At 68.5% G+C, this 54471-nt stretch carries 62 protein-coding genes and 2 tRNA genes (2 of these 64 running past the window's edge); 41 read left to right on the top strand and 23 right to left on the bottom strand.

Annotation, left to right across the window (positions count from 1 at the left end):
- From BM162_RS06575 to BM162_RS06560, 4 genes are all read left to right on the top strand, one after another.
- Positions 1–229, top strand: the 3' end of a protein-coding gene (locus tag BM162_RS06575) for a methyltetrahydrofolate cobalamin methyltransferase (RefSeq protein WP_093419425.1). It extends 734 nt beyond the left edge of the window; the window shows 229 of its 963 coding nt (coding positions 735–963); its start codon lies beyond the left edge, outside the window; its stop codon occupies positions 227–229.
- 35 nt (positions 230–264) lie between these two features.
- Positions 265–492, top strand: a complete 228-nt coding sequence (locus tag BM162_RS06570) for an N-(5'-phosphoribosyl)anthranilate isomerase (RefSeq protein WP_093419422.1) — start codon at positions 265–267, stop codon at positions 490–492.
- Positions 493–589: 97 nt separating this feature from the next.
- Entirely contained in the window at positions 590–2629 is a 2040-nt protein-coding gene (locus tag BM162_RS06565) for an ASKHA domain-containing protein (RefSeq protein WP_093419420.1), read from the top strand.
- Positions 2630–2705: 76 nt separating this feature from the next.
- Positions 2706–2779, top strand: a tRNA-Gly gene (locus BM162_RS06560).
- A 31-nt stretch (positions 2780–2810) separates the two neighbouring features.
- Here BM162_RS06560 and BM162_RS06555 read toward each other — a convergent pair.
- The 6 genes from BM162_RS06555 to BM162_RS06530 all read right to left on the bottom strand — a co-directional run bounded on the left by BM162_RS06555 (position 2811) and on the right by BM162_RS06530 (position 9140).
- Positions 2811–3482, bottom strand: coding sequence for a redoxin domain-containing protein (locus tag BM162_RS06555; protein ID WP_177215084.1), 672 nt, complete (start codon positions 3480–3482; stop codon positions 2811–2813).
- 132 nt (positions 3483–3614) lie between these two features.
- On the bottom strand, positions 3615–4628 hold the full coding sequence (locus BM162_RS06550; protein WP_093419415.1) for an MBL fold metallo-hydrolase: 1014 nt from the start codon (positions 4626–4628) through the stop codon (positions 3615–3617).
- A 103-nt stretch (positions 4629–4731) separates the two neighbouring features.
- Positions 4732–5370, bottom strand: coding sequence for an outer membrane protein (locus BM162_RS06545; protein ID WP_177215082.1), 639 nt, complete (start codon positions 5368–5370; stop codon positions 4732–4734).
- Between the two features lie 165 nt (positions 5371–5535).
- Positions 5536–7365: an ABC-F family ATP-binding cassette domain-containing protein gene (locus BM162_RS06540; protein WP_093419410.1), complete on the bottom strand. Its 1830-nt coding sequence runs from the start codon at positions 7363–7365 to the stop codon at positions 5536–5538.
- Between the two features lie 87 nt (positions 7366–7452).
- Positions 7453–8379, bottom strand: coding sequence for a homocysteine S-methyltransferase family protein (locus tag BM162_RS06535; RefSeq protein WP_093419407.1), 927 nt, complete (start codon positions 8377–8379; stop codon positions 7453–7455).
- The gene (locus BM162_RS06530; RefSeq protein WP_093419405.1) at positions 8376–9140 is read right to left on the bottom strand and encodes a GNAT family N-acetyltransferase; all 765 of its coding nucleotides are present in this window, start codon (positions 9138–9140) and stop codon (positions 8376–8378) included. The genes BM162_RS06535 and BM162_RS06530 overlap by 4 nt, the downstream gene beginning before the upstream one ends.
- 108 nt (positions 9141–9248) lie before the next feature.
- Here BM162_RS06530 and msrB point away from each other — a divergent pair, with 108 nt between their 5' ends.
- Positions 9249–9644 carry a peptide-methionine (R)-S-oxide reductase MsrB gene (gene msrB / locus BM162_RS06525; RefSeq protein WP_093419402.1) on the top strand — a complete coding sequence of 132 codons (396 nt, stop codon included), beginning with the start codon at positions 9249–9251 and terminating at the stop codon, positions 9642–9644.
- Positions 9645–9676: 32 nt separating this feature from the next.
- Here the strand turns inward: msrB and BM162_RS06520 are convergent, their stop codons facing one another.
- Positions 9677–10138 (bottom strand): outer membrane protein assembly factor BamE, encoded by a 462-nt coding sequence (locus BM162_RS06520; RefSeq protein ID WP_093419400.1) that lies wholly within the window; start codon positions 10136–10138, stop codon positions 9677–9679.
- An 80-nt stretch (positions 10139–10218) separates the two neighbouring features.
- Between BM162_RS06520 and BM162_RS06515 the strand changes: the two genes are divergently transcribed.
- The 20 genes from BM162_RS06515 (at position 10219) to BM162_RS06420 (ending at position 27321) form a co-directional block, all read left to right on the top strand.
- On the top strand, positions 10219–10776 hold the full coding sequence (locus BM162_RS06515) for a YceD family protein (protein WP_093419508.1): 558 nt from the start codon (positions 10219–10221) through the stop codon (positions 10774–10776).
- A gap of 151 nt (positions 10777–10927) precedes the next feature.
- The gene (rpmF, locus tag BM162_RS06510) at positions 10928–11134 is read left to right on the top strand and encodes a 50S ribosomal protein L32 (RefSeq protein ID WP_093419397.1); all 207 of its coding nucleotides are present in this window, start codon (positions 10928–10930) and stop codon (positions 11132–11134) included.
- Positions 11135–11156: 22 nt separating this feature from the next.
- On the top strand, positions 11157–12254 hold the full coding sequence (plsX, locus tag BM162_RS06505) for a phosphate acyltransferase PlsX (RefSeq protein WP_093419395.1): 1098 nt from the start codon (positions 11157–11159) through the stop codon (positions 12252–12254).
- Positions 12251–13222 (top strand): beta-ketoacyl-ACP synthase III, encoded by a 972-nt coding sequence (locus tag BM162_RS06500; protein WP_093419392.1) that lies wholly within the window; start codon positions 12251–12253, stop codon positions 13220–13222. Before plsX ends, BM162_RS06500 begins: the two co-directional genes overlap by 4 nt.
- Before the next feature lie 98 nt (positions 13223–13320).
- Entirely contained in the window at positions 13321–13623 is a 303-nt protein-coding gene (ihfA, locus tag BM162_RS06495; protein ID WP_093419391.1) for an integration host factor subunit alpha, read from the top strand.
- Between the two features lie 4 nt (positions 13624–13627).
- Complete coding sequence (locus tag BM162_RS06490) at positions 13628–14302, top strand: MerR family transcriptional regulator (RefSeq protein ID WP_093419389.1); 675 nt, start codon at positions 13628–13630, stop codon at positions 14300–14302.
- Between the two features lie 65 nt (positions 14303–14367).
- Positions 14368–14444, top strand: a tRNA-Pro gene (locus tag BM162_RS06485).
- A gap of 34 nt (positions 14445–14478) precedes the next feature.
- Positions 14479–15555 (top strand): 2'-deoxycytidine 5'-triphosphate deaminase, encoded by a 1077-nt coding sequence (locus tag BM162_RS06480; RefSeq protein ID WP_093419388.1) that lies wholly within the window; start codon positions 14479–14481, stop codon positions 15553–15555.
- A gap of 99 nt (positions 15556–15654) precedes the next feature.
- On the top strand, positions 15655–16461 hold the full coding sequence (locus BM162_RS06475; RefSeq protein WP_093419385.1) for a DUF1194 domain-containing protein: 807 nt from the start codon (positions 15655–15657) through the stop codon (positions 16459–16461).
- A gap of 85 nt (positions 16462–16546) precedes the next feature.
- Entirely contained in the window at positions 16547–17593 is a 1047-nt protein-coding gene (gene alr / locus BM162_RS06470; protein WP_093419382.1) for an alanine racemase, read from the top strand.
- Positions 17590–18363, top strand: coding sequence for an MlaE family ABC transporter permease (locus BM162_RS06465; RefSeq protein ID WP_093419380.1), 774 nt, complete (start codon positions 17590–17592; stop codon positions 18361–18363). Before alr ends, BM162_RS06465 begins: the two co-directional genes overlap by 4 nt.
- Positions 18360–19106, top strand: coding sequence for an ABC transporter ATP-binding protein (locus BM162_RS06460; protein WP_093419377.1), 747 nt, complete (start codon positions 18360–18362; stop codon positions 19104–19106). Before BM162_RS06465 ends, BM162_RS06460 begins: the two co-directional genes overlap by 4 nt.
- Positions 19107–19299: 193 nt before the next feature.
- On the top strand, positions 19300–20055 hold the full coding sequence (locus tag BM162_RS06455; protein ID WP_093419374.1) for a hypothetical protein: 756 nt from the start codon (positions 19300–19302) through the stop codon (positions 20053–20055).
- Positions 20056–20102: 47 nt separating this feature from the next.
- Positions 20103–21467, top strand: coding sequence for a DNA repair protein RadA (gene radA / locus BM162_RS06450; RefSeq protein WP_093419506.1), 1365 nt, complete (start codon positions 20103–20105; stop codon positions 21465–21467).
- Positions 21468–21485: 18 nt separating this feature from the next.
- The gene (locus BM162_RS06445; RefSeq protein WP_093419372.1) at positions 21486–22040 is read left to right on the top strand and encodes a CvpA family protein; all 555 of its coding nucleotides are present in this window, start codon (positions 21486–21488) and stop codon (positions 22038–22040) included.
- A gap of 118 nt (positions 22041–22158) precedes the next feature.
- Positions 22159–23625, top strand: a complete 1467-nt coding sequence (purF, locus tag BM162_RS06440; RefSeq protein WP_093419369.1) for an amidophosphoribosyltransferase — start codon at positions 22159–22161, stop codon at positions 23623–23625.
- Between the two features lie 52 nt (positions 23626–23677).
- On the top strand, positions 23678–24322 hold the full coding sequence (locus BM162_RS06435; protein ID WP_093419367.1) for an SDR family NAD(P)-dependent oxidoreductase: 645 nt from the start codon (positions 23678–23680) through the stop codon (positions 24320–24322).
- A 266-nt stretch (positions 24323–24588) separates the two neighbouring features.
- Positions 24589–25371 (top strand): 5'/3'-nucleotidase SurE, encoded by a 783-nt coding sequence (gene surE, locus BM162_RS06430; RefSeq protein WP_093419364.1) that lies wholly within the window; start codon positions 24589–24591, stop codon positions 25369–25371.
- Positions 25368–26009, top strand: a complete 642-nt coding sequence (locus BM162_RS06425; RefSeq protein ID WP_093419362.1) for a protein-L-isoaspartate(D-aspartate) O-methyltransferase — start codon at positions 25368–25370, stop codon at positions 26007–26009. Before surE ends, BM162_RS06425 begins: the two co-directional genes overlap by 4 nt.
- A gap of 67 nt (positions 26010–26076) precedes the next feature.
- Complete coding sequence (locus BM162_RS06420; RefSeq protein WP_093419359.1) at positions 26077–27321, top strand: LysM peptidoglycan-binding domain-containing M23 family metallopeptidase; 1245 nt, start codon at positions 26077–26079, stop codon at positions 27319–27321.
- A gap of 76 nt (positions 27322–27397) precedes the next feature.
- On the opposite strand, the gene BM162_RS06415 is transcribed toward BM162_RS06420, so the two are convergent.
- The 4 genes from BM162_RS06415 to BM162_RS06400 are packed head-to-tail and all read right to left on the bottom strand — an operon-like array spanning position 27398 to position 29922.
- The gene (locus BM162_RS06415; protein ID WP_093419503.1) at positions 27398–28222 is read right to left on the bottom strand and encodes an ATP-binding protein; all 825 of its coding nucleotides are present in this window, start codon (positions 28220–28222) and stop codon (positions 27398–27400) included.
- An 11-nt stretch (positions 28223–28233) separates the two neighbouring features.
- Complete coding sequence (tatC, locus tag BM162_RS06410; protein WP_093419357.1) at positions 28234–29121, bottom strand: twin-arginine translocase subunit TatC; 888 nt, start codon at positions 29119–29121, stop codon at positions 28234–28236.
- Positions 29118–29615, bottom strand: coding sequence for a Sec-independent protein translocase protein TatB (gene tatB, locus BM162_RS06405; protein ID WP_093419353.1), 498 nt, complete (start codon positions 29613–29615; stop codon positions 29118–29120). Before tatB ends, tatC begins: the two co-directional genes overlap by 4 nt.
- 22 nt (positions 29616–29637) lie before the next feature.
- Positions 29638–29922, bottom strand: a complete 285-nt coding sequence (locus BM162_RS06400; protein WP_093419350.1) for a twin-arginine translocase TatA/TatE family subunit — start codon at positions 29920–29922, stop codon at positions 29638–29640.
- A gap of 234 nt (positions 29923–30156) precedes the next feature.
- On the opposite strand from BM162_RS06400, the gene BM162_RS06395 reads away from it, so the two are divergent.
- Positions 30157–30837: a helix-turn-helix transcriptional regulator gene (locus BM162_RS06395; RefSeq protein ID WP_093419347.1), complete on the top strand. Its 681-nt coding sequence runs from the start codon at positions 30157–30159 to the stop codon at positions 30835–30837.
- A 7-nt stretch (positions 30838–30844) separates the two neighbouring features.
- Here the strand turns inward: BM162_RS06395 and BM162_RS06390 are convergent, their stop codons facing one another.
- The 3 genes from BM162_RS06390 to BM162_RS06380 form a co-directional block, all read right to left on the bottom strand.
- A complete protein-coding gene (locus BM162_RS06390; protein ID WP_093419345.1) occupies positions 30845–31927 on the bottom strand; it encodes an ABC transporter ATP-binding protein in 1083 nt (360 codons plus the stop codon).
- A 91-nt stretch (positions 31928–32018) separates the two neighbouring features.
- The gene (locus BM162_RS06385; RefSeq protein WP_093419342.1) at positions 32019–33104 is read right to left on the bottom strand and encodes an AbrB family transcriptional regulator; all 1086 of its coding nucleotides are present in this window, start codon (positions 33102–33104) and stop codon (positions 32019–32021) included.
- A 103-nt stretch (positions 33105–33207) separates the two neighbouring features.
- The gene (locus BM162_RS06380; protein ID WP_093419340.1) at positions 33208–33657 is read right to left on the bottom strand and encodes a nucleoside deaminase; all 450 of its coding nucleotides are present in this window, start codon (positions 33655–33657) and stop codon (positions 33208–33210) included.
- Between the two features lie 134 nt (positions 33658–33791).
- On the opposite strand from BM162_RS06380, the gene BM162_RS06375 reads away from it, so the two are divergent.
- The 6 genes from BM162_RS06375 (at position 33792) to BM162_RS06350 (ending at position 38768) form a co-directional block, all read left to right on the top strand.
- Positions 33792–34565, top strand: a complete 774-nt coding sequence (locus BM162_RS06375; RefSeq protein WP_093419501.1) for a pseudouridine synthase — start codon at positions 33792–33794, stop codon at positions 34563–34565.
- Positions 34566–34630: 65 nt separating this feature from the next.
- Positions 34631–35455: a TerC family protein gene (locus BM162_RS06370; RefSeq protein WP_093419337.1), complete on the top strand. Its 825-nt coding sequence runs from the start codon at positions 34631–34633 to the stop codon at positions 35453–35455.
- Between the two features lie 65 nt (positions 35456–35520).
- Entirely contained in the window at positions 35521–35721 is a 201-nt protein-coding gene (locus BM162_RS06365; RefSeq protein WP_093419335.1) for a hypothetical protein, read from the top strand.
- Between the two features lies 1 nt (position 35722).
- Complete coding sequence (locus BM162_RS06360; RefSeq protein ID WP_093419332.1) at positions 35723–36580, top strand: 5-bromo-4-chloroindolyl phosphate hydrolysis family protein; 858 nt, start codon at positions 35723–35725, stop codon at positions 36578–36580.
- Positions 36581–36614: 34 nt separating this feature from the next.
- On the top strand, positions 36615–37805 hold the full coding sequence (locus BM162_RS06355) for a toxic anion resistance protein (protein WP_093419330.1): 1191 nt from the start codon (positions 36615–36617) through the stop codon (positions 37803–37805).
- A 6-nt stretch (positions 37806–37811) separates the two neighbouring features.
- A complete protein-coding gene (locus BM162_RS06350) occupies positions 37812–38768 on the top strand; it encodes a DUF2927 domain-containing protein (RefSeq protein WP_093419327.1) in 957 nt (318 codons plus the stop codon).
- Between the two features lie 96 nt (positions 38769–38864).
- On the opposite strand, the gene BM162_RS06345 is transcribed toward BM162_RS06350, so the two are convergent.
- Positions 38865–39281: an Hsp20/alpha crystallin family protein gene (locus BM162_RS06345; protein ID WP_093419324.1), complete on the bottom strand. Its 417-nt coding sequence runs from the start codon at positions 39279–39281 to the stop codon at positions 38865–38867.
- A 146-nt stretch (positions 39282–39427) separates the two neighbouring features.
- On the opposite strand from BM162_RS06345, the gene BM162_RS06340 reads away from it, so the two are divergent.
- Positions 39428–40348, top strand: a complete 921-nt coding sequence (locus tag BM162_RS06340) for a carbohydrate kinase family protein (protein ID WP_093419322.1) — start codon at positions 39428–39430, stop codon at positions 40346–40348.
- Position 40349: 1 nt separating this feature from the next.
- Entirely contained in the window at positions 40350–40787 is a 438-nt protein-coding gene (dtd, locus tag BM162_RS06335) for a D-aminoacyl-tRNA deacylase (RefSeq protein WP_093419319.1), read from the top strand.
- Positions 40788–40906: 119 nt separating this feature from the next.
- On the opposite strand, the gene BM162_RS06330 is transcribed toward dtd, so the two are convergent.
- Both BM162_RS06330 and uraH read right to left on the bottom strand, forming a co-directional pair.
- Complete coding sequence (locus tag BM162_RS06330) at positions 40907–42127, bottom strand: urate hydroxylase PuuD (protein ID WP_093419317.1); 1221 nt, start codon at positions 42125–42127, stop codon at positions 40907–40909.
- Between the two features lie 3 nt (positions 42128–42130).
- Positions 42131–42487 carry a hydroxyisourate hydrolase gene (uraH, locus tag BM162_RS06325; RefSeq protein WP_093419313.1) on the bottom strand — a complete coding sequence of 119 codons (357 nt, stop codon included), beginning with the start codon at positions 42485–42487 and terminating at the stop codon, positions 42131–42133.
- A gap of 68 nt (positions 42488–42555) precedes the next feature.
- Between uraH and puuE the strand changes: the two genes are divergently transcribed.
- Together puuE and BM162_RS06315 are read left to right on the top strand one after the other, a co-directional pair.
- Complete coding sequence (gene puuE / locus BM162_RS06320) at positions 42556–43980, top strand: allantoinase PuuE (protein ID WP_093419309.1); 1425 nt, start codon at positions 42556–42558, stop codon at positions 43978–43980.
- A 112-nt stretch (positions 43981–44092) separates the two neighbouring features.
- Entirely contained in the window at positions 44093–44578 is a 486-nt protein-coding gene (locus BM162_RS06315) for an ureidoglycolate lyase (protein ID WP_093419308.1), read from the top strand.
- A 248-nt stretch (positions 44579–44826) separates the two neighbouring features.
- Here BM162_RS06315 and BM162_RS06310 read toward each other — a convergent pair whose 3' ends face one another.
- A complete protein-coding gene (locus tag BM162_RS06310) occupies positions 44827–46197 on the bottom strand; it encodes an aspartate aminotransferase family protein (RefSeq protein ID WP_093419307.1) in 1371 nt (456 codons plus the stop codon).
- An 85-nt stretch (positions 46198–46282) separates the two neighbouring features.
- Positions 46283–47002: an alpha/beta fold hydrolase gene (locus BM162_RS06305; RefSeq protein ID WP_093419498.1), complete on the bottom strand. Its 720-nt coding sequence runs from the start codon at positions 47000–47002 to the stop codon at positions 46283–46285.
- A 75-nt stretch (positions 47003–47077) separates the two neighbouring features.
- Between BM162_RS06305 and BM162_RS06300 the strand changes: the two genes are divergently transcribed.
- Positions 47078–47524 (top strand): NUDIX domain-containing protein, encoded by a 447-nt coding sequence (locus BM162_RS06300; RefSeq protein WP_093419493.1) that lies wholly within the window; start codon positions 47078–47080, stop codon positions 47522–47524.
- Here the strand turns inward: BM162_RS06300 and BM162_RS06295 are convergent.
- The 4 genes from BM162_RS06295 to groES all read right to left on the bottom strand — a co-directional run bounded on the left by BM162_RS06295 (position 47494) and on the right by groES (position 51713).
- Positions 47494–48351 carry a DMT family transporter gene (locus BM162_RS06295; protein ID WP_093419496.1) on the bottom strand — a complete coding sequence of 286 codons (858 nt, stop codon included), beginning with the start codon at positions 48349–48351 and terminating at the stop codon, positions 47494–47496. The genes BM162_RS06300 and BM162_RS06295 overlap by 31 nt on opposite strands.
- Before the next feature lie 129 nt (positions 48352–48480).
- Positions 48481–49593 carry a DUF8173 domain-containing protein gene (locus BM162_RS06290; protein ID WP_245759186.1) on the bottom strand — a complete coding sequence of 371 codons (1113 nt, stop codon included), beginning with the start codon at positions 49591–49593 and terminating at the stop codon, positions 48481–48483.
- Positions 49594–49731: 138 nt separating this feature from the next.
- Positions 49732–51375, bottom strand: a complete 1644-nt coding sequence (gene groL / locus BM162_RS06285) for a chaperonin GroEL (protein WP_093419306.1) — start codon at positions 51373–51375, stop codon at positions 49732–49734.
- Positions 51376–51425: 50 nt separating this feature from the next.
- Positions 51426–51713 carry a co-chaperone GroES gene (groES, locus tag BM162_RS06280; RefSeq protein ID WP_093419305.1) on the bottom strand — a complete coding sequence of 96 codons (288 nt, stop codon included), beginning with the start codon at positions 51711–51713 and terminating at the stop codon, positions 51426–51428.
- 292 nt (positions 51714–52005) lie between these two features.
- Between groES and BM162_RS06275 the strand changes: the two genes are divergently transcribed.
- From BM162_RS06275 to BM162_RS06260, 4 genes are all read left to right on the top strand, one after another.
- The gene (locus tag BM162_RS06275; RefSeq protein ID WP_093419304.1) at positions 52006–52353 is read left to right on the top strand and encodes a hypothetical protein; all 348 of its coding nucleotides are present in this window, start codon (positions 52006–52008) and stop codon (positions 52351–52353) included.
- A gap of 85 nt (positions 52354–52438) precedes the next feature.
- Positions 52439–53359, top strand: a complete 921-nt coding sequence (locus tag BM162_RS06270; protein ID WP_093419303.1) for a manganese-dependent inorganic pyrophosphatase — start codon at positions 52439–52441, stop codon at positions 53357–53359.
- A gap of 87 nt (positions 53360–53446) precedes the next feature.
- Positions 53447–54319: a TIGR01459 family HAD-type hydrolase gene (locus BM162_RS06265; protein ID WP_093419302.1), complete on the top strand. Its 873-nt coding sequence runs from the start codon at positions 53447–53449 to the stop codon at positions 54317–54319.
- A gap of 92 nt (positions 54320–54411) precedes the next feature.
- Positions 54412–54471 carry the 5' portion of a MaoC family dehydratase gene (locus BM162_RS06260; RefSeq protein WP_093419301.1) on the top strand. 384 nt of this gene lie beyond the right edge of the window, so 60 of the gene's 444 nt are visible here — the first part of the coding sequence; the start codon lies at positions 54412–54414; its stop codon lies off the right edge, out of view.

The raw sequence follows: 54471 nt of genomic DNA, 5'->3' as shown, positions 1-54471 counted from the left end.
CGGCGCGGGCATGACGTCGGCCATCATGAACCCCGTCCGTCCGGTCGAGATGGAGGCGATCCGCGCCGCCAACTTTCTGATGAACCACGATGACAACGGCTATGAGTGGATCAAGTTCTCGCGCATCCTCGACGCGGTCGACGCGGGCGAGAGCTATCCCGAGGCTTCGAAGGCCTCCATGGCCGCCGGCGGCCAGCGCGGCGGGCGGCGTCGGCGGCGCGCGGGTTAAGCCGATCTTTACGACGGCGCGCCGATCCTGGGCCCATGCGGTCCGAACACCCAGCCCAGGCGGAGCGATGGATCGCGCAGGTCTTCTCGGCCCGCGCGGCCCGCTCAGGCGGCGTCGTCCGCCGCTCCCGCGCCTGGGTGGCGCGGGAGGTCGGGCAGGAGCGGTTCGAGGCCGAGGTCCGGCGCCGCGGTTTTCACCTGATCGAGGCGGGCACGCAGCTCATCGTGATCTGCCACCCCGCGCCCATCCGCATCCTGTTCTGAAGAGAACCGCTCGCACCCGAATTTTCGTCGAAAATTCGGGCATGCAAATTTTCGACGAAAATTTGCTAGCGATTTTGCACACCACTGGACGCATCCAATGACCGCCGATCCGCTCGTCATCTTCACCCCTTCCGGCAAGCGCGGCCGCTTTCCGGTCGGCACGCCCGTTCTGACCGCGGCGCGCCAGCTCGGCGTTGACCTCGACAGCGTGTGCGGCGGGCGGGGCATCTGTTCGAAATGCCAGGTCACCCCCGGCTACGGCTCGTTCCCGAAGCACGGCGTCACCGTGGCCCCCGACGCGCTGTCCGGGTGGAACGCGGTCGAGGAGCGCTATGACCAGAAGCGCGGACTGAAAGAGGGCCGGCGGCTGGGCTGCCAGGCCACGGTACAGCGCGACGTGGTGATCGACGTGCCGCCCGAAAGCCAGGTCCACAAACAGGTCGTGCGCAAGGCCGCCACCGCGCACGAGATGGTCATGGACCCGGCCACGCGGCTCTACTACATCGAGGTGGCCGAGCCCGACATGCACGAACCCTCGGGCGACCTGCAACGGCTGGAACGCGCCCTGCGCGAGCAATGGCAGGTCGAGGGGGTCGAGGCGCCCCTGCCCGTCCTGTCCAAGCTTCAGCCCGCACTGCGCAAGGGCGACTGGAAGGTGACCGTCGCGCTTTACAAGGACCATCGCGACGCCCGCGCACGGCTGATCGACGTCTGGCCAGGCTTCTTCGAGGGGCGACTTTACGGCCTTGCCGTCGACGTGGGCTCGACCACCGTGGCCGCCCACCTGACGGACCTGCGCAACGGGCAGGTGCTGGCCTCCGCCGGCGTGATGAACCCGCAGATCCGGTTCGGCGAGGACCTGATGAGCCGGGTGTCCTACTCGATGATGAACCCCGGCGGCGACGCTGAGATGACGGCGGCGGTGCGCGCGGCGCTGAACGGGCTGGGCACCGAGCTCGCGGCCGAGGCAGAGATCGAGCCGCGCGCGATCGTCGAGACGGTGTTCGTCTGCAACCCGGTGATGCACCACCTGCTGCTGGGCCTGGACCCGGTCGAACTGGGACAGGCCCCCTTCGCTTTGGCAACCTCGGAATCCCTGTCCCTCGCCGCCGCCGAGCTGGACCTGACGGCCGTCAACCCGGCGGCCCGCGCCTATATCCTGCCCTGCATCGCCGGTCATGTCGGTGCGGACGCGGCGGCCGTGGCGCTGTCGGAACAGCCGGGCAGGTCCGAGGAACTCGTGCTGATCGTCGATGTCGGCACCAACGCCGAGATCATCCTCGGCGACACCAGCCGCGTGCTCGCCTGTTCCTCCCCCACCGGCCCGGCCTTCGAGGGCGCCCAGATCTCCAGCGGCCAGCGCGCCGCGCCCGGGGCCATCGAGAAGGTCGAGATCGACCCCAAGACCATGGAGCCGCGTTTCCGCGTCATCGGGTGCGATGCCTGGTCGGACGATCCCGACTTCGCCACCCTCGCCGGCGTCTCGGGCGTCACCGGCATCTGCGGCTCGGGCATCATCGAGGCCGTGGCCGAAATGCGTGCGGCCGGGATCGTGGACCCAAGCGGGCTGATCGGCTCGGCCGAGCAGACCGGCACGCCGCGCTGCATCGCCGAGGGGCGCACCCACGCCTATGTCCTTCACGACGCGACGGCAAAGGGCGGCCCGCTGATCACCGTCACGCAGGGCGACATCCGGGCGATTCAGCTGGCGAAATCCGCGCTCTATGCCGGTGCGCGGCTGCTGATGGACGAGAGGGGCGTCGACCGCGTTGACCGCATCGTTCTGGCCGGCGCCTTCGGGGCGCATATCTCGCCCAAGCACGCGATGATCCTGGGCATGATCCCCGACGCGCCGCTCGACAAGGTGAGGAGCGCGGGCAACGCCGCCGGCACCGGTGCGCGCATCGCGCTCTGCAACGTCGCCGCGCGGGCCGAGATCGAGGAGACGGTGCGCAAGATCACAAAGGTCGAGACCGCCATCGAGCCGCGCTTCCAGGAGCACTTCGTCGCCGCCAACGCCCTGCCCCATGCGAGCGACGCGTTTCCGGAGCTGTCGAAGGTCGTGACCCTGCCCGACGTGGCATTCAACACCGGTGGCGATCGCGAAGGCGGACGCCGCAGGCGCCGGCGCGGCTGACGCGGCGCAAGGCCGCGCAGGCGGCGCTTTCCCAGCTTGACGAAGGTGCCGCACGCGGCTTACTTACGGCCCTGTCGCGGGTGTAGCTCAATGGTAGAGCAGCAGCTTCCCAAGCTGACGACGAGGGTTCGATTCCCTTCACCCGCTCCAGCCGCCATGGACACGTGCAGAATCGCCGGGCTCAGGTGTCCCGGGGATCCTCCGCGTCGGGCGCAACCACCCTCAGATAGTCGCGTACCTCGAGCCAACCGCTCGGGAACCGGCGCAACGCCTCTATGCGGGGCTCGTCAGGCATCAGCACGCACGGCATCCCGGTCTCCCAGTTTCCGGGCACGCCCACGGCGTGACGATCGAGCATCTGCAGCGCGTCGAGCACGCGCAGAAGTTCGCCGGTGCTGCGCCCCACGCCATGCGGGTATTCGAATAGCATCCGGACCCCGTGGTCCGGGTCAATGATGTAGGTGCGGCGCACGGGCCGTCCCCCGCCGTCATGACAGGAAACGCCGCAGGACCGGGCGAGCTCGCCCTCCGGGTCGCTGATGATCGGATACGTCAGGGGCGTGCAATAGATCGCGGCGATATCCTCGACCCAACGCGCCTCGTCCTCGAGACTGGAATTGGTGAGGCCCAGAAGCCGGACACCCCGCTCGACCAGCTTGGGCTGGATGTAACCGAAATCGGCGACCTCGGTCGTGCAGACAGGCGTGAACGCGCAGGGATGTGTGAACAAGACGACCCAGTTCCCGGCCGACCACTCCCTGTAGCGAATGCTGCCCTGCGTTGTCTGTGCGGTGAAGTCCGGCAGCGTGTCTCCGATCCTCAGCGCGCGCGTCACGTCCTGCCCGGCGGCCACGATCTCGTCTCCTGTTCCAACCCTTCGCAGAGAGAGGTGACGATTGCGGCAGAACCGGGGCAGGCAATTACGGATGAGGAGCGGTTTCCGGTTCGAAAGGCTAGCCCCGCCCGTCAACGGCACGCGACGCGATCAGGCGCCGCTGCGGCCCGCTTCGTCCTCACCGCCGAAGGCTGCCTGGAACTCGCGCACGAGGTCCTCGCGCCGCTCCGCCGCACGACCCGAGAAGTGGAACGGCACCGCCTGGCGAGCCCCCGCCTCTCGCGCGATCTTGCCAGCCGCTTGAGCTGTGAGGTGGCGGGTCGCGGTGGCGGCCTCGATGTCGGCGGCAAGGAACGGGGCCTCGATGTAGAGAAGGTCGACGCCGTTGGCGACCGCGCGGATGCGGGCGCGGTTGCCGGGCGTGTTGGCGGCGTCGGTGACGTAGGCCACCGCCTGTCCCGGCGCCTCGCGCAGAACCTCTTCGCGCAACTCGCCCAGCGTAACCTCACCCACGCCGGGCACGGCGATACGCTCGCCGTCGGGCCGCCCTTGCCGCACCGCCGCCTTCGCGTCGTTCAACCACGGCCCCACCGGCAGCCCACGCGCGTCGAGTGCCATGCGGCGGACGTTCACGCGCACCCGTTCGCGCAGCGCAAAGGCCAGCGACGGCGTGCCGTGGTCAAGCGCGGCGGAGGCGATCAGGAAACCGGCTTCCTCGTGCGCAACGCCCGCGTCGAACGGCGGCGAGGCCACGTCGCGGCGGGCGAAGGCTTCGCGCGCGCGGAACTCGGCCGCGCGAGTGACGCGGGTGCCGTCGAACTCGAAAACGTGCAGGCGGAAGTCGACCGAGGACGGGCCGAGCAGGTTCCAGGTCACCCCGCCCAGACGGTGCGCGATCCGGTCCACGAACTCCGGCGGGCCCGTGAGCGACAGCGGCGCGGTGCGGTGCAGGCAGGTTCGCAGCAGGCGGTCGAAGCCGGCCATGTGGTCCAGGTGCGCGTGCGACACGAAGACGTGGCTGACCCGCATCAACTCGCGCCCCGCCATGGGCGCAAGGTCGCCGAGGTCGAACAGAAGCGCGCGCCGCGCGAAGCGCACGTCGAGGTAGAGGCCGGGATCCCCGAATGGGTCGTTCACCAGCCGCGGCTGCACCAGGTGGCTCATGTCCGCTCAACGGCGGGTGCGGCGCAAGGTTCGATCGTCGTAACGAAAACCGCCGCGCGTCGGGTGACGCGCGGCGGCTGGTAGATCAGCGTTCGAGACGCGATCAGAAGTGGAAGCTGACGTCCGCCTCGACGGTCGTGGCTTCGGCGTCGAAGCCGCGATCGTCGAAGTCGTCGAAGCGGTGGTAGTAGACGCCGCCGCCGACGCTGATGTTTTCGCGAACCTTGTAGTCCACGCCCAGGCCGGCGGTCCAGCCGGTGTCGCTCACGTCGTCGCCGTCGAACTCGGCCGAGGCGTGCGCGGCGCCGAGGGTGCCGTAGATAAGCGTCCGGCCGGCGTCGTAGCCGCCCTTGAACTGCAGGCGCGCGATGCTGTCCAGCGTGCCTTCCTCGACGACCGTGTCGTCATCGTCGTCGTCGCCGATGTTCGCGGCGTTCCAGACGGCTTCACCGCCCGCGACCCAGCGACCGAAGTCCCAGAGGTAACCGGCGTGGACACCGCCGACGACGCCGCCGTCGTTGATTTCGAAATCGCCGGCTTCCAGGTCGTCATCCGCGATGTCGAGCGCCGCGTCACCGTAGCCGAGCTGAAGACCGGCATAGCCACCGGTCCAGTCCGAAACGGGCGCGACCGACACGACGGGCGCGGGAACGACCGGCTCGGCCGGGGCGGGGGTGAGGCCGCCGGCGAAGGCCGGGGCGGAAACGCTGACCGCAGCGGCGGTGAGCAGGAACTTCTTCATGGTAGTCTCCTTGAATCCATTGCGAGGCAATCCGGGTCGGCTGGATCCCAGTGCCGACACCGCTGGCTTCGCATTCCTACTACGCATGAGGAAGCCACGGGTTTCGTGCCAAAGTGCAATAAGCGCTCTTGCGCGCAGGGTGACCTGACGTCGGCGGCAAGCCGCTCAGCCTGTTGCTTTTTCGTCGAGAACCAGCCACTCCTCTTCCGCCTCCGACAGCGCGGACTGGCGCGCGGACAGCGCCTCGGTCGCTTTCTGGAACTTCACTGGCTCCCGCGTGAACAGGTCCGGGTCCGAAAGAAGCGATTCGAGCTTGGCGATCTCGGCCTCGAGCCGCTCGATAACGGAGGGAAGCTCCTTCAGGCGGTGTGCCTCGGTGAAACTGAGTCGCGGCTTCTGCTCCGCCGGCTCCGGCTTCCGGGCGGTCTTTTGCGGTTTCTTTTCCGCCCCTTGCGCGCGGGGCGCGGGTGCGGCGGAAAGCGCCCCCTCCCCCCGCTGCGAGACGTAGTCGCTCCACCCGCCGGCATAGACGGTGGCCTGGCCGTCGCCCTCCATCGCCACTGTTGTCGTGGCAACACGGTCAAGGAAATCGCGATCGTGACTGACCAGAAGGACAGTTCCGTCGTAGTCGTCCAGAAGTTCCTGAAGCAGATCCAGCGTCTCGAGATCCAGGTCGTTCGTCGGCTCGTCGAGCACCAGCAGGTTCGACTCCTTGGCCATGATCTTGGCCAGCAGCAGCCGCGCCTTTTCGCCGCCCGACAGGGACCGGACCGGCGCACGCGCCTGCGCGTCCGAGAACAGGAAGTCCTTGAGATAACCCACCACGTGCCGCGGCTGGCCGCGCACCATCACCTGGTCTGCCTGCCCCGACACGCGCATGTCCTTGTCACCGGTCAGCGACTCCCACAGCGACATGTCCGGCGAAAGCTGCGCGCGGTTCTGGTCGAACACCGCCATTTCGAGGTTCGTGCCGTGGATCACCTCGCCCGTGTCGGGCTCCAGTTCCCCGGTCAGCATCTTCAGAAGCGTCGTCTTGCCCACGCCGTTGGGCCCGACGAAGGCCACCCGGTCGCCGCGCAAGACGCGCAAGTCGAAGGGGCGCAGGATCGTGTCGTCGCCGAAGGTCTTCGAGATGCCGCGCGCCTCGATCACCTTCTTCCCGCTCTTGGGGCCGGACTCGAGCGCCATGTCCGCCGCGCCCTGCCGCTTGATCATTCCGGCGCGGTCGGCCCGCAGCTGTTGCAGCGCGCGCACCCGACCCTGGTTGCGCTTGCGGCGGGCGCTGATGCCTTCGACCGCCCACCGCGCCTCGGCCTTGATCTTGCGGTCGAGCTTGTGGCGGGCAATGTCTTCTTCCTCCCACACCTTGTCTCGCCAGGCCTCGAAGGACTCGAAGCCCTCCTCCTGCCGCCGCACCGCGCCTCGGTCGATCCACAGCGTCGCGCGGGTGAGATTGCGCAGGAACGTGCGGTCGTGCGAGATCAGCACGAAGGCCGTCCTCGTCGCCTTGAGCTGTTCTTCCAGCCAGGCGATCGCGCGGATGTCGAGGTGGTTGGTCGGCTCGTCCAGCAGCATCAGCTCGGGCGCCTCGGCCAGAAGCTTGGCCAGCGCCGCGCGCCGCCGCTCCCCGCCCGAGGCGGTGGAGACGTCGCCGGCGGGGTCGAAGGACAGCCCTTCGGCCACCATCTCGACCTTGTATTCCTCGCCCACGTCCAGCCCAGAGGCCGCGAAGTCGCCCAGCGTGGCGAAGCGGCCCATCGCCGGGTCCTGCTCCATGTAGCCGACGGTTATGCCGGGCGGCACGACGCGCGTGCCGCTGTCGGGCTCCACGAGGCCGGCCATCACCTTCATCAGCGTGGACTTGCCCGAGCCGTTGCGCCCGACGAGAGCGACGCGGTCGCCCTCCTGCACGACGGCGTCGAGGCCTGAGAAAACGGGATCGCCGCCGAAGGTCAGCGAGATGTCGGAAAGCTGGAGAAGCGGTGCACGTGCCATGCGCCGCAGCTATAGCCGGCCATGAACGCCGTCAACGTCCGGCAGCGGGTTTGCAAACTCCAGAACGGGGTTTGCAAACTCCGCCTGTCACGCCGTCCGCAGGGGCGAAAGCGCGGCGATGTGCTCGGGCCCCAGACCGCAGCAGCCGCCGATGACCTGCGCCCCCCGCGAACGCCAGTCCTCGGCCATTTCGGACAGCCGCCCGGGCGCGATGACGTCCACGAACTTCCAGTGCGGCATCTCGAAATAGCCCGAGTCCGGATAGGCCATCAGCGGCCCGTCGAAGACCGCGCGCAAGTCGTCCAGCGCCGCGCCGATCAGCTCGGCCGAGCTGTGCATGATCCCAAGCGCATGAAAGCCCTGCCCGGCCGCCATCGCCGCGATGTCGGCGAAAGGCGTGTCGGGGTCATGCCAGGCGCGCAGGCCCTCGTCGGTGCGCCGTGCGGCAAGTCCGCACCAGACCGGAAGCGTCGCGCCCTCCATCGCCTCGAACATCGCCTCCATCCGCGTTGGGGCGGACAGCATTTCGAGCAAGACTACGTCGACGCCCAGGCGTTCGTGCAGCCGCCGCATCTCTTCGAACACCGCGCACAACTCGGCCTTGGGCGGGTCGCGCGACAGGTCGGGGCCATAGCCGCCGGGTTCGACGGGGATCATGTGCGACACGGAGCCGGCCACGAGGATGTCGTCACGCCCCGACCGCGCCCGCGCCTCGAATGCCGCCTCGACCGCGCGGCGGTTGATCTCTTCCACCCGGCCGCCCAGCCCCGCGCGCTCGAGCACGAGGCGCGAGGTGGCATAGGTATTGGTGGTGATGATCTCGGCCCCTGCCTCGATGAACGACAGGTGCACCTCGACCAGCCGCTGGTAGTCGTCGAGCGCCACCCGGCCGGACCACGCCGCGTCGTCCATCGCCGCGCCGCGTTTTTCGAGTTCGGTGGACACACCGCCGTCGAGGATCATCACCCCGCCGGCCCGCAGCCGCGTCATCGCCGTATCGTAGCGCGCCGTCACGCCGCCCCCTGTTCCGCCACCCCGCGAAGAAGCCGCGCGCGGCCCGGTGGGATCGCCGAGATCTCGAGGCCGGTGAAGACGTGAAGCGTGTTCATGTCCGGGTCCACCACCGCATGGTCCGACACCCAGCCGCCCATCACCAAATAGCTGCGCAGCAGCGGCGGCATCGACAGCATGCCGCGCTTGGCGTCGGGCTTGAGCCGCAGTCTTTGCGCGAAACGGAAGACGTTGGGCGCCTTGACCTTCGGCAGCCAGCGCTTCGGCGCGAGGTGACGGTCGCGCAGGATGGCGAAGGCGTCGGCATACGCCTCCGCATCGGTGCCGTGGAAGGAGGAGCAGCCGAACAGCATCTCGACCCCGCGATCGTCCACGTATTGCGCCATGGCCGCCCAAGCCACGCGCAGGATGTCGGGATCCTTCAACCCGGGCCGTATGCAGAAGCGGCCCATTTCGACCATCGGGCCCTCGTATGCTTCAAGTGCCGAGAGTTCGTACCATTGGGCCGAATAGCTGCGCTTGATCTCGAAACCGCCCTTGAGCGGAAGCAGGCGGAAGCAGCAGACCAGTTCGCCCGTGGCCTCGTCCTCGACAAGGATGTGATCACAAAGGGCATCGAAGGGGTCTTCGTCGCGACCGTCATCGCGCTCCGCGGCGCCGGTGCCGGCGCGGAAGGCGGAATAGCGCAACCGTTGCGCCGCACGTACGTCCTCGTCGCTCTCGGCCAGGCGGGCTGCGTAGCGCCCGCGCGTCAGGGTCGGCATGCCCGGGTTCCTCTGCCTTGGATGACCCGCCTCGTCGCCTAAGTATGTTTCAGCGTGCACCGTCACACAAGATATGACGACCAGTACAAGGAAAGGTTCCCCGAGATCATGGATAAAGTCATTAAGTCAGACGCGGAATGGCGCGAACAGCTCGACGATCTGACGTACAAGGTCACCCGCAAGCACGGGACCGAACGCGCCTTCACCCACGACGACTTCCCGAAGGAGCCCGGCACGTTTCGGTGCGTCTGCTGCGGGGCACCGCTGTTCGACCAGGCGCACAAGTTCGACTCCGGCACCGGCTGGCCGTCCTTCTGGCAGCCGCTCGACCCCGAGATGGTGGGCGAGCAGGAAGACCGGAGCTGGTTCATGAAGCGCACCGAGGTCCACTGCAACCGGTGCGACGCGCATCTGGGCCACGTCTTCCCAGACGGGCCGCAGCCCACGGGCCTGCGTTACTGCCTGAACGGCGTGGCGCTCGAGTTCGAGCCGGAGAACGGATGAGACCGGTGCTGCGGGGCCTGCGGGCCCCGCGCTCAGTCGTCGCCGAGAAGCTGGTCGGCCGTGAAGTTGCCGACGCTGCCGAAGAGTTGCCGCAGGAACGAGATGCCGGCGATGTTGCTGTCGGTCACGCGGCGCGACAGGGGCACGACGCGGCCCTCTTCCAGGCCGAAACGCTCGATGTTGGTGATCACGCCGCCGTCGTTGAACGAGATGGCGACCACCTGCCGGTCGATCTCCCTCGGCTCGAAGGCGCCATAGTGCCGCCAGCGGCTCTGGACATAGTACCAGCCCGATTCTTTCAGCAGGCCCGCCGCGCTCGGCCGGCCAACGGCGGCGGCGACGGTGTCGCGGGTGTCGATCCCCACCGACAGGTCGGCAAGGTCGCGGTCCGTGGGGACATACCCGTGATTGCGATAGATCGGGCTGCACGCCGCAGCGGCGAGACCGACGGCCAGGATTGCCGCCAGACGCGTCGTGCGCAACACTTTGCCCATCTCATCCCCTTGCGTAGCACTTTTTGCCCGGATACCGGCATTACAGAAGGACAGGCCCCTGTTCAAGAATGGAACGCGCCATGACCGATAGCCCTTGGAGCCACCCCGTCCGCCTGAACGCGCCCGGTGCGCGCGAAGGTCGTGAGGTGAAGATCGAACCCGACGCCGACACGCGCGCCGCCGTGGCCGAGGAACTCGGCATCGTTTCGGTGCGCAAGCTGCGCCTTCAGGGCCGCCTGACGCCCGAGGGACGCAACGACTGGCGCTTCGATGGCGAGCTGGGCGCGACGGTGGTGCAGCCCTGCGGCGTCACGCTTGAACCGGTGAGCACGCGGCTCGACGAGCCGGTGACGCGGCGATGGCTGGCCGACATGCCCGAGGCGCCCGAAGGCGGCGAGGTCGAGATGCCCGAGGACGAGACGGCCGAGCCGCTGCGCGCCACGGTCGACCTGGGCGCGGTCATGGTCGAGGCGCTGGCGCTCGCCCTGCCCCCGTTCCCGCGCGCGCCGGGCGCCGAGCTGGGCGAAGCGGTCTATGCCGAGCCGGGGCGCGCGCCGCTAACCGACGAGGCGCTGCGCCCGTTCGCCGGTCTTTCCTCCCTGCGCGACAAACTGACCGGGCGTGACGACGAGGAGTGAGGCGCGGGACGCTTGCGCGGGCGCGGAAAAACTGTATCTTTCGCCGCTCGTCTCCCCCGGGGCTTGCAAGGCATGACGCATCGGCGTAAAGCCCCGCGAGATTTATCCGACACACGGGCCATGCGGCCCCCAAGCTACCCGAGGTTGAGACATGGCTGTCCCTCAGAATAAAGTCACGAAGTCGCGCCGCAACATGCGCCGGGCCCACGACTCGCTGACCGCCGGTAACCCGGCCGAGTGCCCGAACTGCGGCGAACTCAAGCGCCCGCACCACGTCTGCGGCGCCTGCGGCCACTACGACGACCGCGAGGTCGTGGCCCAGGCGGACGAAGTCGACCTGGACGAAGACGCGGCCTGAGCCCCCGCGGGGGCTTGCTGAAATGCAGGCGCGACACTCCGGCGACACATCCTCCGGCAAGCGGATCGTGATCTCGGTCGACGCCATGGGCGGCGACCGCGGCCCTGCGGCCGTGGTCGACGGCATGGCCGCGTCGGCCAAGAAGAACCCCGAGATCGGGTTCATCGTGCACGGCCCTCGCGCCGAGCTCGAACCGCTGATCGAGAAGCGCAAGCTCGGCTCCCGCTGCGAAATCCGGGATGCCGAGCGCGTCGTCGCGATGGGCGACAAGCCGAGCCACGTGATGCGCCAAGGCAAGGGCACGTCGATGTGGTCGGCGATCGAGGCCGTGCGCGGCGGCGATGCGCAGGCCGTCGTGTCGTGCGGCAACACCGGCGCGTTGATGGCGCTGTCGATGGTGCGTCTGCGCAAGCTCGAAGGGGTGAACCGCCCCGCCATCGCCTGTCTCTGGCCCTCGCGCAATCCCGGCGGCTTCAACGTCATGCTCGACGTGGGCGCCGATATCCGCGCCGACCAGGACGACCTGCTTCAGTTCGCGTTGATGGGCACATCGTATGCGCGCAACGGGCTGGGCCTGGAGCGGCCGCGCGTCGGCCTGCTGAACGTCGGCACCGAGGAACACAAGGGCCGCGCCGAGCTGAAGGTCGCGCACGACCTCATGGCCGACGCCGCCCCTGCCGGGCAATTCGATTTCGTGGGCTTCGTCGAGGGCGGCGACATCCCGTCGGACCGGGTGGACGTGATCGTGACCGACGGCTTCACAGGCAATGTCGCACTCAAGACCGGCGAAGGCACCGCAGGCCTGATCCGCGACCTGCTGGGCGAGGCGTTCCGCTACACGCCCCTGTCGCGCGTGGCGGCGCTGCTGGCGCTGACCTCGCTCAAGCGCCTGCAAAAGCGCATCGATCCGCGCCGGGTCAACGGCGGCGTGTTCCTCGGGCTCAACGGCACCGTGGTCAAGAGCCACGGATCCGCCGACGCCACCGGCTTCTCGGCCGCCATCAAGCTCGCTTATCGCCTTGCGGAGTCGGGCTTCAACCAGCGCCTTGCCGCACGTGTTGCGTCCGCCGGGGCGCACCGTCAGGATACCGCAACCGAAACCAGCGGTGAGAGCCGATGACACGACGCGCCGTGGTCCGCGGGGTCGGACACTACCTGCCCGACCGCGTGGTCCCGAACAGCGAGTTCGAGAAGACGCTCGAAACATCCGACGAGTGGATTCGCAGCCGCTCCGGCATCGAGCGGCGGCACTTCGCGGCCGAGGGGCAGACGACTTCGGACCTTGCCACGCGCGCGGCGAAGGCGGCGCTGGCGGATGCGGGGCTGGAGGTCGACGACATCGACACGGTGATCGTCGCGACCTCGACGCCCGACCTGACCTTCCCCTCGGTGGGAACCATGGTGCAGGCCGCGCTCGGCATGACGCACGGCTTCGCCTTCGACGTGCAGGCGGTCTGCGCGGGGTTCGTCTATGCGATGACCAACGCCAATGCGCTGATTGTCTCGGGCCAATCAAAGCGGGTGCTGGTCATCGGGGCCGAGACGTTCTCGAAGATCATGGACTGGTCCGATCGCTCGACCTGCGTGCTGTTCGGCGACGGTGCCGGTGCGGTCATCCTCGAGGCGCATGAGGGCGCAGGCACGAACGAAGATCGCGGTATCCTGTCGACCGACCTGAACTCGGACGGGCGGCACCGCGAGATCCTGTACGTCGACGGCGGCGTGTCGACCCAGACCACCGGCTTCCTGCGGATGCAGGGCAAGGAGGTCTTCCGCCACGCGGTCGAGAAGCTGGCCCAGACGGCGCACCGGGCGCTCGACCGCGCCGGGCTGTCGGCGCAGGACGTCGACTGGATCGTGCCGCACCAGGCAAACCTGCGCATCATCAAGGCGACGGCGCAGAAGATGGGCCTGTCGATGGACAAGGTGGTCGTGACCGTTCAGGATCACGGCAACACCTCGGCCGCCTCGATCCCGCTGGCTCTGTCTGTCGGCAAGGCACGCGGCCAGATCAAGGAAGGCGACGTCGTGGTCACCGAGGCCATCGGAGGCGGCCTGGCCTGGGGCTCGGTCGTCCTGCGCTGGTAGGCTGAGACACGTCCTCAACGGGAGCACGCAACCCGTTGATATTGACTCGGAAAACCCCGTCCCTCATGCTCGTCCAAATCCTTGGGGGATAACGAGTCATGGGTGAAAAGACGCTGACGCGCATGGACCTCAGCGAAGCGGTGTTCCGCGAGGTCGGCCTGAGCCGGAACGAGTCGGCGCAACTGGTCGAGTCCGTGTTGCAGCACATGTCCGACGCGCTGGTGGACGGCGAACAGGTAAAGATTTCCTCTTTCGGCACCTTCAGCGTTCGGTCCAAGGCCGCGCGCGTGGGCCGGAACCCCAAGACGGGGGAGGAGGTGCCGATTCATCCCCGACGGGTTCTGACCTTCCGCCCGTCGCACCTGATGAAGGATCGGGTCGCCGCGGGCAACAAGACCTGAGCTGATGGAGAAATCTAAGGACGCTTTTCGCACCATCTCGGAGGTGGCTGAGTGGCTCGACGTGCCCACGCACGTCCTGCGCTTCTGGGAAAGCCGATTCACCCAGATCAAGCCGGTCAAGCGCGCGGGCGGCCGCCGCTACTATCGCCCGTCCGACATGGAACTGCTTGGCGGCATCAAGCGGCTGCTGCACGACGACGGGCTGACGATTCGCGGCGTCCAGAAGCTTCTGCGCGAAAAGGGCGTGAAGCACGTCGCGGACTTGTCCCCGCCGCTGAACGGCGAAGAAGAGGCGCCGGAGGCCGACATTACCATCGAGGCCACCGAGCCGCATGCAGAGGGCGAGGCGCAGATCCTTCCCTTCGCCCGTGCGGACACGCCGAAGCAGCTGCAACAAGAGGCGCCCGAGCGTCCGGACGGGCACGAGAACACGGGCGGTTCGGTGACGGGCGCGGTCGCCGAAGTTCCCCCGGAACAGGCCCCCTCCTCGTCCAAGGCCGACGTGCCCGCGGCGGACCCGTTGGACGAGGACGAACGCGGCAGCGACAACGACGTGCCCGACCGGCTGCGCCGCAAGTCGCGGGAAGAGCTTGCAAAGCGGGCCCGGGCCCTGCGTCCGATCCGCGACCGGCTCGCCGCGCTGCTCGACCGGATGACGACACCCGAACGGCGCGGCTGACGCCGCGGGAAAGAAAGGAATCGCCCCTTGCGGCTCCCCGGCAAATCAGTAGAAAGACCCTCAGTCGGGCTATGGCGCAGCCTGGTAGCGCGTCCGTCTGGGGGACGGAAGGTCGCAGGTTCGAGTCCTGCTAGCCCGACCACTACCGACCACACGATCAATTCGGAGCAGTTCGCATGACCGGCGTTCTGCCTGACAGCGCCATCGCGCGTCTAATCGACGACGGCGCGATCTCGTCCGACGCGCCCTTCGCGGACGGCCAGGTGCAGCCTGCCTCGCTCGACCTTCGTCTCGGCTCGACCGCCTATCGCGTGCGCGCGTCGTTCCTGACCGGCAGCGGCGCGACGGTGGACGAGCGGCTGGACGAATTCACCATGCACAAGGTGGACTTGGGCCCCGGCGCAGTGCTCGAGAAAGGGTGCGTCTACGTCGTCCCGCTGATGGAGCGGCTGGCCCTGCCCGGCGACCTGGAAGCCGCCGCCAACGCCAAGAGCTCAACCGGGCGGCTCGACCTGCTGACGCGCACCATCGCTGACGGGGGGACCGAGTTCGATCGTGTGCCCGCCGGCTACGACGGGCCGCTCTATGCCGAGATTTGTCCCCGCTCCTTCTCGGTGCTGGTGCGGCCGGGCATGCGGCTGAACCAGATTCGCTTCCGGCGCGGCGACGCCCGGCTGGACGATGCGTCGCTTGCCGCGCTTCATGCCGAAGCGCCGCTGGTGAACGGCGAGGCGGTGATCGACGATGGCCTTGGCTTCTCCGTCGATCTGCGCCCGCGCGACGGCGACCTCGCCGGGTTCCGCGCGAAGCCGCATACCGGTGTGATCGACCTGGACCGGATCGGCCAGTACGACCCGTCGGAGTACTGGGAAGAGGTCCGCACCCGCGACGGGCGCATCATCCTCGACCCCGGCGCCTTCTACATCCTCGTCAGCCGCGAGGCGGTGACCATTCCGCCCACGCACGCCGCCGAGATGGCGCCATACCTTGCCATGGTGGGCGAGTTCCGCGTGCACTACGCCGGCTTCTTTGACCCCGGCTTCGGCTGGGACCGGGCGGGCGGCGCGGGATCGCGCGGGGTGCTGGAGGTCCGCTGCCACGAGGCGCCATTCGTGCTGGAACACGGACAGGTCGTCGGGCGGCTGCTCTACGAGGCGATGGAGGCGCCGCCGCAGCACCTTTACGGCGCCGGAATCGCGTCGAACTACCAGGGCCAGGGCCTGAAGCTCAGCAAGCACTTCCGCGCGGGCTGAGCCCGCGAAACGGGCAGCGGCCGGCGCGCGGCGTTCACATCTGCGTGCGACGGACAGGAACGCTGGACGGGCTGACTTACGCAGCGTCACACTTGGGGCATGCTCCGTGCCCTTCTTGCCGCTATCGCGCTTCTCGCCGCCCTCCCCGTGCGGGCGCAGCCGGTCGAGGTGGATGTCGAGCTTGTCCTGATGGTGGACGTGTCGCGGTCGATGACCCCGCGCGAGCTGGAGATACAGAGGCGCGGGTATGCCGAGGCGCTGACCAGCGGCCCGGTGATCCAGGCGATCCGCGGCGGGCTGCTTCAGCGCATCGCGGTCACTTATGTCGAATGGGCCGGCAGCACGGCGCAGCGGCCCGTGGTGACGTGGCGACTTCTGCGCGGGGAGGAGGATGCCCGTGCCTTCGCAGACATCCTAACCACCGACTTTAACGCCGCGTTGCGTCGCACCTCGATCTCGGGTGCGCTTTTGGCCGGAGCCGAGATGATCGAGACGAACGGATACAAGGGCCTGCGCCGCGTCATCGACATCTCGGGCGACGGCCCGAACAACGAGGGCGGCCCGGTCGAGCCCGCCCGCGACTCGGTGCTGTCGCGCGGCATCGTCATCAACGGACTGCCGCTGATGACGCGCGAGGGGATGGGCGCGCGGTGGCACCTCGACGACCTGGACCTTTACTATGAGCACTGCGTGATCGGCGGCCCGGGCGCCTTCGTGATCCCCGTCACCACGTGGGACGGATTCGCAGAGGCGGTGCGCCGGAAGCTGGTGCTCGAAATCGCGGGGACACGCCCGCCCCCGCGGATCGTCCCGGCGCAGCACACCGGCGTCACGCCCGAAGGATACGACTGCTCGATCGGCGAGACGATGTGGCGCGACGATCGGTTTAACCGCTTCACGCCGTGACCCTTGGGAACTGGCGGCGGGAATCCTGCCGCACCCCGCGCGCGCCCTCTTGCGTGCATCGCCGTGCTTCGCCACAACGCGGGCCATGGGCACCGCGACACTCCACATCGATCTCGACGCGCTCGTCGCCAACTGGCGCGCGCTTGACGCCATGTCCGCCGATACGGTGGAAACCGGGGCGGTCGTCAAAGCCGACGGTTATGGGCTGGGCGCGGGCCGCGTGGCCCGCGCGCTCTATCACGCCGGCGCGCGGCGCTTCTTCATCGCCGTGGCCGAGGAAGCCGCGGCCCTGCGCGAGGCGATGGGCCCGGATCCGCAGATCCTGGTGATGGGCGGGCACATGCCCGGCGACACCGACATGATCAACGATCTGCACCTGGTGCCGATGCTCAATTCGATCGAGCAGATGACCCGCCACTTCGAGGCGCTGCCGGGCCACCCGTTCGGCATCCAGCTCGACTCGGGCATGAACCGCCTGGGGCTGGAGCCCGCCGAGTGGGAGGCCGCCAAGCCCATCGCGATGGCGCAGGGCCCCGAGTTGATCATGAGCCACCTCGCCTGCGCCGACGAGCCCGAGAGCGAGATGAACGCCCGGCAGCTCAGGACTTTCCTCGAGATGACCGAGGGGCTCGACGTGCCCCGCTCGCTCGCTGCGACGGGCGGTATCCTGATGGGCCCGGAGTACCACTTCGAGGTGACGCGCCCCGGCATCGGCCTTTACGGCGGCCTGCCCTTCGCCGACGCGATGCCGGTGGTGAAACTGTCGGTCCCGGTGATCCAGGTGCGCGACGTCGCACCGGGCGAACCGGTGGGATACGGCTGCACCTGGACGGCCGACGAACCGACGCGCGTCGCCACGCTGTCGGCGGGCTACGGCGATGGCGTGATCCGGCTGATGGGCAACACGGCCGTCGCCTTCGCCGACGACGTGCCCTGCCCGCTGGTCGGCCGCGTGTCGATGGACCTGATCACCGTCGACATCACTCACCTGCCAACCGCGCCCACGCACCTGGACCTTCTGAGCGAGTACCAGAGCGTCGACGACCTGGCCGGCGCCGCCGAAACCATCGGCTATGAAATCCTCACCGCTCTCGGCGGCTCGCGCTATCGCCGCAGGTACGCCGGCAGATGACATTCCTGGCCGCCCTTGGCCGCGCCCTGCTGACGCTGCTGTCCCAGATCGGGCGGGCGACGATTTTCGCGTTCGAGACGCTGAGCCACATGGTCCGGCCGCCCTTCTACGTGAAGGAGTTCGGCCACGCGGTTCTGACCATCGGATACTTCTCGCTGCCCGTGGTCGGCCTGACCGCCGTTTTCACCGGCGGTGCGCTGGCGCTTCAGATCTACTCGGGAGGCGCGCGTTTCTCGGCCGAGGCCGTGGTGCCCCAGATCGTGGCCATCGGCATGGTGCGCGAACTGGGCCCGGTTCTCGTGGGCCTGATGATCGCGGCGCGCGTCACCTCCTCGATCGCCGCCGAGATCGCGACGATGAAGGTGACCGAGCAGATCGACGCGCTGGTCACGCTGTCGACGCACCCGGCCAAGTACCTGACGGTGCCGCGCGTGCTGGCCGCGCTGATCGTGGTGCCCGCGCTGGTCGGCATCGGCGACATCATCGGCATCCTCGGCGGCTTCGTGGTGGGAACCGAGCAGCTAGGCTTCAATCCCGGCACTTACCTCAAGAACACCGCCGATTTCCTCGAGGCCGCGGACATCTGGTCGTCGCTGGCGAAGGGCGCGGTCTTCGGCTTCCTCGCCGCGCTCATGGGCTGCTATTTCGGCATGAATTCGGGCCGAGGCGCACAAGGCGTGGGCCGAGCCACCAAGTCCTCGGTTGAGGCTGCGGCGGTGCTGATCCTGGCCGCGAACTTCCTTCTCACGGCGCTGTTCTTCTCGGCATGATCGAGCTTCGCGACGTCCACAAGGCCTTCGGGTCCAAGCAGGTGCTGCGCGGGGTCGACCTGTTCGTGCCCAAGGGCGAGAGCATGGTCGTCATCGGTGGCTCGGGCACGGGCAAGTCGGTGCTGATCAAGTGCATCCTGGGCCTCGTTCAGCCGGATCGCGGGACCATCCTCGTCGACGGGCAGTACGTGACGCAAGCCGACCGCGACGCTTTCCTGGCACGCTTCGGGATGCTGTTCCAAGGCGCCGCGCTCTTCGACTCGCTCACCGTCTGGCAGAACGTCGCCTTCCGCCTGCTGCGCGGCTCGCTCAAGCGGCCCAAGCCCGAAGCGCGCGAGGTCGCGATCGAGAAGCTGCGCCGCGTGGGACTGACGCCCGAGGTCGCGGACCTTTACCCGGCCGAGTTGTCCGGGGGGATGCAGAAGCGCGTGGGGCTGGCGCGCGCCATCGCCGCCGAGCCCGAGATCATCTTCTTCGATGAGCCGACCACGGGTCTCGACCCGATCATGTCGGGCGTGATCAACGACCTCATCCGCGAGATCGTGACCGAGATGGGCGCGACCGCCATCACCATCACGCACGACATGTCCAGCGTGCGTGCCATCGCCGACGACGTGGCGATGCTGCACGGTGGCAAGGTTCGCTGGGCGGGCCCCGTCGGGCAGATGGACGAAAGCGGCGATCCCTACCTCGATCAGTTCGTGCATGGCCGCGCCGACGGCCCGATCGAGGCGGTGCGCTAGCCCGGCGACTGTTGCCTGGGCTGCGCAGTCGCCGCATCCGGCGTACGCCCCTTGCGAAAAATCTGGACGCACGCCGCACCGAGTCGCACAATCGACACATCGGGCAGCCCTCCAACTTTGGGAGGAACCAAAAGATCAAGAAGCATTTATTGCCTAAGAGATTATTTGCCGACGCATCGGCGGAGGGGAAGACATGTCGCATTATGTTCGTCGTCTCGGGACGGCCGGCGCCATTCAGGCGCAATGGTTGGCAAGCGTATTGATCGGAGCCGCGGCGGTGGCCGCGGTGGGGGCCTGTATCGCCGCCGCTCTGGGGTACCTCCCTTGGCTCACACTGCCCCTGACCTTTGGTGATACCACTTACGAGGAAGCCGGCCGCTTCGTTCAGATCGGCATCGCGACGCTGCTGGTCGCGCTGGCCTCGGCCCTGCCCTCCGGCTTCCGGGTGCTCAGCCTCGAACGAAGCCATCGCGACTTCTCCATCTGCATGAGCGACGTGGCCGAAGCCTATCGTATCTGCCACGCCGCCGACCGCGCGGGTGCCTTCACCCTCAGCCACGAGTTCGACGCGGTGCGCGAGCGCATCCGCTTCATGCGCGACCATCCGGATCTGCGCAGCCTCGAGCCGCGGATCCTCGAGGCAGCGGCGCAGATGAGCACCGTAAGCCACGAGATGGCCGAGACCTACTCGGACGAGAACATCGAGCGCGCGCGCGGTTTCCTGCGCCAGCGACAGGACGAGATCGAGGATTTCCGCGACCGGATCGTCGAGGCGACGTCCCAGTGCCACGAACTGCGCCGCTGGCTCGAGCAGGTCGAGCTTGAGGAAAGCATCATGGAAAGCCAGCTCACCCAGCTCGAGGAACAGCTGGGCGAGACGCTCGAGAAGCTGGGCTTCGTGCGTGAGCGCGGGAACGTCGTGCCGATGTCCGCCACCGCCGCCGAGTGACCGCCGCGCCGCTTGCCCCGGCCCTGCGGCTGGGGCAGAAGGCGGGCATGGCGAAAAAGCTGAATTTCATCTGCCAGTCCTGCGGCGCGGTGCATCCCCGCTGGTCGGGCCGGTGCGACGGGTGCGGCGCGTGGAACTCCATCGTCGAAGAGGCGCCCCTTTCTGCCGGCCCAGCGAAGAAGACGCTGGGCGCACAGCGCGGCAGCCCGGTTGCCCTCACCGACCTGTCGACGGAAGAAGCGCCGCCGCCGCGCACCACCAGCCGGATCGACGAACTCGACCGCGTTCTGGGCGGCGGACTTGTGCCCGGCTCGGCCATCCTGGTGGGCGGCGATCCCGGCATCGGCAAGTCCACGCTGCTGCTGCAAGCGGCGGCGAGCTTCGCCAAGGCCGGGTTGAACAGCGTCTACGTCTCGGGCGAGGAAGCCTCGGCCCAGGTGCGCATGCGTGCCCAGCGACTGGGGCTGGGCGACGCGCCGGTGCGCCTGGCGGCCGAGACGAACCTGCGCGACATCCTGACCATGCTCGACACCGAGCGGCCGGACCTCGCCATCATCGACTCGGTCCAGACGATGTGGGCCGACAACGTCGACAGCTCCCCCGGCTCGGTCAGCCAGGTGCGCGCCGCCGCGCACGAGCTGACGACCTTCGCCAAGAAGCGCGGGACCTCGGTCATCCTCGTGGGCCACGTCACCAAGGAAGGCCAGATTGCCGGGCCGCGCGTGGTCGAGCACATGGTCGACACCGTGCTGTACTTCGAGGGCGAGCGCGGCCACCAGTTCCGCATCCTGCGCGCGGTCAAGAACCGCTTCGGCCCCGCCGACGAGATCGGCGTGTTCGAAATGACGGGCGGCGGGCTGGCAGAAGTCGGCAATCCCTCGGCCCTATTCCTGTCGGACCGCGAGACGCCGGCGCCGGGCTCGGTCGTCTTCGCCGGGATCGAGGGCACGCGCCCGGTCCTGTGCGAGTTCCAGGCGCTGGTCTCACCCACCCCGCATTCCCAGCCCCGGCGCAGCACCGTCGGCTGGGACGGGGGGCGGCTGGCGATGATCCTCGCCGTGCTCGAGGCGCGTTGCGGCATCCCCTTCACGGGGCTCGACGTCTATCTCAACGTCGCGGGTGGCCTCCGCATCGGAGAGCCGGCGGCCGACCTGGCCGTGGCCGCCGCGCTTCTGTCGGCGCGCGAGGACACGGCGCTTCCGCCACAATCGGTCGTTTTCGGCGAGATCTCTCTTTCCGGAGCCCTGCGGCCCGTGGGACAAACGGAAAACAGGTTGAAAGAGGCGCAGAAACTTGGTTTCTCGTCCGCGATCGCGCCTGCACGCAGCAAGATCGGGGACCGCGCCGAACTGGACGTGCGGCAATATGCCGACCTGGCGGCCGTCGTGGGCGAGCTGTTCGGGGCGGGCTGACAAGGGGATACCTCATCCATGGAAGGTTTTACCGTCATCGACGGCGTGGTGGCCGGGGTCATCGTGCTATCGGCGATCCTCGCCTATTCTCGCGGCCTCGTGCGCGAGGCGCTGTCCATCGCCGGGTGGGTCGCGGCGGCGATCGTGGCCTTCGTCTTCGCTCCCGCGGCCCGGCCGCTGATGGGCGAGATCCCGGTCATCGGCCCGCGCCTGTCGGAAAGCTGCGAGTTGTCGATCATCGCCTCGTTCGCGGTGGTCTTCGCCATCGCGCTGGTGATCGTGTCGATCTTCACGCCGCTGTTCTCGTCGGCGGTGCGAAAATCGGCGCTTGGCGGCATCGACCAGGGGCTGGGCTTCCTGTTCGGCGTGGCGCGCGGCGTCCTGCTCGTCCTGATCGCCTTCCTGATCTACGACCGCGTAGTGACGACCGAGGCGATCGCCATGGTCGACAACAGCCGCTCGGCAGTCATCTTCGGCCGCACGCAGGCCAGCATCGACGAACAATTGCCCGAGGATGCGCCCGGCTGGATCGTCCAGCGCTACGAGCAACTTGTCGGGAACTGCATCGAGTGAGGCACCCCGGCCCTTGCATGGCGGGCTTGCGGTGCCAGATGTGAAGCTCTCGTGACACGGCGGCGAAACGCCCGTATGTAGCCGCCGACTGGCTCCCGAGGATTTGGAGACACACGCGATGCGCGCCCTGCCCCCTGCCCACCCGTTCGACGACGACAAGCTCAAGGAAGAGTGCGGCGTCTTCGGCGTCACCGGCGTAACCGACGCCGCGAACTTCGTCGCGCTCGGCATGCACGCCCTGCAGCACCGCGGTCAGGAGGCCGGCGGCATCGTCAGCCACGATCCCGCCCACGGCTTCAACTCGGCCCGCCGCTTCGGCTATGTCCGCGACAACTTCACCAAGGCATCGTTGATGGAGACGCTGCCGGGGTCGCTGTCGATCGGCCACGTGCGCTATTCCACGGCCGGGTCGAAGGGCAATACGCAGATCCGCGACGTGCAGCCGTTCTTCGGCGAGTTCTCGGCCGGCGGCGCGGCCATCGCGCACAACGGCAACATCACCAATGCCGAGGCGCTGCGCCGCGAGCTGATCGAGCGCGGCTCGATCTTCCAAAGCTCGTCCGACAGCGAGTGCATCATCCACCTCATGGCCCGCTCGCTTCAGCGGCAGGTGCCCGAGCGGATGAAGGACGCGCTGCGCCGGGTCGAGGGCGCGTTCTCGATCGTCGCGATGACCCGCACCAAGCTGATCGGCGTGCGCGACCCGCTAGGCGTGCGCCCGCTGGTCCTGGGCCGCATCGGCGAGGACGGCTGGGCGCTGTCGTCCGAGACCTGCGCGCTCGACATCATCGGCGCCGAATTCGTGCGCGAGATCGAGCCGGGCGAGATGGTCGTCATCGAGAACGGCGAAGTGGCGAGCCACCGACCCTTCCAGCCGGCCCGCCCGCGTTTCTGTATCTTCGAACACGTCTATTTCTCTCGCCCCGACTCGATCCTCGGCGGCCGCTCGGTCTATGAAACGCGCCGTCAGATCGGCGTGGAACTGGCGCGCGAGGCCCCGGTCGACGCCGACATCGTGTGCCCGGTGCCCGACAGCGGCACCCCGGCGGCCATCGGCTACAGCCAGGAGAGCGGAATTCCCTATGCCATGGGGATCATCCGCAACCAGTACATGGGCCGGACCTTCATCGAACCGACCGAGCAGATCCGGAACATGGGCGTGCGGCTCAAGCTCAACGTCAATCGCGCGCTGATCCGCGGCAAGCGGGTGATCCTGGTGGACGACAGCGTGGTGCGCGGCACCACCAGCCGGAAGATCAAGGAGATGATCCTGGACGCCGGCGCGAAGGAGGTTCACTTCCGCATCGCCTCGCCCCCCACCTCGTGGCCGTGCTTCTACGGCGTGGACACCCCGCAGCGCGAGAAGCTGCTGGCCGCCACGATGACCGAGGACGAGATGTGTTCGCATCTGGGGGTCGACTCGCTGCGGTTCATCACGCTCGACGGGCTCTACCGCGCCGTGGGCGAGGCGAACGGCCGCGACCCCCATGCGCCGCAGTATTGCGACGCCTGTTTCTCGGGCGAATACCCGGTCGAGCCGGCGGACCAGATTGAAAAGGGCTTCGCGCTGAAAGCGGCCGAATAGCCGCATCTTCCCGCGCTTGACTGTCGCCGCCGCCCGGCGCAAGAGGCCGCCCATGACCAAGATCGCCCTCATCACCGGCGCGTCGCGCGGCCTCGGGGCCGCGCTGGCAGAAGCGCTCGCCCCCGACTACCACATCCTCGCCGTCGCCCGGACCACCGGCGCGCTCGAGGAACTCGACGACCGCATCCAGGCCAAGGGCGGCAGCGCCACGCTCGCGCCGATGGACATCACGAACCGGGACGCGATGGCGCATATGTGCCGCTCGACCTATGACCGGTGGGGGCATGTCGACCTGTGGCTGCACACGGCCATTCACGCCGCGCCGCTGGCACCCGCCGGGCATATCGCGGCGAAGGACTGGCAGAAGTCGGTTGAGATCAATGCCACCGCCACCGCCGGCCTGATCCAGATGGTCGAGCCGCTGTTGAACGCGGCTCCGTCGGGCCGTGCGGTGTTCTTCGACGACCCGCGCGCGGGGCAGAAGTTCTTCGGAAGCTACGGGGCGACGAAGGCCGCGCAGATGGCGTTGGTGCGCTCTTGGGCGGCCGAGACAGTCTCGACCGGCCCCGGCGTCTGCATTCTGACGCCCGAGCCCATGCCCACCGCCACCCGCGCCCGCTTCTTCCCGGGCGAGAAGCGCGAAGCGCTTTCTGACATCCATGCCGAGGCGAAGCGGCTTCTGGCCGAGCTGGGCTGAGCGCCGGTCGGGAGCGGCTTGCCCGTCCGGGTGCCGAAGCTGCTTGCGTGCGCCCCAGCCGCCAGCCGCCGCTTCGTGATCGCGCTGAGACGCCCCGCCCGCTTCGCTGAAGCCTGCTTCCGCCTTATTGCGATACCCCGCCTCGGTTGCACAGCCTCCATCTTCCGAAGCGCCCGCAAGCCACACCCGCGCACCTCGCCCCCTCCATCGCCTTGCCGCTTCCGCCCCTCTGCCCTAGGAAGAACGGCAACAGAGGGGCTTTCATCGTGCGCATTCTCATCACCAACGACGACGGCATAAATGCGCCGGGCCTGAAGGTGCTCGAGCGCATCGCACACGACATCGCGGGCGACGGAGGCGAGGTCTGGACCGTCGCCCCGGCCTTCGAGCAATCGGGTGTCGCGCACGCCACCTCGCACGCGCATCCGACGATGATCGTGGAACTCGCCGAACGGCGCTACGCCGCCGAGGGCTCGCCTTCGGACTGCGTGCTGGCCGGGGTCCACGATATCCTACCGGACAAGCCCGACCTGATCCTGTCGGGCGTGAACCGGGGCAACAACTCGGCCGAGAACGCGGTCTACTCCGGCACGCTGGGTGCGGCCATCGAGGGGGCGTTGCAGGGCCTGCCCTCCATCGCGCTCAGCCAGTATATCGGGCCCGAGAACATCCACCTCGACGACCGGTTCGAGGCGGCGGCGCAGCACGGCGCGGACGTCGTGCGAAAGCTGCTCGAGCATGGCGCCTGGGACGAGGCGGATTACCGCCTGTTCTACAACGTCAACTTCCCGCCGGTGCGCGGGGCCGACGTGCGCGGTTTGCGGGTCACCTCGCAAGGGTTCCGGCAGGCCGGGGCGCACGGGGTCGAGCCCTACATCGCGCCGAACGGACGCCGCTTCATCTGGATCAAGGGCAGCTCGCAGCAGACCGACACGGGCGAAGGCACCGACGCGCAGGCCAATATCGACGGCTACATCTCGATCACGCCGATGCGCGCCGACTTCACCGCGCACGAGGTGATCGAGGATCTGAGGACGCGGCTCGAATGACGTTCGACGCGGAACGCAAGATGCAATTCCTCTTCGCGCTGCGCTCGAAGGGCGTCACCGACGCCCGCGTGCTCGGCGCGATGGAGAAGATCGACCGCGGCGCTTTCGTCCGCGGCATCTTCGCCGAGCGCGCATACGAGGACATGCCCCTGCCCATCGCCTGCGGCCAGACGATCAGCCAGCCGTCGGTCGTGGCGCTGATGACGCAGGCCCTCAACGTGCAGCCGCGCGACAAGGTGCTCGAGATCGGGACCGGCTCGGGCTATCAGGCGGCGGTGCTCAGCCACCTTGCCCGCCGGGTCTATACCGTCGACCGGCACCGGCGGCTGGTGCGCGAGGCGGGGCAGCTGTTCGAGCAGATGGGGCTGACGAACGTCACCGCCTTCCCCGCCGACGGCAGCCGAGGCTTGCCCGAGCAGGCGCCCTTCGACCGCATTCTCGTGACGGCAGCGGCCGAGGACCCGCCCGGTCCGCTCTTGGCCGAACTCAGGGTTGGCGGTATCATGGTGCTGCCGGTGGGCCAGTCCGACGCCGTGCAGAGGCTGATCAAGGTCACGCGGCACGAGGACGGCTTCGAATACGAAGAGCTGCGTCCGGTCCGCTTCGTGCCCCTGCTCGAGGGGATGGCGCGCGACTGAGCCGGCGGCAGGCAGGCTGACGAAAGCGAGCGCACGCAGAGGCGCCGGGAACGAGAGGACGAGCAGGATGGCGGCACAGGCGGCTCTCAGACGCATTCTTATGGCCGGGGGCGCGGCGCTCGCGCTGACGGCCTGCGACCGCGACGGCTTCGACCTCGACCTCAGGGACGAGTTCGGACCGGCGCCCTTCGACACCACCGACGCCGTGCGCAGGAACTTCTCGGCCCGGCCTGCGCCCGACGCGCGCGGCGTGCTGTCGTACCCGAATTACCAGGTGGCCGTCGCGCAGCGCGGCGATACCGTGTCGGACGTGGCCCGCCGCGTCGGCCTTCCGCCCGAGGATCTCGCCGCCTATAACGGCCTGCCCCGTGGCAAGGGGCTACGTCGTGGCGAGATCATCGCCCTGCCCCGCCGCGTTGCCGAACCCTCGCCCGCCACCGGCTCGCCGACGGTCGGCCCGATCGTGCCGGCCGCGCAGGCGCAGGATGCCAGGCGGCGGGTTGCCGCGGCCGCGCCGTCGTCCGAACGGATCGACGTGCAGACGCTGGCCAGCGACGCCATCTCGCGGGCGGACGGAACGACGGACCCGGCCGCGGCGCCCGAACCGATTGCGCCGCCGCAGGTGGCCACGGGCGAAGAACCGCGCCGCCACAAGGTCGCGCGCGGCGAGACGGTCTATTCCATCTCGCGCCGCTACGACGTGCCGGTCCAGACGCTGGCCGAGTGGAACGGGCTCGGCCCCGACCGCGCGCTGCGCGAGGGGCAGTACCTGCTGATCCCTGTCGCCGAACCCGCGCCCACGCCGCGCCCCGCCGCCGTCACCCGCCCCGGGCAAGGCAGCGAGACGCCCACTCCGCCCTCGGCCGCGGAGCCGCTGCCGGACGACGCGTCTGCCACGCCCGGCCCTTCCGAGGATACGCCCAGCTCGCCGAACCTTGCCTCCGAGCGGACCGAGGCGAGCGATGCGCGCATGAGCTACCCGGTACAGGGTTCGATCATCCGCGCCTACGACAAGGGCCGCAACGACGGCATCGACATCGCCGCTCCGGCCGGGACGCCGGTGCGCGCCGCCGATGCCGGCACCGTCGCCGCGATCACCCGCGACACCGACCAGATCCCCATCGTGGTGCTGCGGCACGCCGACAACCTGCTGACGGTCTATGCCGGCGTCGACAACCTCGCGGTTAACAAGGGCGACCGCGTCTCGCGCGGGGCCGAGATAGCCCGCATCCGCGCCGGGGAGCCGAGCTTTCTACACTTCGAGGTGCGCGAAGGCTTCGACAGCGTCGATCCGGTGCCGTACCTGGAGTGACGGGCGTTGAGCGCGATTCTTCACCGAAAAATCGCGCGCTTGGGCTTCGCACCCGGAGAACCAGAAGCGCGGCCGCTCAGATCGCGACGCCGCGCCGTCCCGCGAGATCGGTGAAGTACTGCCATGCCACGCGGCCCGAGCGTGCGCCGCGGGTGGCCTGCCACTCGATGGCTTCGGCGCGCAGCGTGTCCTCGTCGACCTCGACCCCGTAGGCGTCGCAGTAGCCGCGGATCATCGCGAGGTACTCGTCCTGCGTGCAGGGGTGGAACCCGAGCCACAGGCCGAAGCGGTCCGAAAGCGAGACCTTCTCCTCGGTGGCCTCGGACGGAGAGATGGACGAGGACCGCTCGTTCTCGATCATGTCGCGAGGCATCAGGTGGCGGCGGTTCGACGTGGCGTAAAACACCACGTTGTCCGGCCGCCCCTCGATCCCCCCGTCCAGCACCGCCTTGAGCGACTTGTAGTGCTGGTCGTCGTGGCTGAAGGACAGGTCGTCGCAGAACAGCACGAAGCGCTGGCGGGACTGCCGCAGCAGCGTCAGCAGCCGGCCCACCGAGGGCAGATCCTCGCGTTGGAGCTCCACGATCTTCAGCCCCAGCCCCTCGGCCAGCACGGCGGCATGGACCGACTTCACGAGGCTCGACTTGCCCATGCCCCGCGCGCCCCAGAGCAGCGCGTTGTTGGCCGGCAGGCCGCGGGCGAACTGGCGCGTGTTCTCCAGCAGGATGTCACGGGCCCGGTTCACACCCACCAGCAGCGAGACGTCGACGCGGTTCACCCGCTCGACCGGCACCAGCCGGTCGGGCGAGACGTGCCAGACGAAGGCGTCCGCCACGTCGAAATCCGGCGCGGCCAGCGGCGCAGGAGCCATCCGCTCCAGCGCCGCCGCGATGCGTTCCATGGGATCGGTCTTCACGGGCGCGGCTCCGGCTCGTCGTCGTCTTCCTCGATGTCACCCCAGAGGTCCTCGTCCTCGCCAAGGATGCCCTGTGCGCGCAGTTCCTCGACCTTCTTGCGCTCGACACGGCGGACCAGCTGGATCGAGATCTCGTACAGGCCGTAGACCACCACGAACAGGATCACCTGCGTGATCACGTCCGGCGGGGTCACCAGCGCCGCGAGCACAAGGATCGCCACGACCGCGTATTTGCGCACGTTGCCCAGCCCGCGCGAGGTCACGAGCCCCGCCTTGCCCATCAGCGTCAGCAGGACCGGAAGCTGGAAGCACAGTCCGAAGGCCACGATGAACTTCACGGTGAGGTTCAGGTATTCCTGCGCCGAGCCCTGGAAGACCACCGACAGCCCCTGCCGCACCTCTTCGCCGACAATGGCTTCGCCCTGGCTGCCGAATTGCTGGAAGCCGAGGAAGAAGTCATAGGCAAGCGGCGTGACGACGTAGAAGGCGAAGGACGCGCCCAGCAGGAACATGAAGGGCGACGCCACGAGGAAGGGCAGGAACGCCCCCTTCTCGGACTTGTAGAGCCCCGGCGCAACGAAGCGCCACATCTGCAGCCCGATATACGGGAAGGCCAGGATGAACCCGCCCAGAAGCGAGATCTTGATGGCGACGAAGAAGCCTTCCTGCGGGCTGATGAAGATCAGGTCGCAGTTCTGGCCCAGGTCCGAAAGCTCGGAACACAGCGGTGCGGTCAGGAAGTTGAAGATGGGCGTGGCGACCGTGAAGCAGATCACCATGCCCACGACGAAGGCCGCGACCGAATGGATAAGTCGCGTGCGCAACTCGGCCAGGTGCTCAATCAGCGGGGCCGAGCTATCTTCGATCTCGTCTGTGGGACTCATGCGTCACCCTTGGGCGGGTTGTCCTTGGGCGCGGCCGAAGACGCCTGCATCTCGCGCGGGGCGTCCGCCTCGGCCTTCGCCGCTTCGGCCTTGGCCGCCTCGGCAGCCTGCCGGTCGGTCGCCGCCTTCGCGGTGGATTCGCGGATCTTGCGCGCCGCCTCGGCCCGTTCGGCCGACAGCTTCGCCGTCTCGGGGCCGACCGTGCGCTCGGGCTGGCCGGGTTCCCATTTGTCGAACTTGTCCGCGGCGTCCTTGAGCTTGTCGAGCCCCATCTGCCGGGGCGAGGTGGCGGACTTGAGGTCCTTGGCCACGTCCTTCACCCCCGACTGGTCGGCGGCGTCGTCCATGGCGCGCTGGAATTCGCGCGCCATGCCCTTCACCTTGGCGGTGAAGCGGCCCAGCGTGCGGAACATCACGGGCAGGTCCTTGGGTCCCACCACGATCAGCGCCACGACCCCGATGACCAGAAGCTCGGTCCAGCCGATGTCCAACATGGGACGGGCCCCTTTCCGGCGCTCAGGCCTTGTGCTTCTCGGCGTCCACCTTCGCGTCGGCCTTCACGGCGTCGTCGTGGGCCGGCGGCGTCACGTCGCCGTGTTCGGGCAGCGAGGCGGTGCGCGCGTTTTGCGAGCTGTCCGAGCTGTCCTCGATTTCCTTGGTGCCTTCGCTCACGCCGCGCTTGAACGCGGTGATGCCCTTGCCGACCTCGCCCATCAGCGACGAGATCTTGCCGCGTCCGAACAGCACCAGGACGACGACGGCGATCAGCAGGAGGCCGGGCAGGCCGATATTGTTGAGCATGGGGTGTCTCCCTTGTCTCGGGCGCCGGTCCGCGGCGTCCGCATCGCAATTCGATGAACCCCGTATCTATTGGATGAAACGGCGCCGCGAAAGCGGCAAAGCGTGGATTTCCCGCCGGTTTTGCGAGGTTGTGAGAATTGCCGCGACACCAGCCTGTCAGCTGCAAGGATATTGTCAGGAGCGCCCGCCGGCGTCCATCCTGCGCGCGCCGAATCACCCTGCCTTGGAGCCCACTTGCACCGCACCGACCGCCTGTACGAATTGATCCAGATCCTGCGCGACGGGCGGCTGCACCGCGCCCACGAGATGGCGCGCAAGCTGGGCGTGAGCCTGCGCACGATCTACCGGGACATGGAGACGTTGATGGCCTCGGGCGTGCCGGTGCAGGGCTCGCGCGGGATGGGCTATCGCATGACCGCGCCGATCACCCTTCCCCCGCTGAACCTGACCCTCGCCGAGCTCGAGGCGCTGCAACTCGGCCTGATGGTCGTGGCCGAGGCGGGCGACGACGAACAGACGGCGGCGGCGCACGCCCTGTCGGACAAGATCGACGCGGTTCTGCCCGAGGATCGGTCGGCGATGCCGCGTGAGCTGGGGCTGGCCGTCTATCCCTTCGCCGAGGCCGCGCACGGCTTCCGGCACATGCCTGCGATCCGTGCCGCCATCCGCGCCCGCCAGAAGCTGCGGGTCAGCTATTCCGACACGGATGGGACGGACAGCCAGCGCACGATCCGCCCCCTCAAGCTCGACTACTGGGGCCGGGTCTGGACGGTGACGGCCTGGAGCGAGACGGACGCCGATTTCCGGGTCCTGCGCGCCGACCGCATCGGCGAGCTGAGGGTCCTGCCCGAGCTGTTCGTCGAGGAGCGGGGAAAGACGCTGATGGACTATCTCGAACGCGGGCGCGGCAGCTGAGACGGCCTCAGCGCTTGGCCGGGAACACGAAGCAACGATCGCGGCGGATCATCAGCCACAAGGGCGTGCCGGGCTTGGGCAGGAACACCGACGGGACCGTCGCGCTCATCGCCGTGCCGTCATAGTCCAGCCGGAACTCCACCAAGCTTTCCTTGCCGATGAAGCGCGACCGCTCGACCACCGCGCGCGCGGGTGTGCCATCCACCGAGGTCGGATTGGGTCCCCGCCCGTTCCGGTCGAAATCGATGCGCACGTGCTGCGGGCGGATCACGATCTCGACCTCGGTGCCGTCGGGCACGCCGGGCGCGAGGAACTGGCCGAACGCCGTCTCGGTCAGCGCGCCGCGCACCGTGCCGCGGATGACGTTGATGTCGCTGAAGAAGGCCGCCGCCTCTTTGTCGACGGGGGCGTTGAAGACGTTATAGGGCGCACCCTGCTGCACGATATGGCCGGCCCGCATCAGCGCGATCTCGTCTGCCATGCGCATCGCCTCTTCCGGCTCGTGCGTGACCAGCAGAACGGCCGTGCCCTCTTCCTTCAGGATCGACAGCGTTTCGTCCCGGATCCCGTCGCGCAGGCGGTTGTCGAGGCCCGAGAACGGCTCGTCCATCAGCATGATCTTGGGCCGCGGGGCCAGCGCGCGCGCCAGCGCCACGCGCTGCTGCTCGCCCCCCGACAGCTCGTGCGGGAAGGAGTCGATGAAGCGCAGGAGGTCGACGCGTTCCAGAAGTTCGCACACGCGCGCCCGCTTCCTGGCCTTCGGGCCCTTCAGGCCGAAGGCCACGTTGTCGGCCACGCTGAGGTGCGGAAACAGGGCGAAGTCCTGGAACATCAGGCCAATCGACCGCCCCTCGGGCGGCACACGAGTGACGGTGTCGCAGACTAGCCGGCCGTCGACCCAGATCTCGCCCGAGTCCTGCATCTCGACCCCGGCGATCATGCGCAGCGTCGTGGACTTGCCGCAGCCCGACGGCCCCAGCAGGCAGGTCACCTGCCCCACCTCGACACTCAGCGACACGTGGTCGACCACCACGCGCCCGCCGAACGACCGCGTCAGGTCCTTGATCTCGAGCCTGGGGATATGCGCCACGCCTGCCTCGCCCGTTTCCCGACGGAAAGCGTCGGGCGTCGGGGCGAATACCAGCCGGCCGGGCTTGCCGCAACCCGCCGCTGACGCGGGCTCAGGACGCGCGCGGCCGCATCAGCCGGCCCACGACGCTCATCTCGAGCACCGTCAGCGCGATCCGGGCCAGGTGGTGAAAGGTCACGAAGGCCGGGTTCACCGCCAGCGACAGCGCGATCAGGCCCATCTCGGTCACGCCGCCGGGCGCGTAGCTGATGAACAGCACCTCCATGTTCTCGCCGGTCGCCGCCCACAGGATCAGCGCCAGCATGCCGCCGATGGCCAGCATCGCCCCCACCGTCGCCAGCGCGAGGCCCAGCGCCCGCGACAGCAGCCGGCGCGTGACGCCCGCGAAGCGCGCACCGAGGCTCGCCCCGATGACCACCTGCGCCACCTCGAGCACCGGGCCCGGCACGTCGAGCGTCGCGAGCCCGCTGCCCACGACGACGGCGGCAACGACCAGCGGTCCCGTGAGCTGTCCGGCCGGGATCTTCAGCCCGCGCCCCAGCAGCAGCCCGCCCGCGCAGATCGCCAGGAACAGCGGCACCGAGCCGAAACCGGCATCCGCATGCGACAGCGACATGCCGCCCGCGCTGCCCACGGCCTCGCCATGCCACAGCGACAGGCCGGTCGGGACCAGCGTGACCACGAGGATGATGCGCAGGAAATGCTGCAGCGTCAGAAGACGAACGTCCGCGCCCGCCTCTTCGCCCAGGGCAATGCTTTCCATCAGCCCGCCGGGCGTGCCGCAATAGAAGGCCGTGGCCCGGTCGTAGCCACCGAAGTGGCGGAAGATGGCGTAGTTCGCGCCGTGCGCGGCCCCGACGAAGAGCACCACGCCCGCGAGGCTCGGCACCATCTGCGGGATGCGCGAGACGAAGGCGGGGTCGACCTGCGCCCCGATCAGCGTGCCAATGGCGGCGATGAAGGCGAAGCGCAGGTAGGGCGGAAAGCGGTAATCGGCCGGAAGCGCGCCGGGAGCGAAGGCGACGAGCAATGCGCTCGTGGACAGGCTGCCCAGCATGTAGGGCAGCGGCAGCCCCGAAATGTCGGCGAGCCCGCCGCCCAGCGCGCCCAGCGAAAGCAGCAGCACGGTAGCGAGCACGTTCCGGCGGTCGAACGCCGGGCGGGAGAATCTGATCATGGCGAACGGCTTAGCCCCGTTTGACGCGGGCTTCCAGCGCCTCCGGCCCGGCGCAACTTTCTTCTGAAGAAAGTTGCCAAGACCTTGCAGGAAGGTCCTGGCCTCAGCGGCGGGCCGCGAAGAAATCCTTCAGCAGGTCCGCGGCGTCATCGGACGCGATGCCGTCGTAGACCTCGGGCACGTGGTGCGCCTGCGGGTGGCTGAAGATTCGCGGCCCCTGCGCCACCCCGCCAGATTTCGGATCCGCCGCCCCGTAATAGAGCCGCGCGATCCGCGCCGCCGAGATCACCGCAGCGCAGGCCGGGCAAGGCTCGAGCGTCACGTAAAGGTCGCAGCCCGTCAGCCGCTCGCTTCCCGTCCGCGCGCAGGCGGTGCGGATCGCCAGCATCTCGGCGTGCGCGGTGGGATCGTTGAGCTCGCGCGTGCGGTTGCCCGCCCGCGCCAGCACCTCGCCCGCAGGCGAGACCACCACCGCGCCCACCGGCACCTCGCCACGGGCGGCGGCGGCGCGGGCCTCGTCTAGCGCGAGGTGCATGTGGCTGCGGAAGATCATGGCCCTGATTGCCCCGTGGCGCGCGCCTGCTCAAGGGGCGCGTGGGCCGCGGAGGGCGGGCCGTGAGTATTTTCAGCAAGAGGAAGCCCCATTGCCGCTGTTCCCGGGCGAGCACGCGCGGTATGGGTCGCGGCATGAGCCAGACCCCTCCTCCCGGCGAGCGTATCGCCAAGGTTCTCGCCCGCGCCGGCGTCGCCAGCCGGCGCGAGGCCGAACGCATGATCGAGGCCGGACGCGTTTCGGTGAACGGCAAGACCATTGCCTCCCCCGCGCTGAACGTGACGGAGAAGGACCGCATCACCGTCGACGGCAAGGAGGTCGGCGAGGCCGAGGCGCCGCGGCTGTGGCTTTATCACAAGCCCGCAGGCCTGGTCACGACCGCGCGCGACGAGAAGGGGCGCGAGACGGTCTTCGACAAGCTGCCCGAGGGGATGCCGCGGGTGATGAGCGTCGGGCGGCTCGACATCAACTCCGAGGGCCTTTTGCTGCTGACCAACGACGGCGGCATCAAGCGCAAGCTGGAACTGCCGGCGACCGGCTGGCTGCGCAAGTACCGCGTGCGGGTGAAGGGTGCGCCGAAGGATGCCGATTTCGAGCCTCTGCGCCGGGGCCTGACGCTCGAGGGGGAGCGGTTCCAGCCGATGACGGTCACGCTCGACCGGCAGCAGGGGGCGAACGCCTGGCTCACGGTCGCCATCCGCGAGGGCAAGAACCGCGAGATCCGGCGCGCGATGGAGGCGATCGAGCTGCCCGTGAACCGCCTGCTGCGCGTGAGCTACGGGCCGTTCCGGCTGGGTGATCTGAAGCCCGGGGCGGTCGAGGAGGTCAAGCCGCGCGTGCTGCGCGACCAGTTGGGCCTGAAGGAGACGCCGCAGAAGCCCGAGCGCAAGGTTCGCCGCCGCCGCTGAAACCTTGCCGCCGGGCCGGGGTTCTGCATCATGCAACCCATTGACCGGGCAAGGAGAGCGGCGAGATGACGGACCTTCTGACGCTGGAGAACGCGGGCAACCTGCTGATGCTGCTCTTCCTGCAGGCGGTGCTGGGCTTCGACAACCTTCTATACATCTCGATCGAAAGCCAGCGCGCCCCGGTCGCGCAGCAGAAGGCGGTGCGCTTCTGGGGCATCATCATCGCCGTGATCCTGCGGGTCGTGCTGCTGTTCGTGATGGTCGAGCTGATCGAGGCGCTGTCCGAGCCGTTCTTCGTGCTCGACTGGACCGGCGTGATCGAGGGCGGCGTGAACTTCGCCACCTGCGTCTTCATCATCGGCGGCATCTTCATCATGTACACGGCGGTGAAGGAGATCGCCCACATGCTGTCGGTCGAGCATCTGGACGCCGACGTGGACAACAAGTCGGGCAAGTCGGCGTGGGGCGTGATCGCGCTGATCGTTACGATGAACCTGATCTTCTCGTTCGATTCGGTGCTGTCGGCGCTGGCGATCACCGACGTCTTCGTGGTGCTGGCCATCGCCATCATCGCCTCGGGCGTGGTCATGCTGTTTCTTGCCGAGACGGTCACGCTGTTTCTCGAGAAGAACCGGATGTACGAGGTGCTGGGCATGTTCATCCTGCTGATCGTGGGTGTCGTGCTTCTGGGCGAGGCCGGGCCGGCCGCGGCGCACGCGATGCACGACGAGAGCCTGCAGATCCGCGTCTTCGGCTATGACCTGATCCCGATGTCGAAGACCACGTTCTACTTCTCGGTCATCGTGCTGTTCGCGGTCGAGATCATCCAGTCGCGCTATAGTCGGAGGCTCGCTGCTGAGCGCCGGGCCGAGCGAATTCGCCGGTCCTAGCTGGCAACCGGGCGCGGCAGTTCCTAGGTTGAGCGCACGTCAACCCGCATCCGGCAAAAGGTGTCATGGCTCGTCTCGTTCTCGCCGTCCTCGTTCTGTCCGGCCTCATCGCGCTTCTGGCGCTGGTGGCGGCAGGGTGGCGGGCCGTGCGCGGTGACGCCGGTGCCGACGATGCGCCCACTCAGGGGGAGAGCGTGCAGAAACTGTCGTTCGCGCTGCTCATGGCGCTGATCCTATACGTTTCGGTCTTCGGCGGGAGCGGCTGAGATGGCCCGGCCCGACCACACGGGCGTGCCGCGCGCGCCCTCCTCCCGCATGCCGCGACGGCGACGGACCCGCGCGGGCGGGCGCGTGAACCTGCTGTTCTTGTCCTCGGCCCCGCTGATCCTGTCGGCGTTCTGGCAGGACCCGGCGGGCCTGGCGCTGCACCTGGCGGCCGGGGGGCTGCTGATCGCGGCGGCGTGGCTGACGCGCGAGGGCCTGCACGCGCAGGAGGCGTACGAGGCGCGCAGCGTTGCCAAGCGCCCTGCCATTCCGCGCAAGCTGTTCGGCAGCGCCCTGACCGGCGGCGCGCTGGCGCTGGCGGGCTTCGGCGACGGGACGGCGCTGGACGCGATCATCTTCGCCATCCTGGGCGCGGGGCTGCACGTCATGGCCTTCGGGCCGGACCCGCTGTCGGACAAGCGCGCCGAGGGCATCGACCGCATGCAGTCCGACCGCGTCGCCCGCGTGGTGGACGAGGCCGAGAGCCACCTGTCCGCCATGTCACAGGCCATCGGGCAATTGCACGACCGCCGGCTGGCCGAACGGGTGGCGCGGTTTCAGACCACCGCGCGCGAGATGTGCCGCTCGGTCGAGCAGGATCCGCGCGATCTGCCCTCGGCGCGCCGCTACCTCGGCGTCTATCTTCTGGGGGCACGGGACGCGACGACGAAGTTCGCGGACCTCTATGCCCGCTCCGGGGACGCGCAGGCGCGGGCGGATTACCTTTCGCTTCTCGACGATCTCGAGGAAGGCTTCGCGGCGCGCACGCAGCGGATGCTGCTCGACGACCGGTCGGATCTGGATATCGAAATCGAGGTCCTGCGCGACAGGCTCGGGCGCGAAGGCGTGCTGGAAAAATGATAGGCTACGGCAAGGCAGGCAGAAGGCGAGGATCATGTCCGACGACGTCCGCAGGAAAGCCACGGAAACCGTCCGGGAGCTCGAGGAGTTGAACGCCGTGACACTCGACACCCCCCGCCGGGACGCGCCCGGCTACGCCCCGGACTCCCCCCGCGCGGCCGAGATCGAGAAGCGCATGGACGAGATCGACCTGCACGATTCGAACTCCGTCGTGTCATTCGGGTCGGCGGCGCAGGCCGAGCTTCAGCAGATCAGCCAGTCCATGCTCGCCGACGTGCGCAACAAAGACATCGGCCCGGCCGGCGATTCGCTGCGCGAGATCGTCTCGACCCTGCGCGGCTTCTCGACCGAGGAGCTGGACCTGAACCGCAAGCGGTCGTGGTGGGAGAAGATCACCGGCCGCATGTCGCCGCTGGCGAAGTTCACGGCCCGCTACGAAGAGGTGCAGGCCCAGATCGATCGCATCACCGACGGGCTTCTGACCCACGAGCATCGGCTGATGAAGGATATCAAGGCGCTCGACATCCTCTACGACAAGACACTGGCCTTCTACGACGAACTCGCGCTCTACATCGCGGCGGGCGATGAAAAGCTGCGCCGGCTGGACGAGGCCGACATCCCGGCGCTCGAAGCCGGGGTCGACGCCGCCCCCGAAGAGCAGGCGGTGATGAAGGCGCAGCAGCTGCGCGACCTGCGGGCGGCCCGCGACGACCTGGAACGGCGGGTGCACGACCTGAAGCTGACGCGCCAGGTCACGATGCAGTCGCTCCCGTCGATCCGGCTGGTACAGGAAAACGACAAGAGCCTGGTCACCAAGATCAATTCCACCCTCGTCAACACGGTTCCGCTGTGGGAAACCCAGCTTGCGCAGTCGGTGACCATTCACCGCTCGCGCGAAGCCGCGGGCGCCGTGAAAGAGGCCAACGACCTCACCAACGATCTTCTGACGGCGAACGCGAAAAACCTGCGGGACTCGAATCGCGAGGTGCGGCAGGAGATGGAGCGGGGCGTCTTCGACATCGAGGCGGTGAAGCAGGCCAATTCCGACCTGATCGCCGCCATCGAGGAAAGCCTGCAGATCGCCGACGAGGGCAAGAGCCGCCGCGCCGCCGCCGAGGAGGAACTGGAGAAGATGGAAGCCGACCTGAAGACCGCGCTCGCGTCCGCCCGCAGGCAGGGCGGAAAGACCGGCGCCGCCACCGGGTCCGCCGTGCCCGGCCGCTGAGGGTCCATGCATCTTTCGCGCTTCCTCCTGCCCGGCGTCGCCGCCGCCCTTCTGGGTCTCGCCGCCTGCGACGTGATCGCCCCGGTCGAACCGGTGCCGCGCCCGCCCGAGCGCCCGGCCAAGCTGCCCGCGCCGGTCGAGCCGGCGCGCCCGGAACAGACGGCGGAGAGCCGGCAGCTCGAACAATACTACCGCAGCGTGCAGGACAGCCTTGTCGCGCAGGGCCTGTTGCGCACCGACGGCGGAGGCCCCGACACGCCCTTCACCGAGCGGCAGCTTGTCGAAAACTTCGTGCGCATCGCGCTGTTCGAGGAATACGCGACCGAAGGCGGCCGCATCGTCGCGCGCCAGACCGAAAGCCGCCTGCACCGCTGGGAAACACCCATCGAGATGCAGGTCGAGTTCGGCGACACCGTCCCGCGCGACAAGCGCGTGCGCGATCGCAACGCTATCTCGGCCTATGCCGACCGTCTGTCCCGTGTCACCAGCCTGCCCATCCGGCAGGTCCCGTCGGGCGGCAACTTCAACGTCTTCGTCGTGAACGAGCCTGAGCGCCGCGCGCTTGGCCCCCGCCTGCGCAAGCTGATTCCGGGGATGAGCGAGGCCGCGATCGAGACGGTCGTCGACCTCCCGCGCACCAGCTACTGCCTGGTCTTCGCGCTCGATCCGGACGACAGCGGCGCCTATACCCGCGCGGTGGCCATCATTCGCGGCGAACACCCGGACCTCCTGCGCCTGTCGTGCATCCACGAAGAGCTCGCCCAAGGGCTGGGCCTGTCCAACGACAGCCCCGCCGCCCGTCCCTCGGTCTTCAACGACGACGAGGAATTCGGCCTGCTGACCACGCACGACGAATACCTCCTGCGCATCCTCTACGACGACCGGCTCGAGCCCGGTATGGACGCAAAGACGGCGCGCCTCCGCGCCGCCGAGGTCGCCGCCGAACTGCTTCCCGAGAGCTGAGGCGACGCGGCGCCCCTCTCGCAGCAAGTTTCCATCGCTTGCGGCCAGCGCGCCCGTCCGGCCCTGCCGGACGGACGCCATGCTCGGCTCTCCGCGTCAGCCCTTGCGTATCTGCACCCGGGACGACGCGGGTTCGGACGCCGTCTTCTTCGGCACCGTGATCGTCAGCACTCCGTCCCTCAGGTCCGCCTCGACCTTGGTCTCGTCGGCGTCCGGCGGCAAGCGGAACGAGCGGCTGAACGCGCCGTACTGCCGCTCCGAGAAATACCAGGTCTCGCCCTTCTCCTCGCGGCTGGTCTTCTTCTCGCCCTTCAGCGACAGCATGCCCTCCTGCACGCTCAGGTCGATGTCTTTCTCCTCCACGCCGGGAAGCTCGACGGCGATGGTATAGGCGTTGTTCTTGCTCGACGCCTCGGATGCGGGGGCGATCCATTCCGCGACGCGGCTTCCGAACTGCCGCAGCGGGTCGTAGAGCGACGGCCAGAAGCCGCTGGTATGTGTCTTCTCGACCATGTCGAACCTCCTTCCACTGGTCCATCCAACGCCCCCATCTTCCGCCCGGCGTGGTCCGCCGCCTTGATTTGCGTCAACGGCGCCGGCGCGGTTGCGGCGACGCGCCGGCGTCCATAAAGCTGTCACTGGCCAAAGGAGGAGTGCCGATGATCCTGTGCTGCGGCGAAGCCTTGATCGACATGCTGCCCCGCACGACGACGGCGGGTGAAAGCGCCTTCGCACCCTACCCGGGCGGCGCGGTCTTCAACACCGCCGTCGCGCTCGGTCGCCTCGGCGCGCCGACGGGCTTCTTCAGCGGCCTGTCCACAGACCTGTTCGGAGCCATGCTCACCGACGCGCTCGGAAAAAGCGGCGTCGACGCCAGCCCCGCCGCATTGAGCGACAGGCCCACGACACTTGCCTTCGTGCAACTGGTCGAGGGGCAGGCCACCTATGCCTTCTACGACGAAAACACAGCCGGCCGGATGCTGTCCGAGGATGACCTGCCCGCGCTCGGACCGGATGTGGACGCCCTGTTCTTCGGCGGCATCAGTCTGGTGGCAGAACCCTGCGGATCGAGCTTAGAGGCGCTGATGACGCGCGAGGCTGACGTGCGCGTCACGATGATCGATCCCAACATCCGCCCCGGCTTCGTCCGCGACGAGCCCACCTACCGCGCCCGGATCGAGCGGATGATCGCGCTCGCCGATATCGTGAAGCTGTCGGACGACGACCTGCACTGGCTTGAAGGCCGCGGCGACACGGCCGCGCTGGCCCGCGCCCTGTTGCAGAAAGGGCCGAAGCTCGTCTGCATCACCGAGGGCGCCAAGGGCGCGACCGGTTACACCGCCGAACATACCGTCGCCGTCCCCGCGCGCCCGGTGACGGTGGTGGACACCGTAGGCGCGGGCGACACCTTCAACGCCGGCGTGCTCGCCGGGCTGTCCGACGCCGGCGCGCTGAGCAAGAAAGCGATCGCCACCCTCTCTCCCGAAACGATCGAGGCGGCGCTCGCCCTCGGCGTCCGCGCCGCCTCCATCACCGTCGCCCGCGCCGGCGCGAGCCCGCCCCGGCGGGAGGAACTGTAGGGTGCGCGCCCTCCTCCAGCGCGTCACCGGCGCACGGGTCGACGTGGACGGCGAGACGATCGGGGAAATCGGCCCCGGCCTCCTGATCCTGGTCTGCGCCATGCAGGGCGACACCGAAGCGCAGGCCGACCGCCTTGCCGCAAAGGTCGCCAAGCTGCGCATCTTCCGCGACGACGAGGGGCGGATGAACCGATCGGTAAGCGACGCGGGTGGCGCGGTGCTCGTCGTCAGCCAGTTTACGCTGGCCGCCGACACCTCACGCGGCAACCGCCCCGGCTTCTCGACCGCCGCGGCCCCGGACGAGGGCGAGCGCCTTTACGACTATTTCGCCGACCGCCTCCGGGCCGAGGGGCTCGAGGTCGCGCAGGGCCGCTTCGGCGCCGACATGGCCGTGAGCCTCGTCAACGATGGCCCCGTGACGATCTGGATGGAAAGCTGAGGCCCGCGCGGCCCTTTATCGCAACGACGGCCCAGGCGTCCCCTGCCCCTCTTCGGTCCTGAAATATCCTCGCCGAAGGCAGGCCCGGAACGGGCCTTCGATTCGTCGCAGCAGGATCGTCAGCGCGCCGCGCGGTACCAGGCCGCGATCCGGTCGCGCTCCTCGGGCTCCATCCAGGTGATGTTGGCCGGCGGCATGGCATGGGTCACGCCCGCCTGAAGATAGATCGGCCGCGCGTGGCGCGCCACGTCGGCCTCGGTCTCCAGCAGCACGCCCTTCGGCGCCCAGCGAATGCCCGGCCAGACCGGCTCTCGCGCGTGGCACATCGAGCAGCGGCCGAGCACGACATTATAGACCTCGTCGAAGCCCTCCGCCTCGGCGAACTGCTCCTCGCCCGCCGTCATCGGCCGCGCCTCTGCCGCCTCAATCGGAGCGAACATCGGCGCGGTCGAGAGCCACGCGATGACCAGGAAGATCACCACGGTCGCGCCCCAGGTCCAGTGCGGGCTGCCGGCGCGGGCGTGGCGGGTGTTGAACCAGTGCCGGATCGTCACGCCCAGAAGGAACACCAGCGCCGCGATGATCCACGCGTTCTCGGTCGCGAAGGCCAGCGGGTAGTGGTTCGACAGCATCAGGAAGATGACCGGCAGCGTCAGGTAGTTGTTGTGGGTCGAGCGCAGCTTGGCGATCTTGCCGTATTTCGGATCGGGCTTGCGCCCCGCCTTCAGGTCCGCCACCACGATGCGCTGGTTGGGCATGATGATGAAGAACACATTGGCGGTCATGATCGTCGCGGTGAACGCCCCCAGGTGCAGAAGCGACGCGCGCCCCGTGAACACCTGGTTATAGCCCCACGACATCGCGACCAGCAGCACGAACAGCAGCAGCATCAGCACCGTCGGCCGCTCGCCCAGCGGCGACTTGCACAGATAGTCGTAGACCAGCCAGCCGATGGTCAGCGACAGGGCCGAGATCGCGATGCCCTGCCAGATGGCGAGGTCCGCCTTGGACGGGTCGATCAGGTAAAGCTCGGCCCCCGCCCAGTAGATCACCATCAGAAGGGCGGCGCCCGACATCCAGGTCCAGTAGCTCTCCCACTTGAACCAGGTCAGGTGCTCGGGCATCCGCTCGGGCGCGACGAGGTATTTCTGGATGTGATAGAAGCCGCCGCCGTGAACCTGCCATTCCTCGCCATCCGCCGGACCGGGAATGTTGCGGTTCAGGCCCAGGTCGAGCGCGATGAAATAGAACGACGACCCGATCCATGCGATCGCGGTGACGACGTGCAGCCAGCGGATGGCGAAACCCGCCCAGTCCCACAGAACAGCGAAATCGTACATGGGTCAGCTGCCGCGATAGGTCGAATAGCCGTAGGGCGAAAGCAGGAGCGGCACGTGGTAATGCGTGTCGTCGCTCATCCCGAAGCGGATCGGCACCTCGTCCAGGAAGGCCACCGGATCCACCGGCAGTCCGGCCCCCCGCAGGTAGTCGCCGGCGTGAAACACCAGCTCGTAGGTGCCGGGTGCGAAATCCTCGGTCGGCAGGATCGCCCCGTCGGTGCGCCCGTCGGCGTTGGTGGACAGGCTGTGCAGATGCACGCGGTCCCGCCCCGCGATTCGATAGAGATCGATCCGGAGACCGGCGGCCGGGCAGCCCCGGGCGGTATCCAGAACATGTGTCGTGAGGAACCCTTCGGCCATGCTGCCTCCCCTTGTCTTGCAAGCCGGCACCCGGTCTAAGGGGGATCGCCGGAAGAAGGAAGGACGAGATGACGGACGCCCCTCGCTATCCCCGCGACATGCATGGCCACGGCCCCACGCCCCCCGATGCGAAATGGCCCGGCGGCGCGAAGATCGCCGTGCAGATCGTGGTGAACTACGAGGAGGGCGGCGAGAACAACATCCTCCACGGCGACGCCGCGTCCGAGGCCTTCCTGTCCGAGATCGTCGGCGCCGCGCAATGGCCCGGCCAGCGCCACTGGAACATGGAATCGATCTACGAATACGGCGCGCGCGCCGGCTTCTGGCGGCTTCACCGCCTGTTCACCGGCATGAACATCCCCGTCACCGTCTACGGCGTCGCCACCGCCCTCGCCCGCTCGCCGGCACAGGTGAAGGCGATGCAGGAGGCCGAGTGGGAGATCGCGAGCCACGGGTGGAAGTGGATCGAATACAAGGACATGCCCGAGGAGGAGGAGGCCCGCCACCTGCACGAGGCGATCCGCCTGCACGCCGAGGTCACGGGCGCGCGTCCCCGCGGCTGGTATCTGGGCCGCTGCTCGATGAACACGGTGCGGCTGGTGGCCGAGGAAGGCGGCTTCGACTACATCGCCGACGCCTACGACGACGACCTGCCCCACTGGATCAAGGTGGGCGAGCGCGACCAGCTGATCGTGCCCTACACGCTGGACGCCAACGACATGCGCTTCGCCACGCCGCAGGGCTTCAACTCCGGCGACCAATTCGGAAACTACCTGAAGGACAGCTTCGACGCGCTTTATGCCGAGGGCGCCGACGGGCAGCCGAAGATGCTGTCCATCGGCCTGCACTGCCGCCTCGTCGGTCGCCCCGGCCGCGTGCAGGCGCTCAGGCGGTTCCTCGACTACGCGCGGGGGCACGAAGGCGTCTGGTTCGCCCGCCGCATCGACATCGCCCGCCATTGGGCCGAGACGCACCCGCCGCAGGTGGTCGAACATCCCTCGCGGATGGACCGCGCCACCTTCGTCGCCCGCTTCGGCGGCGTGTTCGAGCATTCGCCCTGGATCGCCGAACGCGCACACGGGCTCGAGCTCGGCCCGGCCCACGATACCGCGACCGGCGTGCACAGCGCGCTGGCACGTGCCTTCCGCTCGGCCTCCGAGGACGAGCGCCTGGGCGTCCTGCGCGCCCACCCCGACCTCGCCGGCAAGCTGGCGGCGGCGAAGCGGCTGACCGAGGCCAGCACCGCCGAACAGGCGTCCGCCGGACTCGATGCGCTCACCGACCGGGAGCGCGAAACCTTCGAGCGGCTAAACGACGCCTACACCGAGAAGTTCGGCTTCCCCTTCATCATCGCCGTGCGCGACAACACCAAGCAGTCCATCCTCGAGGCTTTCCAGCGCCGCGTCGCCAACAACCGCGCCACCGAGATGGCCGAGGCCTGCCGGCAGGTCGAGCGCATCGCGGAACTCCGCCTGCAAGAAATGCTCCCGTGACCGCCGGCCACGCCGCCTGCCGGTCGCCGGATCGACACCTGCGTTTCCTCTTGCCGAAAATACTCCCGCCGTAGGCTCCCTCCGGCACCAAGTGCCCTGACAGGAGCCGCTGATGCGCGAGATTGCCACCGCCCCGCTGACCCCCGACGCCTTCGCCCCCTTCGGCGACGTTCTCGACACCTCCGGCGCGCCCGAGAAGCTCATCAACCAGGGGCTCTGCGGCCGCTACCACGACCGCGCACGCCTCGATTTCGGCGGCGGCCGCGCCGGCATCAGCCTCTTCGACGCCAAGCCCCGCAGCCTGCCCTACCGCCTCGACATGGTCGAGCGGCATCCCGAGGGCAGCCAAGCCTTCCTGCCGATGAGCGAACACCCGTTCCTCGTCATCGTCGCCCCGGATGTCGGCGACCGCCCCGGCACGCCGCGCGCCTTCGTGACCGCGCCCGGCCAGGGCATCAACTTGCATCGCGGCACTTGGCACGGCGTGCTGACCCCGCTCCACGCGCCGGGTCTCTTCGCCGTCGTGGATCGCATCGGCGACGGCTCCAACCTCGAAGAACACTGGTTCGGGGAGCCGTGGATGGTGGTGGAGGGCTGAGGCTCCTCACGGAGCGCACCGACCAATCTACGCCGGACCAAATTTTATTTTCTCCGCGCGTTCCACTCGAAGGGCAGCACCCGGCCGCGGGCGGGTGCGAAGCGCCCGCCCATGGGGGCGGCCGGGCGCGGCCCGGGCCGCCCCCATGGGCGTGAGCTTGATGAGCAACCGGCTGCCACCAAGCGGCATGGGTGAGCGGCGAATGGCAAGGTTGGATCAGGAGAGGCGAACCGGCCGCCCCGCAAGCCTCACCCCAGAACGGCCTTCACCGCCTTCGCCGTCTTCCCGGCGATCTCTTCCGCCTCGTCCGTCGTCAGGCAGAACGGCGGGGCGAAGCCGATGATGTCGCCCTGCGGCATGGCACGCCCGATCACGCCCTCCTCCAGCAGTGCCGCCGAGACCTTCGCACCGACCTTCTCGGAGGCATCGAAGAATTGACGCGTCTCCTTGTCCGCCACCAGCTCAACCGCGCACAGCATGCCCTCGCCGCGCACCTCGCCGACATTCGCGTGCCCGCCCACGGCCTCTGCCATGGCGCGGTTCAGGTGCGCGCCGACCTCGCCCGCGTTCTCGACCAGCTTCAGCTCGTCGATCAGCTTCAGGTTGGCCACGCCCGCAGCCGCGCCGATCGGGTGGGCCGAGTACGTCCAGCCGTGCCCGATGGGCCCGTTCTCGTCGGTGCCCTGCTCGAGCACCTTCCAGACCTTGTCCGACACGATCGACCCCGACAGCGGCGCATAGGCGCTGGTCAGGCCCTTGGCGATGGTCATCAGGTCGGGCTCCAGGCCGTAATGGAACGAGCCGAACATCGACCCCAGCCGTCCGAACCCGGTCACCACCTCGTCGGCGATCAGCAGGATGTCGTGCCTGGCCAGCACCTCCTGGATGGCGTCCCAGTAGCCCTCGGGCGGCGGCACGATGCCCCCCGTGCCCAGCACCGGCTCGCCGATGAAGGCGGCGATGGTGTCCGCGCCCTCGCGCTCGATCAGCGCCTCGAGCTCGGCGACGCAGTGCGCGGTGAACTCGGCCTCGCTCATCGACAGGTCCGGGCGGCGGTAATAGTACGGCGCCTCGGTGTGGATCACCTGGCTCAGCGGCAGGTCGAACTTCTTGTGAAACAGCTCGAGCCCCGTCAGCGAGCCTGTCATCAGCCCCGAACCGTGGTATCCGCGCCAGCGCGAGATGATCTTCTTCTTCTCTGGCCGGCCGAGGATGTTGTTGTAGTACCAGACCAGCTTGATGTTGGTCTCGTTCGCGTCCGAGCCCGACATCCCGAAATAGACCTTCGACATGTGGTCCGGCGCGCGGTCCAGGATCATCTTGGCCAGCGTGATCGAGGCCTCGGTCCCGTGCCCGACATAGGCGTGGTAATAGGCCAGCTCCTTCGCCTGCTCGGCGATGGCCTCGGCGATCTCCTGACGCCCGTAGCCGACGTTCACGCAGTAGAGCCCGGCGAAGGCGTCGAGGAGGCGGTTGCCGTCGCGGTCCTCGATATGGCTGCCCTGTCCGCCGCGGATCACCCGGTGCGGGGCGTTGCCGCGCGCGAACTCGGCCAGGTGCGTCGAGGGATGGAAGAAGCTCTCGCGGTCCCACTGCTCCAGCATGTCGTTCTTCAGCATCGCCGTCTCCTTCTTCCAGCGTTGACGAGTCGGACAAGCCGTAAGGGAAGTCGCGCCCGCGTTCCATACCCTGCGTGCGCGGTGCTCACTCGCCCAGCCCCAGCGCCTCGCCGTAGCCCAGGTCGTGGTCGAAGCGGCCCCACAGCAGGAAGCGCTTCACCTGCGCGATCACCAGCGGGTTCACCATCATGAAGGTGTGGCTGACCGGCAGGACGATGTGGTCGTCCATGCCCTGCAGCGTCGTCGTCTCGACCGAAACCTTGCCGTCGTCCGGCCCCTCGATCACCGTCGAGTAGACGGGGTTCATCGACCGGCTTCCCGCGATCACGCCAAGCTCGAAATCCGCCCCCGGCAGGCGGTTCGGCAGGCTTTCGGCCGAGGTGCCCAGTTGCAGCCCCGCCGGTCCGTTCAGCCAGCGGAACGCGCCAAGATCGCCGAACGCGTCCACCAGTTCCGTCCCGTGGTTCGGCGGGGCAAGCATCACCACGCGGCCCATGCGCCGGGGCCGGTTCTCCTCGAGCCAGGCGCGCAGCAGGATGCCCCCCATCGAATGCGTGACGAAATGCACCCGCTCGTCGCCGCACGCCGCCACCGCCGGCGGCACGGCGATCTCGACCAGCTCCTCGATCGGCGCCTCGGTCGAGGGATAGCCGCGGTTCACCACGCGATAGCCGTCATAGGCCAGCGCCCGCTCCATCACCCACATCGAGGCCGAACTCCGCGCCAGCCCGTGCAGAAGCACCACGCAATCGGCCCGCGCCGGGCCGGCCGCGAAGAGAAGGAGGATCAGGAGAAACCGCATCATCGGGCGAAGATAGGTCACGGCGACGCCCTGCGCGAGGGCTTGCAGCGCGCCGGCCGCAGCGCCACTCTGCGCGCCATGACCTCGCCCCGCCTCGCCGTCCGCGCCGTGATCGTCCACCTCGGCCGCCTGCTTGTCGTCAACGCCTACCCCGACGGCCAGAGCGACCTCTGGTGCGTCCCCGGCGGCGGGGCGGAGCGGCACGCCTCGCTCCCCGACAACCTGCGCCGCGAGATTTTCGAGGAGACGGGGCTTGAGATCGAGGTCGGCGCGCCGGTGATGATCAACGAGTTCCATGCCCCCGACACCGGCTTCCACCAGGTCGACGTCTATTTCCGCTGCACCGTCGCCGACGGCACCCTGCCCGAAAGTTGGCAGGACCCGGAGGGCATCGTCGCACACCGCCGCTGGGCGAGCGAGGACGAGCTGACGCGGCTGCGCTACAAGCCCGACAGCCTGCCCCGCCTCGCCTGGGGCGCGCCGGGCGAGATCCTCTACGACCCGCTCGAACTCCTCGTGCGCTGAGGCGCCAGCACTCCCAGCGCCACGCCGCCCAGCACCAGCACCGCAGCCACGGCGAAGCGGAGCGTCAGCGCCTCGCCCAGAAGCGCCACGCCACCCGCCAGCGCGATCACCGGCACCGTCAACTGCGCCAGCGCCGCCACCGACGCCTCGAGCCGCGGCAGCACCGTGTACCACAGGGCATAACCCAGCCCCGATGTCACCACGCCCGAGACCACCGCCAGCGCCATTCCTCGGACACTGGCCCCGCCCTCCGGCACGGCCAGCGCAAGCGCCACGGCCACCGGTGCGGCCAGCACGAAGTTCGCCGCCGTCGCCGCCAGCGGCTCGCCCGCACGCCGCCCGGCCAGCGAGTAGACGCCCCAGCCGACCGCTGCCGCGCCCATCAGCGCGGCGAACACAAGGGGCGGCGCGTCCGCGCCCTCGGGCCACATCAGCCAGCCCAGCCCGACCAACGCCAGCGCCGCCCCGGCCCATCGGGCGGGTGGCACGCGCTCGCCGCCCAGCACCGCACCCGCGAACATCGTCACCTGCACGCCCCCGAACAGGATCAGCGCGCCCAGTCCCGCCGGCAACGCCACGTAGGCAGCCGAGAACCCGACCATGTAGACGAAAAGCGACGCCACCCCGACCGACCGCCGCGGCCCGAAGAGCCGCACGCGCCGGTCCCGCAGCCAAACCAACACCGCGAGCGCCAGCGCGCCAGAGGCCAGCCGCAGCGCCGCGAAGGCCATCGGCCCGATCTCGTCCCCCGCCAGCGCCATGCGGTTGAGCACCGAGTTGGCGGCGAAGGCGATCATCGTCAGGGCGGTGAGCAGGATCAGGCGCATGCGCGCCATGAACACCGCGCCGCGCGCCCGCACAACCCGGCATCATCTTCGGTCCCGAAATATCCTCGGGGGTGAATGGCCCGCAGGGCCAGAGGGGGCAGACAGCCCCCTCCCCCGCCCGCCACACGCTCAGGCGGCGAAGAACCGCGGCCGCAGCCACAAAAGCGCCACCGCCCCGGTGCCGGCCAGCGTCAGGCCCAGCACAAAGAGCCACCCCAGGAACGGCACCAGCGCCAGGATCGCGGCCGCCAGCGCCCCGACCCCGGCCGCCAGCGCCCGGTCGCCGAAGCCGTCGGGCACGTGCCGGCCGGCGAGCTTCAGAAGCCAGACGCCGAAGGAATAGACGCCGATCACGTACCCCACGAATCCGGCCAGCCCCGCCGCCAGCAGCAGCGCCGGCGTCACCAGCAGCCCGATCAGGGTGAGCGCCACCACGAAGCCCGCGCCCACGAGGACCGAGATCGACAGAAAGCCGATCCAGAGCGACCGGAACGGCGCCTCCAGCAGCCGCTCGCGCATGGCGGCCAGGCGCCGGGGCAGAAGCGCGGCTACCAGCGCGGCAAGGAAGGTCACCACCACCACTCCGCCAAGGAATTGAAGCACCACCCAGCGCCCGTCCACCAGGGCGGGCCGGAAGTCCGCCGTCTCGGCCTCCCAATCCGGGAGGGCGCGGCGCACGATCCGGTCGGCCGGCGCGACGCTCTCAGGGACCTCCAGCGCGCCCGGCTCCTCCTCGAACACGGTGACGGTGCCGCCGACCGATGCGTCGGGGCCGAAGGCCAGCCGCTCGCCGGTCACCATCAGGTCTCCGGCGATGGCGGACGCGATCCGCACCTCCTCGCCCCCGAGCAGCGCATAGCCCGCGACGGGGGCCGTGACGGTTACCGAACTGGCCGAGGCGCGCAGATCGCCCCCCACCGTCCCGTCCACCTCGATCCGGTAGCCGGCGAGCGTCGCGTCGCCCTCCACCGGACCGTCGACGGTCACCTCGAACCCGGCGGCGTACAGGTCGCGGCCCACCTCGGCGGCCGCCGTCACGTACCGCCCCGCCAGGTGCGCGCTGCCGGTGATCGGCCCGGCGGCGGTGACGCGCTCGCCCGCCAGGAACAGGTCGTCCGCCTCCGTCCCGTCGAAGATCACCGTCTGCCCGGCGCGGAACACGTCGCCGCCAAGCGCCGTCTCCTGCGCCTGCGCGGCGCCCGTCAGGAAAAGCAAAAGGAAAAGAATGTACCGCAGCGCCATCGCCGCCTCCCGGCCTGAAATCACGTGCCGGGAGCATAGCTGGCGGGACCCGTGCCGCACATGCGCAGGATCAAGGCCGCGCACGAAAAAGGGGCCCCGCACGGGGCCCCTTCCTGTCCGTCGGATGACGGGCGGTGATTACATCATTCCGCCCATGCCGCCCATGTCGGGCATGCCGCCGCCGGCGCCAGCGCCTTCCTTCTGCGGCTTGTCGGCCACCATCGCCTCGGTGGTGATGAGCAGGCCGGCCACCGAAGAGGCGTCCTCGAGCGCGGTGCGCACGACCTTCGCCGGGTCGATCACGCCGAACTTGAACATGTCGCCATATTCTTCGGTCTGGGCGTTGAAGCCGAACTTCAGGTCGTCCGATTCGCGGATCTTGCCCGCGACGACCGAGCCGTCCACGCCGGCGTTCTCGGCGATCTGGCGCAGCGGGGCTTCCAGCGCGCGGCGCACGATGGCGATACCCGCATTCTGGTCGCTGTTGGCGCCGGTCAGGCCTTCGAGCGCCTTGGCACCCTGCACCAGGGCGACGCCGCCGCCGACAACGATGCCTTCCTGAACGGCCGCGCGGGTCGCGTTCAGAGCGTCGTCGACACGGTCCTTGCGCTCTTTCACTTCGACCTCGGTCATGCCGCCGACGCGGATGACGGCAACGCCGCCGGCCAGCTTGGCAACACGCTCCTGCAGCTTCTCGCGGTCGTAGTCCGAGGTGGTTTCCTCGATCTGCGTGCGGATCTGGCTGACGCGGGCTTCGATCTCGGCCTTGTCACCGGCACCGTCGACGATGGTAGTCTCGTCCTTGGTGATCTCGACGCGCTTGGCCGAACCCAGCATGTCCATGGTGACGTTCTCGAGCTTCATGCCCAGGTCTTCCGAGATGACCTGGCCGCCGGTCAGGATCGCGATGTCCTGCAGCATGGCCTTGCGGCGGTCGCCGAAGCCCGGAGCCTTGACGGCGGCGATCTTCAGGCCGCCACGCAGCTTGTTGACCACCAGCGTGGCCAGCGCCTCGCCTTCCACGTCCTCGGCGATGATGAGGAGCGGCTTTTGCGACTGGATCACCTGCTCGAGCAGCGGAACCATCGGCTGGAGCGACGACAGCTTCTTCTCGTGCAGAAGGATGAGGCAGTCGTCCAGCTCGGCGATCATCTTCTCCGAGTTGGTCACGAAGTACGGCGACAGGTAGCCGCGGTCGAACTGCATGCCCTCGACGACGTCGGTCTCGGTCTCGAGGCCCTTGTTCTCCTCGACGGTGATGACGCCCTCGTTGCCGACCTTCTGCATCGCGTCGGCGATCTGGCGGCCGATTTCGGCTTCGCCGTTGGCCGAGATGGTGCCGACCTGAGCGACTTCGTCCGAGTTCTCGACCTTGCGGGCAGCCGCCTTGATCTGCTCGACGACCTTCGCGGTGGCCATGTCGATGCCGCGCTTGAGGTCCATCGGGTTCATGCCGGCGGCGACCGACTTCAGGCCTTCCTTGACGATGGCCTGGGCCAGAACGGTGGCGGTGGTGGTGCCGTCGCCGGCCTCGTCGTTGGTGCGGGAAGCGACTTCCTTCACCATCTGGGCGCCCATGTTCTCGAACTTGTCTTCCAGTTCGATTTCCTTGGCGACCGTCACGCCGTCCTTGGTGATGCGCGGGGCACCGAACGACTTCTCAATAACGACGTTGCGGCCCTTGGGGCCCAGCGTGGTCTTGACCGCATCGGCCAGGATGTTCACGCCCTTGAGCATCCGGTTGCGGGCATCCGTGTCGAACTTGACGTCCTTAGCAGCCATTTGGCTTCTCCTTGGATTGTCTGATTTGGTCTAGAAGGTGCGTCGGACGATCAGGCGATAACGCCCAGGATGTCCGATTCCTTCATGATCAGCAGCTCTTCGCCGTCCAGCGTGACTTCGGTGCCCGACCACTTTCCGAACAGCACCTTGTCGCCGGCCTTCACGCTCATCGCGATCAGCTCGCCCGAGTCCTTGCGCGCGCCTTCGCCGGTCGCGACGATCTCGCCCTCGGCGGGCTTTTCCTTGGCGGTGTCGGGGATGATCAGACCGCCCTTGGTCTTCTCGTCGCTTTCGACACGGCGGACCAGCACACGGTCATGCAGCGGTTTGAATGCCATCTCTGAACGCTCCTCAGGTTCATGTGTTTCGGTGTTAGCACTCGCCGACCCGGAGTGCTAACGAGCCGGAGATAGGCAAACGCCAAAGCTCTGTCAACGACCGTGCGCAAGAAAAAGTGAGCCCCACGCGCTGCGCCGCTCATGTCGACGGAAGTCATTGGAGAACCTGACTTTTCCCCGGCGCGGCCCTCACGCGCGCGAGGGGGCCGCGGCTGCACGCTGCAAGAGGAGACGGGGCAAGAAACACACCCGCCCGCCGCGCGTTCCCCCGCCGCAAGCCAAGGAGATAGCGATGACCGACGCCGACCACCTGTGGACGCTCGAACACGACTACTGGACCTGCGGCGAAGGTCAGCGCCGCGAGACGACCGATACGTGCTGCGTGATGGCCTTCGGCTCGCCCACCGGGATCGTCACCGGCGAAGAGCTTCACGAGGCGCACGACGCCGCGCCCGACTGGACCAGCGTCGAGATGCTCGACCGCGTATTGAAGAAGCCGGACGTGGGCGTGGCCGTGCTGGGCTACCGCGCCCATGCCCGCACACAGGACGGCGGCGAACATCGGGTGATTTGCACCTCGGTCTGGGTGCGTCACGACAGCGACTGGTGCCACATCCAGCACCAGCAGACGCCGGAATGACCCACTCCTCACGCTCGGGTGACAACGGGGGCGCGCACTCCTATAAGGGCGCGCGAAACAACCCCCTCAAGTCACGGACCGCGACATGACCATCAAAGTCTTCGGGCACAAATCGCCCGACACCGACTCGACCGGATCGCCGATCATCTGGGCCTGGTACCTCAACGAGGTGCTCGGCCGCACCGCCGAGCCGGTGCTGCTGGGCGAGCCGAACACCGAGGCCGCGTTCGTCCTCGACCGTTGGAAGCTGGACAAGCCGCGCATCGTCGACGGCATCGAGGCCGGCGAGAAGGTCGTCGTCGTCGATACCAACAACCCCGCCGAGCTGCCCGGCAACATCAACGACGCCGACATCCAGGCGATCATCGACCACCACAAGCTGGTCGGTGGGATCGAGACGAAGGCGCCGATCGACATCACCGTGCGCCCGCTGGCCTGCACCGCCACCATCATGCACCAGCTGATGGGCGCCGACGCCACCAAGATGCCCGAGCCGATCAAGGGCGCGATGCTGTCGTGCATCCTGTCCGACACGCTCGAGTTCCGCTCGCCCACCACCACGCCGACCGACAAGACGCTGGCCGAGCAGCTGGCGACCGATCTGGGCGTGAACCTGACCGACTACGCGGCCGAGATGTTCGCGGCCAAATCCGACGTGTCGTCCTTCTCCGACGCCGAGCTTCTGCGCATGGACTCGAAGGAGTACGAGGTCGGCGGCAAGAAATTCCGCGTCTCGGTGCTCGAGACCACCGCGCCGCAGATGGTGCTGGCCCGCAAGGACAGCCTGATGTCGGCCATGGACGACGTTGCGGCCGAGGACGGCGTCGACCAGGTTCTGCTGTTCATCGTGGACATCCTGAACGAAGAGGCGACGCTGCTGGTGCCCAACGACTTCACGCGCCAGGTGGCCGAGAAAAGCTTCTCGACCGTCTGCGGCGACGACACGGTCGTGCTGCCCGGCATCATGAGTCGCAAGAAGCAGATCATCCCGAACCTCACGGTCTGACCCGGATCGGAGCGCCTCGGGCGCTCCGTTTGTTTTCCCCTCTCTGCGGCGCCCCGACGGCGGCCGCGGCCCGTTCAGGAGCCCGCCATGGCCCGCATCATCCACGCCCTGTCCGAGATCGCGCAGGATTACGACGCGCTGTTTTGCGACCTGTGGGGCTGCGTCCACGACGGCGTGCGCGCCCTGCCCGAAGCCGTGGCCGCGTTGCAGGACTACCGCGCCAACGGCGGCAGCGTAGTGCTGGTGACCAACGCGCCGCGCCAGCGCGCCAGCGTGCAGCGCCAGATCGAGGAGCTGGGCGTGCCGGCGGACGCGTGGGACTCGATCGCCACCTCGGGCGACGCCGCGCGCGCGGCGTTGTTCACCGGCGCCGTGGGCCGCAAGGTCTGGTTCGTCGGGCAACCGCACGACGAGGTGTTCTTCGAGCCCATGAAGCTGATCGAGGATCCGGTCGCGATCGAGCGCGTCGCGCTGGACGAGGCCGAGGGCATCGTCTGCTGCGGCCCCTTCGACCCGCACGCCCATCCCGACGAAATGCGCCCGCAACTCGAGGCGGCGAAGGCGCGCGGCCTGCCGTTGCTTTGCGCCAATCCCGACGTGGTGGTCGACCGCGGCGAAAGCCGCGAATGGTGCGCTGGCGCGCTGGCCGACCTTTACGAGCACATGGGCGGTCGCAGCCTATACTTCGGCAAGCCACACGCGCCGATCTACGACCTCGCCCGGCGCAGGCTGACGGCGTTAGAGAAAGATATACCCGATGCGCGCATCCTCTGCGTGGGCGACGGGATCGCCACCGACGTGAAGGGCGCGCTGGGGGAGGATCTGGATTCGATCTTCATCGCCGGCGGCCTGGCCGCCGCCGAGACGAAGACCGAGAAGGACCCGGATCCGGATGCGCTTCATGCCTACCTCCAGCGCGAGAAGATCGCGCCGACCTACGCGATGGGTAAACTGCGCTGACCTGATCGACCTTGAGTTTCTGCGGCCGCAAAGTAACTTAATTGCGCAGGCGCGCACATTGCGCGCCGGTAATTGCGCAAAGGAACGGCCGCATGCGCGACAACGCCCTACGCGGCACAATCGTGCTCGAGGAACTCGAGGTCGGCATGACC

The sequence above is a fragment of the Tranquillimonas alkanivorans genome (assembly GCF_900115595.1).
GTDB classification, from domain to species: Bacteria; Pseudomonadota; Alphaproteobacteria; order Rhodobacterales; family Rhodobacteraceae; genus Tranquillimonas; species Tranquillimonas alkanivorans.
The sequence above is the reverse complement of the archived record's forward strand: the minus strand, read 5'-3'. Positions and strand labels throughout refer to the sequence as shown.

Coding starts and splice junctions, on each gene's coding strand:
- BM162_RS06570 (WP_093419422.1), top strand. CDS start 265: ATGCGGTCCGAACACCCAGCCCAGGCGGAGCGATGGATCGCGCAGGTC.
- BM162_RS06565 (WP_093419420.1), top strand. CDS start 590: ATGACCGCCGATCCGCTCGTCATCTTCACCCCTTCCGGCAAGCGCGGC.
- BM162_RS06550 (WP_093419415.1), bottom strand. CDS start 4,628: ATGAGCCACCTGGTGCAGCCGCGGCTGGTGAACGACCCATTCGGGGAT.
- BM162_RS06545 (WP_177215082.1), bottom strand. CDS start 5,370: ATGAAGAAGTTCCTGCTCACCGCCGCTGCGGTCAGCGTTTCCGCCCCG.
- BM162_RS06540 (WP_093419410.1), bottom strand. CDS start 7,365: ATGGCACGTGCACCGCTTCTCCAGCTTTCCGACATCTCGCTGACCTTC.
- BM162_RS06530 (WP_093419405.1), bottom strand. CDS start 9,140: ATGCCGACCCTGACGCGCGGGCGCTACGCAGCCCGCCTGGCCGAGAGC.
- msrB (WP_093419402.1), top strand. CDS start 9,249: ATGGATAAAGTCATTAAGTCAGACGCGGAATGGCGCGAACAGCTCGAC.
- BM162_RS06520 (WP_093419400.1), bottom strand. CDS start 10,138: ATGGGCAAAGTGTTGCGCACGACGCGTCTGGCGGCAATCCTGGCCGTC.
- BM162_RS06515 (WP_093419508.1), top strand. CDS start 10,219: ATGACCGATAGCCCTTGGAGCCACCCCGTCCGCCTGAACGCGCCCGGT.
- rpmF (WP_093419397.1), top strand. CDS start 10,928: ATGGCTGTCCCTCAGAATAAAGTCACGAAGTCGCGCCGCAACATGCGC.
- plsX (WP_093419395.1), top strand. CDS start 11,157: ATGCAGGCGCGACACTCCGGCGACACATCCTCCGGCAAGCGGATCGTG.
- BM162_RS06500 (WP_093419392.1), top strand. CDS start 12,251: ATGACACGACGCGCCGTGGTCCGCGGGGTCGGACACTACCTGCCCGAC.
- ihfA (WP_093419391.1), top strand. CDS start 13,321: ATGGGTGAAAAGACGCTGACGCGCATGGACCTCAGCGAAGCGGTGTTC.
- BM162_RS06490 (WP_093419389.1), top strand. CDS start 13,628: ATGGAGAAATCTAAGGACGCTTTTCGCACCATCTCGGAGGTGGCTGAG.
- BM162_RS06480 (WP_093419388.1), top strand. CDS start 14,479: ATGACCGGCGTTCTGCCTGACAGCGCCATCGCGCGTCTAATCGACGAC.
- BM162_RS06475 (WP_093419385.1), top strand. CDS start 15,655: ATGCTCCGTGCCCTTCTTGCCGCTATCGCGCTTCTCGCCGCCCTCCCC.
- alr (WP_093419382.1), top strand. CDS start 16,547: ATGGGCACCGCGACACTCCACATCGATCTCGACGCGCTCGTCGCCAAC.
- BM162_RS06465 (WP_093419380.1), top strand. CDS start 17,590: ATGACATTCCTGGCCGCCCTTGGCCGCGCCCTGCTGACGCTGCTGTCC.
- BM162_RS06460 (WP_093419377.1), top strand. CDS start 18,360: ATGATCGAGCTTCGCGACGTCCACAAGGCCTTCGGGTCCAAGCAGGTG.
- BM162_RS06455 (WP_093419374.1), top strand. CDS start 19,300: ATGTCGCATTATGTTCGTCGTCTCGGGACGGCCGGCGCCATTCAGGCG.
- radA (WP_093419506.1), top strand. CDS start 20,103: ATGGCGAAAAAGCTGAATTTCATCTGCCAGTCCTGCGGCGCGGTGCAT.
- BM162_RS06445 (WP_093419372.1), top strand. CDS start 21,486: ATGGAAGGTTTTACCGTCATCGACGGCGTGGTGGCCGGGGTCATCGTG.
- purF (WP_093419369.1), top strand. CDS start 22,159: ATGCGCGCCCTGCCCCCTGCCCACCCGTTCGACGACGACAAGCTCAAG.
- BM162_RS06435 (WP_093419367.1), top strand. CDS start 23,678: ATGACCAAGATCGCCCTCATCACCGGCGCGTCGCGCGGCCTCGGGGCC.
- BM162_RS06425 (WP_093419362.1), top strand. CDS start 25,368: ATGACGTTCGACGCGGAACGCAAGATGCAATTCCTCTTCGCGCTGCGC.
- BM162_RS06420 (WP_093419359.1), top strand. CDS start 26,077: ATGGCGGCACAGGCGGCTCTCAGACGCATTCTTATGGCCGGGGGCGCG.
- BM162_RS06415 (WP_093419503.1), bottom strand. CDS start 28,222: ATGGAACGCATCGCGGCGGCGCTGGAGCGGATGGCTCCTGCGCCGCTG.
- tatC (WP_093419357.1), bottom strand. CDS start 29,121: ATGAGTCCCACAGACGAGATCGAAGATAGCTCGGCCCCGCTGATTGAG.
- tatB (WP_093419353.1), bottom strand. CDS start 29,615: ATGTTGGACATCGGCTGGACCGAGCTTCTGGTCATCGGGGTCGTGGCG.
- BM162_RS06400 (WP_093419350.1), bottom strand. CDS start 29,922: ATGCTCAACAATATCGGCCTGCCCGGCCTCCTGCTGATCGCCGTCGTC.
- BM162_RS06385 (WP_093419342.1), bottom strand. CDS start 33,104: ATGATCAGATTCTCCCGCCCGGCGTTCGACCGCCGGAACGTGCTCGCT.
- BM162_RS06380 (WP_093419340.1), bottom strand. CDS start 33,657: ATGATCTTCCGCAGCCACATGCACCTCGCGCTAGACGAGGCCCGCGCC.
- BM162_RS06375 (WP_093419501.1), top strand. CDS start 33,792: ATGAGCCAGACCCCTCCTCCCGGCGAGCGTATCGCCAAGGTTCTCGCC.
- BM162_RS06370 (WP_093419337.1), top strand. CDS start 34,631: ATGACGGACCTTCTGACGCTGGAGAACGCGGGCAACCTGCTGATGCTG.
- BM162_RS06365 (WP_093419335.1), top strand. CDS start 35,521: ATGGCTCGTCTCGTTCTCGCCGTCCTCGTTCTGTCCGGCCTCATCGCG.
- BM162_RS06360 (WP_093419332.1), top strand. CDS start 35,723: ATGGCCCGGCCCGACCACACGGGCGTGCCGCGCGCGCCCTCCTCCCGC.
- BM162_RS06355 (WP_093419330.1), top strand. CDS start 36,615: ATGTCCGACGACGTCCGCAGGAAAGCCACGGAAACCGTCCGGGAGCTC.
- BM162_RS06350 (WP_093419327.1), top strand. CDS start 37,812: ATGCATCTTTCGCGCTTCCTCCTGCCCGGCGTCGCCGCCGCCCTTCTG.
- BM162_RS06345 (WP_093419324.1), bottom strand. CDS start 39,281: ATGGTCGAGAAGACACATACCAGCGGCTTCTGGCCGTCGCTCTACGAC.
- BM162_RS06340 (WP_093419322.1), top strand. CDS start 39,428: ATGATCCTGTGCTGCGGCGAAGCCTTGATCGACATGCTGCCCCGCACG.
- BM162_RS06330 (WP_093419317.1), bottom strand. CDS start 42,127: ATGTACGATTTCGCTGTTCTGTGGGACTGGGCGGGTTTCGCCATCCGC.
- uraH (WP_093419313.1), bottom strand. CDS start 42,487: ATGGCCGAAGGGTTCCTCACGACACATGTTCTGGATACCGCCCGGGGC.
- puuE (WP_093419309.1), top strand. CDS start 42,556: ATGACGGACGCCCCTCGCTATCCCCGCGACATGCATGGCCACGGCCCC.
- BM162_RS06315 (WP_093419308.1), top strand. CDS start 44,093: ATGCGCGAGATTGCCACCGCCCCGCTGACCCCCGACGCCTTCGCCCCC.
- BM162_RS06310 (WP_093419307.1), bottom strand. CDS start 46,197: ATGCTGAAGAACGACATGCTGGAGCAGTGGGACCGCGAGAGCTTCTTC.
- BM162_RS06305 (WP_093419498.1), bottom strand. CDS start 47,002: ATGATGCGGTTTCTCCTGATCCTCCTTCTCTTCGCGGCCGGCCCGGCG.
- BM162_RS06300 (WP_093419493.1), top strand. CDS start 47,078: ATGACCTCGCCCCGCCTCGCCGTCCGCGCCGTGATCGTCCACCTCGGC.
- BM162_RS06295 (WP_093419496.1), bottom strand. CDS start 48,351: ATGCGCCTGATCCTGCTCACCGCCCTGACGATGATCGCCTTCGCCGCC.
- BM162_RS06290 (WP_245759186.1), bottom strand. CDS start 49,593: ATGGCGCTGCGGTACATTCTTTTCCTTTTGCTTTTCCTGACGGGCGCC.
- groL (WP_093419306.1), bottom strand. CDS start 51,375: ATGGCTGCTAAGGACGTCAAGTTCGACACGGATGCCCGCAACCGGATG.
- groES (WP_093419305.1), bottom strand. CDS start 51,713: ATGGCATTCAAACCGCTGCATGACCGTGTGCTGGTCCGCCGTGTCGAA.
- BM162_RS06275 (WP_093419304.1), top strand. CDS start 52,006: ATGACCGACGCCGACCACCTGTGGACGCTCGAACACGACTACTGGACC.
- BM162_RS06270 (WP_093419303.1), top strand. CDS start 52,439: ATGACCATCAAAGTCTTCGGGCACAAATCGCCCGACACCGACTCGACC.
- BM162_RS06265 (WP_093419302.1), top strand. CDS start 53,447: ATGGCCCGCATCATCCACGCCCTGTCCGAGATCGCGCAGGATTACGAC.